General features: G+C 61.3%; 36 protein-coding genes and 1 pseudogene (1 of these 37 only partly in view). 16 read left to right on the forward strand and 21 right to left on the reverse strand.

Annotated features, from left to right (window positions below):
* Positions 1-1,519, forward strand: the 3' portion of a protein-coding gene (locus tag DK391_RS14750) for a long-chain-fatty-acid--CoA ligase (protein ID WP_204117365.1). The gene continues 128 nt to the left of window position 1, outside the view; only the last 1,519 of its 1,647 coding nucleotides appear in the window; its start codon lies off the left edge, out of view; it ends in the stop codon at positions 1,517-1,519.
* Positions 1,520-1,573: 54 nt separating this feature from the next.
* Here the strand turns inward: DK391_RS14750 and DK391_RS14755 are convergent, their stop codons facing one another.
* The 4 genes from DK391_RS14755 to DK391_RS14770 all read right to left on the reverse strand — a co-directional run bounded on the left by DK391_RS14755 (position 1,574) and on the right by DK391_RS14770 (position 6,585).
* Positions 1,574-2,767 (reverse strand): M20 aminoacylase family protein, encoded by a 1,194-nt coding sequence (locus DK391_RS14755; protein WP_109478706.1) that lies wholly within the window; start codon positions 2,765-2,767, stop codon positions 1,574-1,576.
* A gap of 10 nt (positions 2,768-2,777) precedes the next feature.
* The gene (locus tag DK391_RS14760; protein ID WP_109478707.1) at positions 2,778-4,118 is read right to left on the reverse strand and encodes a DUF3100 domain-containing protein; all 1,341 of its coding nucleotides are present in this window, start codon (positions 4,116-4,118) and stop codon (positions 2,778-2,780) included.
* 61 nt (positions 4,119-4,179) lie between these two features.
* A complete protein-coding gene (locus DK391_RS14765) occupies positions 4,180-5,688 on the reverse strand; it encodes an aldehyde dehydrogenase family protein (RefSeq protein ID WP_109478708.1) in 1,509 nt (502 codons plus the stop codon).
* A 27-nt stretch (positions 5,689-5,715) separates the two neighbouring features.
* Positions 5,716-6,585: an NAD(P)-dependent oxidoreductase gene (locus DK391_RS14770; RefSeq protein ID WP_109478709.1), complete on the reverse strand. Its 870-nt coding sequence runs from the start codon at positions 6,583-6,585 to the stop codon at positions 5,716-5,718.
* Between the two features lie 151 nt (positions 6,586-6,736).
* On the opposite strand from DK391_RS14770, the gene DK391_RS14775 reads away from it, so the two are divergent.
* Positions 6,737-7,648 (forward strand): LysR family transcriptional regulator, encoded by a 912-nt coding sequence (locus tag DK391_RS14775; protein ID WP_109478710.1) that lies wholly within the window; start codon positions 6,737-6,739, stop codon positions 7,646-7,648.
* A gap of 59 nt (positions 7,649-7,707) precedes the next feature.
* Here DK391_RS14775 and DK391_RS14780 read toward each other — a convergent pair whose 3' ends face one another.
* The 10 genes and pseudogenes from DK391_RS14780 to DK391_RS14825 form a co-directional block, all read right to left on the reverse strand.
* A complete protein-coding gene (locus DK391_RS14780) occupies positions 7,708-8,487 on the reverse strand; it encodes a hypothetical protein (protein WP_239482828.1) in 780 nt (259 codons plus the stop codon).
* Between the two features lie 28 nt (positions 8,488-8,515).
* A complete protein-coding gene (locus DK391_RS14785; protein WP_109478711.1) occupies positions 8,516-9,931 on the reverse strand; it encodes a hypothetical protein in 1,416 nt (471 codons plus the stop codon).
* Positions 9,928-12,606, reverse strand: a pseudogene (locus tag DK391_RS14790) (type VI secretion system Vgr family protein). The gene DK391_RS14785 and the pseudogene DK391_RS14790 overlap by 4 nt, the downstream one beginning before the upstream one ends.
* Positions 12,607-13,147: 541 nt before the next feature.
* Positions 13,148-13,432, reverse strand: coding sequence for a hypothetical protein (locus tag DK391_RS14795; RefSeq protein ID WP_109478712.1), 285 nt, complete (start codon positions 13,430-13,432; stop codon positions 13,148-13,150).
* A gap of 39 nt (positions 13,433-13,471) precedes the next feature.
* A complete protein-coding gene (locus DK391_RS14800) occupies positions 13,472-18,175 on the reverse strand; it encodes an RHS repeat-associated core domain-containing protein (protein ID WP_239482829.1) in 4,704 nt (1,567 codons plus the stop codon).
* A gap of 87 nt (positions 18,176-18,262) precedes the next feature.
* Complete coding sequence (locus DK391_RS14805) at positions 18,263-18,637, reverse strand: hypothetical protein (protein WP_109478714.1); 375 nt, start codon at positions 18,635-18,637, stop codon at positions 18,263-18,265.
* A 43-nt stretch (positions 18,638-18,680) separates the two neighbouring features.
* Positions 18,681-21,824: a type VI secretion system Vgr family protein gene (locus DK391_RS14810; protein WP_109478715.1), complete on the reverse strand. Its 3,144-nt coding sequence runs from the start codon at positions 21,822-21,824 to the stop codon at positions 18,681-18,683.
* Between the two features lie 296 nt (positions 21,825-22,120).
* On the reverse strand, positions 22,121-23,038 hold the full coding sequence (locus DK391_RS14815; RefSeq protein ID WP_109478716.1) for an alpha/beta hydrolase fold domain-containing protein: 918 nt from the start codon (positions 23,036-23,038) through the stop codon (positions 22,121-22,123).
* Positions 23,039-23,045: 7 nt separating this feature from the next.
* The gene (locus DK391_RS14820) at positions 23,046-24,542 is read right to left on the reverse strand and encodes a GMC family oxidoreductase N-terminal domain-containing protein (RefSeq protein WP_109478717.1); all 1,497 of its coding nucleotides are present in this window, start codon (positions 24,540-24,542) and stop codon (positions 23,046-23,048) included.
* Entirely contained in the window at positions 24,539-25,132 is a 594-nt protein-coding gene (locus DK391_RS14825) for an isochorismatase family protein (protein ID WP_109478718.1), read from the reverse strand. Before DK391_RS14825 ends, DK391_RS14820 begins: the two co-directional genes overlap by 4 nt.
* Positions 25,133-25,316: 184 nt before the next feature.
* On the opposite strand from DK391_RS14825, the gene DK391_RS14830 reads away from it, so the two are divergent.
* Positions 25,317-26,261 carry a LysR substrate-binding domain-containing protein gene (locus DK391_RS14830; protein WP_109478719.1) on the forward strand — a complete coding sequence of 315 codons (945 nt, stop codon included), beginning with the start codon at positions 25,317-25,319 and terminating at the stop codon, positions 26,259-26,261.
* Between the two features lie 91 nt (positions 26,262-26,352).
* Here DK391_RS14830 and DK391_RS45600 read toward each other — a convergent pair whose 3' ends face one another.
* The gene (locus DK391_RS45600; RefSeq protein WP_275426824.1) at positions 26,353-26,487 is read right to left on the reverse strand and encodes a hypothetical protein; all 135 of its coding nucleotides are present in this window, start codon (positions 26,485-26,487) and stop codon (positions 26,353-26,355) included.
* A gap of 20 nt (positions 26,488-26,507) precedes the next feature.
* Between DK391_RS45600 and DK391_RS14835 the strand changes: the two genes are divergently transcribed.
* The gene (locus tag DK391_RS14835; protein ID WP_109478720.1) at positions 26,508-27,164 is read left to right on the forward strand and encodes a DUF4397 domain-containing protein; all 657 of its coding nucleotides are present in this window, start codon (positions 26,508-26,510) and stop codon (positions 27,162-27,164) included.
* A 121-nt stretch (positions 27,165-27,285) separates the two neighbouring features.
* On the opposite strand, the gene DK391_RS14840 is transcribed toward DK391_RS14835, so the two are convergent.
* Positions 27,286-27,564, reverse strand: coding sequence for an HU family DNA-binding protein (locus tag DK391_RS14840; protein ID WP_109478721.1), 279 nt, complete (start codon positions 27,562-27,564; stop codon positions 27,286-27,288).
* Between the two features lie 437 nt (positions 27,565-28,001).
* Here DK391_RS14840 and DK391_RS14845 point away from each other — a divergent pair, with 437 nt between their 5' ends.
* The 7 genes from DK391_RS14845 (at position 28,002) to DK391_RS14875 (ending at position 35,380) form a co-directional block, all read left to right on the forward strand.
* A complete protein-coding gene (locus DK391_RS14845) occupies positions 28,002-28,868 on the forward strand; it encodes an alpha/beta hydrolase (RefSeq protein ID WP_109478722.1) in 867 nt (288 codons plus the stop codon).
* 30 nt (positions 28,869-28,898) lie between these two features.
* Positions 28,899-29,645 (forward strand): SDR family oxidoreductase, encoded by a 747-nt coding sequence (locus tag DK391_RS14850; RefSeq protein WP_109478723.1) that lies wholly within the window; start codon positions 28,899-28,901, stop codon positions 29,643-29,645.
* Positions 29,646-29,675: 30 nt separating this feature from the next.
* Positions 29,676-30,911 (forward strand): MFS transporter, encoded by a 1,236-nt coding sequence (locus tag DK391_RS14855; protein ID WP_109478724.1) that lies wholly within the window; start codon positions 29,676-29,678, stop codon positions 30,909-30,911.
* Between the two features lie 105 nt (positions 30,912-31,016).
* Positions 31,017-31,664 carry a glutathione S-transferase gene (locus DK391_RS14860; protein ID WP_109478725.1) on the forward strand — a complete coding sequence of 216 codons (648 nt, stop codon included), beginning with the start codon at positions 31,017-31,019 and terminating at the stop codon, positions 31,662-31,664.
* A gap of 460 nt (positions 31,665-32,124) precedes the next feature.
* The gene (locus tag DK391_RS14865; protein WP_109478726.1) at positions 32,125-33,612 is read left to right on the forward strand and encodes an MFS transporter; all 1,488 of its coding nucleotides are present in this window, start codon (positions 32,125-32,127) and stop codon (positions 33,610-33,612) included.
* A gap of 103 nt (positions 33,613-33,715) precedes the next feature.
* Positions 33,716-34,759, forward strand: a complete 1,044-nt coding sequence (gene pstS, locus DK391_RS14870; RefSeq protein ID WP_162600810.1) for a phosphate ABC transporter substrate-binding protein PstS — start codon at positions 33,716-33,718, stop codon at positions 34,757-34,759.
* A gap of 150 nt (positions 34,760-34,909) precedes the next feature.
* Positions 34,910-35,380 (forward strand): VOC family protein, encoded by a 471-nt coding sequence (locus tag DK391_RS14875; protein ID WP_109478728.1) that lies wholly within the window; start codon positions 34,910-34,912, stop codon positions 35,378-35,380.
* 61 nt (positions 35,381-35,441) lie between these two features.
* On the opposite strand, the gene DK391_RS14880 is transcribed toward DK391_RS14875, so the two are convergent.
* Complete coding sequence (locus tag DK391_RS14880; RefSeq protein ID WP_109478729.1) at positions 35,442-35,822, reverse strand: DUF1090 domain-containing protein; 381 nt, start codon at positions 35,820-35,822, stop codon at positions 35,442-35,444.
* A gap of 374 nt (positions 35,823-36,196) precedes the next feature.
* Here DK391_RS14880 and DK391_RS14885 point away from each other — a divergent pair, with 374 nt between their 5' ends.
* The 4 genes from DK391_RS14885 to DK391_RS14900 all read left to right on the forward strand — a co-directional run bounded on the left by DK391_RS14885 (position 36,197) and on the right by DK391_RS14900 (position 41,848).
* Positions 36,197-37,741: a hypothetical protein gene (locus tag DK391_RS14885; RefSeq protein WP_109478730.1), complete on the forward strand. Its 1,545-nt coding sequence runs from the start codon at positions 36,197-36,199 to the stop codon at positions 37,739-37,741.
* A gap of 22 nt (positions 37,742-37,763) precedes the next feature.
* The gene (locus DK391_RS14890; protein ID WP_109478731.1) at positions 37,764-38,558 is read left to right on the forward strand and encodes a hypothetical protein; all 795 of its coding nucleotides are present in this window, start codon (positions 37,764-37,766) and stop codon (positions 38,556-38,558) included.
* 222 nt (positions 38,559-38,780) lie between these two features.
* Positions 38,781-41,075: a sigma 54-interacting transcriptional regulator gene (locus tag DK391_RS14895; RefSeq protein ID WP_109478732.1), complete on the forward strand. Its 2,295-nt coding sequence runs from the start codon at positions 38,781-38,783 to the stop codon at positions 41,073-41,075.
* Positions 41,076-41,446: 371 nt separating this feature from the next.
* Entirely contained in the window at positions 41,447-41,848 is a 402-nt protein-coding gene (locus DK391_RS14900; protein ID WP_109478733.1) for a helix-turn-helix transcriptional regulator, read from the forward strand.
* A 69-nt stretch (positions 41,849-41,917) separates the two neighbouring features.
* On the opposite strand, the gene DK391_RS14905 is transcribed toward DK391_RS14900, so the two are convergent.
* The gene (locus DK391_RS14905) at positions 41,918-42,346 is read right to left on the reverse strand and encodes a CBS domain-containing protein (RefSeq protein WP_109478734.1); all 429 of its coding nucleotides are present in this window, start codon (positions 42,344-42,346) and stop codon (positions 41,918-41,920) included.
* A gap of 215 nt (positions 42,347-42,561) precedes the next feature.
* Here DK391_RS14905 and DK391_RS14910 point away from each other — a divergent pair, with 215 nt between their 5' ends.
* A complete protein-coding gene (locus DK391_RS14910) occupies positions 42,562-43,059 on the forward strand; it encodes a thioesterase family protein (RefSeq protein ID WP_109478735.1) in 498 nt (165 codons plus the stop codon).
* On the opposite strand, the gene DK391_RS14915 is transcribed toward DK391_RS14910, so the two are convergent.
* The 3 genes from DK391_RS14915 to DK391_RS14925 all read right to left on the reverse strand — a co-directional run.
* Positions 43,049-44,527 carry a sensor histidine kinase gene (locus DK391_RS14915; RefSeq protein ID WP_109478736.1) on the reverse strand — a complete coding sequence of 493 codons (1,479 nt, stop codon included), beginning with the start codon at positions 44,525-44,527 and terminating at the stop codon, positions 43,049-43,051. The genes DK391_RS14910 and DK391_RS14915 overlap by 11 nt on opposite strands.
* 311 nt (positions 44,528-44,838) lie before the next feature.
* Complete coding sequence (locus DK391_RS14920) at positions 44,839-45,621, reverse strand: substrate-binding domain-containing protein (protein ID WP_109478737.1); 783 nt, start codon at positions 45,619-45,621, stop codon at positions 44,839-44,841.
* Between the two features lie 295 nt (positions 45,622-45,916).
* Positions 45,917-47,852: hypothetical protein (locus DK391_RS14925; protein WP_239482830.1), on the reverse strand; the 1,936-nt coding region annotated here is incomplete at its 5' end.

Genomic DNA, 47,852 nt, shown 5'->3' on the forward strand with positions numbered 1-47,852 from the left:
CGCGATGGCGCGCCGTGTGAACCGGTTGGCCAACGCGCTGCGCGATGCAGGCGTGAGTGCCGGCACGCGCGTTGCAACGCTTGCATGGAACGACTATCGACATCTTGAAGCGTACTATGCTGTGCCCGGTATCGGCGCTGTGCTGCACACCTGCAATCCGCGTTTGCATCCGGCGCAGCTTGCCTGGATGCTCAACGACGCAGAGGACAGCGTTCTGCTGTTCGATCCCGCGTTCTTGCCGCTAGTCGAAGCGATTGCGCCTCACTGTCCGCATCTGCGGAAATACGTCGTGCTGGATACGGCTCTGCCCGAACGAACGACGCTCGCGAACCTGCTGAGCTATGAACAGTGGATCGGTGAATATAACGAAACGTTCGCGTGGCCCGAATTCGATGAGCGGCAGGCAAGTGGTCTGTGCTACACATCGGGCACGACGGGCAATCCCAAGGGCGTGCTGTATTCGCACCGGTCGGCTGTTCTGCATTCGCTCGTGTTGAGCAACGCGCAGGCACTGGGTTTGAGCAGTGCGGATACGGTGCTGCCCGTCGTACCGATGTTTCACGTCAACGCATGGGGTTTGCCCTATGCGGCGCCGCTCAATGGCTGTCGCCTCGTGTTGCCGGGTGCGCGGCTCGACGGCGCCAGCCTGTTCGACCTGATCGAAAGCGAAAAGGTGACGTTCTCTGCAGGCGTGCCGACCGTATGGCTCTCGCTTGCGCAGCATATGGAAAAGCACGGTGTTTCGCCGACTACCATGCGACGCACCGTGCTGGGCGGCTCTGCCGTTCCAGAAACGATGATCCGCACCTTCGCTGAAGCATTCGATGTCGAGGTGCGCCAGGCATGGGGCATGACTGAAACCAGTCCACTCGGCACGATCATGGCGCGGCCGGCACACGACGCAAATGCATGCGTGGAATCGAATGCTCACGTGGCGACATCGCAAGGGCACGCCGTGTTCGGCGTCGAACTCGCCATTGCCGGTCCGGACGGCAAACGCCTGCCTCACGACGGACAATCGCAGGGCGAACTGCTGATACGCGGCCCGTGGATCGCGTCGGGTTATCTCAATCACGAAGCGAAGCCATTGATCGACGGCTGGTTCGCAACGGGCGACGTCGCCACCATCGATGCCAGCGGCAACATGCGCATCACGGATCGCATCAAGGACGTTATCAAGTCGGGCGGCGAATGGATCAGTTCGATCGACCTCGAAAGCGCGGCAATGGCACATCCGGAAGTCGCGCTGGCCGCGGCAATCGGCGTGCCGCATCCGAAATGGGCGGAACGTCCCTATCTGTATGTGTTGCGGCGGCCCGGATCAAGCCTCGATGCCACCACACTCAGCGCTTTTCTGACCACACGGATCGCTAAATGGTGGGTACCGGAAGGCATCGAATTCGTCGACGAGTTGCCGCTCGGCGCGACGGGGAAGGTGCAGAAACAGATCTTGCGTCAACGGGCTCACGCGACAGGCGAAACCGACGCGGATGCCGCTCACGCGGTAGCTCGCAGCTGATCACGGCATCATGTTTCTGAATGCGACGCCGAACGTGCTGTAACTTGTGCCGATTCACCCGCACTTCAAAAACCGCTCCACGAGCCGCACGAAGTACGTCGATCCCACGGGAAGCAGGCGGTCGTTAAAGTCATAACTCGCGTTGTGCAACAGACACGGCCCTGCTCCGTGTCCCACAACGCGATGATCACCGCTGCCGTTACCGATGAACGCATAACAACCCGGCTTTGCACGCAGCATGAACGAGAAATCTTCGGCGGCCATCGTAGGTTGAATTGCGGCATCGACGGCTTGATCACCGACCACTTCGCGCATCACTTCCACCGCGAAGGCCGTCTGTTCCGGATCGTTGACAGTCGGCGGATAGTTCCGGCTGAACTCGATCTCACTGCGACAGCCAAGGCCCGTCGCAATCGCCGATACGATGACCCGCATGCGGCTTTCGATGAGATCGAGCGTCTCATTCGAAAACGTGCGCACCGTGCCGCCCAGCCACGCATCCGTCGGCACGACGTTCTGCGCTTCGCCCGCGTGAATCTGTGTGACCGACAGCGCAGCTGCATCAAGTGGATTCTTGTTGCGCGTCAGGATGCTCTGCAATGCGCTGACAATCTGCGCCACTGCGAACACCGGGTCTTCGCCAAGATGCGGCATCGCGCCATGGCATCCCGCGCCTGTCACCGTGATCCTGAAGAGACTCGTCGATGCCATGATCGGGCCCGGCCGCACGCCGAAATGTCCCTCGGGAATGCCCGGCCAGTTGTGTACGCCGAAGACGGCATCGACAGGAAAGCGCTCGAACAGCCCGTCGTCGATCATCACCTGCGCGCCGGCACCTTCTTCTTCGGCTGGCTGAAAAATGAAATGGACGCTGCCGTCGAATTCGCCTGACTTCGCGAGATAGCGAGCTGCGCCCAGCAGCATGGCCGTGTGCCCGTCGTGCCCGCATGCGTGCATGGCGCCCGGCACGGTGGAGCGATGCGCGAACGTGTTCGCTTCCTGCATCGGCAATGCGTCCATGTCCGCGCGAAGACCGATTGCGCGTGTGCTGTTGCCACGCTTCAGGGTCGCGACGAGCCCCGTCTTGCCGACTCCGCGAACCACGGGCAAGCCCCACGCTTCGAGCTTGCTGGCGACGAGATCTGCCGTCCTGCTGACGTTGTATCCCAGTTCCGGGTGCGCGTGGATGTCACGACGGACTGCAGTCATCTCCTCCGAGAATGCCTGAATTTCGGCAATTGCGTTCATGCTTGTCTGATCAGATGTGGAAAAGCTGCGCGACGACGGTCGCGCCGAGGAACGTGCCTGCGTTGGCAACGAACGAAACGAGCACGATGCGCCATCCCAGCCGGCGGAACGCGGGCAGGTCTTTCGCAATCGACAGACCGGCAAAGGCCAGCATCGGCGTGGTCACGCCAAGAAAGTCGTTGCGCGCGCTCAGATCGGCCAGTTGTGCGCCCCAGGGACACCCCGGCGACGTCGCGTACATTGCAGCAAACGAGACCCAGCACACCGCCGGAATCTTGCGGCCTGTCAGCGTGGAAAGCGCGTCGCCGACGACGACGGCCAGCAGCATGATCAACATGCCCGGCAGTCCCGCCAGCGGCGTCGTTCCGTGCGCCATCCAGTCGCATACCAGCGCGAAGACGGCAGTGACGACCCATGCCAGCACCTTGCCGCCATAGCTGAGATGCGGCGCTTCCGTCTGCACGTCGCCGAGTTTGGGCCGGCTGGCTTCTGCTGCTTCGGACGCGTTCGATGCACTCGTCGTGCGGCCGATCAGCGGCTCGAGAATGCGATACCCGAACAATGCCATCGGCAACGAGATGAACAGCGTGAAGTAGGTCCCTACAGTCGTCGTGATCAGATTGCTCGCGGCCGCAAACGTCAGCACCGACTTCGCCATCTCAGGCGTCTGCTGCGCCGCGATCGCACCCGAGGCCGCGGCCATCATGCTGCCCGACCCCACGCCCGAACCCATCGCCAGCGCAAGCGGATCGAAGATATTCAGACTCGCGACAAAGCCCGCGAAGATGGCGATAAAGACCGCGCCGAAGATCGTCCCCGTGAGGTATTCCGCCAGCACGCCACGCCCTTCGGCCGAGTCCATCCCATACTTCTCGCCGATGATGGCGAGGCTCGGTTCACGCCCAACCGAAAACGTGGCGCCAATCGCTTCGCGCTTGATACCGAGCAGCAGCGCGAGCGGCAAGCCCAGCAGGATCGTGCCGACAAAATGTCCCAGTTCCTGGAAGGCGAGCGCCCAGCCTGCGGACGCAAGCTTGGGCAACGCACTGCCGATCATCAACCCGAGCTTTGCAATGAAGAGCAGCAACGCGGGCTGCAGAATAGCGGCTGCGTAGAACTGCGTTTTCACGTCGAGGCGCGCGGCGCTGTTCGAGCGCGAACTGGCCACGCCGATTGCGGCACCTAGCAGCAACGCCCAGATCATCGGCAACAGGACCACCTTGCCCGGACCGATCTTGAACGTGAAAGATCCGATCAGTTCGGCAAGCAGAATGACGCCTGCGGCGAAGACAAGCAGCTTGGCCGTGCGCACGCCCTGGCCGCCGGATGATTGCATTGTTATGCTGTTCATGGGTCAGGTCTCCCCTGATTGACGAACCTCCCCAGCAGAGCGGGGAGGATACCCTGCCGGTTTAAAGGTAGCCGAAGGCCGTGGGCGGTTCCTTCGCGGTTTCGACCCACACGCTCTTGGTCTGCGTGTATTCGTAGAGCGCTTCGACGCCGCTCGAACGTCCGTAACCGCTCAACCCGAAGCCACCGAACGGCGACGCCACGTTGATGGTCTTATAGCCGTTCACCCAGAACGTGCCTGCATCGACCTGCGCTGCCACGCGATGCGAGCGCGCCACATCGGTGGTCCACACGGCGCCGGCGAGGCCGAACTCGGTATCGTTGGCAATCGCAATGGCTTCCTCTTCCGTATCGAACGGAATCGCTGCCACCACCGGCCCGAAGATTTCTTCGCGCGCCACGGCCATCTCGTTGGTGACGTTCGACAGCACCGTCGGCGCAACGAAGTAGCCGGCGTTCGAGCGTTCCTGCGAACCCGATGCAAGCGTGGCGCCCGCCGCCACGCCCTTGTCGATCATCGACATCACGTGCTCGTACTGCCTGCGATTGTTGATCGGGCCGACTTCCGTGCTGTCGTCGAGCGGCTGGCCAACCTTGATTTTCCTGGCACCCGTGGCAACCATCGCGACGAATTCGTCGTAGACGCTGCGCTGCACGAGCAGGCGCGAACCCGCCACGCAGCTTTGACCCGCACCGGCGAAGATGGCAGCCTGCGCGGTGAGCGCCGCGCGCTTCAGATCAGCATCGCCGAAGATGATGTTGGCCGACTTGCCGCCCAGTTCGAGCACACAAGGCAGCACACGCTTTGCAGCCGCTTCGGCGATCCGCGCGCCCGTCGCCGGCGAGCCGACGAACACCACTTTCTTGATGGCCTTGTGCGCGATGGCCGACTGCGCGACAGTCTGTCCCAGACCCGCCAGCACGTTCACGAGGCCCTTTGGCGCACCCGCGCGCTCGCACAGCAGACCGATGACGATCGAGCTGGTCGGCGTCAGTTCGGACGGCTTCAGCAGCACGGCATTACCCATCGAAATCGCGGGCGCAACCTGCCAGCCGCACGTGAACACGGGCGCGTTCCACGGCGTGATCTGCAGCACGGTGCCTGCCGGCTCGCGACGCGTGTAGTTCAGATGCGAGGTCGGCACGGGAATCACTTCGCCATAAAACTTGTCGGCCCAGCCGCCGTAGTACTCGAACATCTCGGCGACCTTGGCGACTTCACCGCGGCAATCGCGGATCGGCTTGCCCGAACCGAGCGATTCCAGCCGCGCGAGGGCTTCCGCTTCCGCGCGCACCTGGCGGGCGATCTCGAACATCACTCGGCCGCGTGCTGCATGCGTGAGCGCCCACCATTGTTTCTGCGCACGCACGGCAGCAGAGGCAGCCTGTTCGACGACGGCAGCGCCGCCGTCCCGATACGCGAGGCTTTCTTCGCCCGTCGCGGCATCGAAGAGTTGAATCGTTTCACCTGCGCCTTCAATCAGTTCACCACCGACATACGAACCAATGGTCTTTGCATGCGGGAAGAAATGCTGAAACGCTGCGAGAAGGGCTTCTGCGTTCTTGCTCATCTGAAATGGACTCCGGATAGCTGGCGATTACTGTTTGTCGATGAACTGGACGATGCGGTTGAAGTCTTCTGCATCGCCGATGGAGTCCGTACTTGCGGCCCACAAGCGGCCTGCTTCCTTCGCGATCGGTGCCGTCGCCTTCGCGCTCTCGAGCAGCGCCATTGCAAGGCGCACGTCCTTTCGCATCAGCTTCATCGTGAATCCCGAGTCGAACTTGCCGTTGAAGATCCACGTCGGATAGTTCGTCAGCGTGGCGCTGTTCTTGCCCGAGCCGCCGTTGAGTGCCTCGACCAGCTTGTGCGGATCGACGCCGTTCGCTTCGGCGGCGCGCACGGCTTCGCTCGCGGCCAGCAGGTGAACGCCCGTCAGCATGTTGTTGATGATCTTGGTCACGTGACCCGCGCCGACGGGGCCGACGTGCACGCGTTTCGCGCTCATCACGGCGAGGATCGGCTCGACGGCTGCAACGTCTGCGTCCGAGCCGCCCAGCACCATCGTCATCGTCGCAGTCGCCGCGCCCTTGGGGCCGCCGCTGACGGGACCATCGACGAAACCCACCTCGCGCGCCGCGAGTGCGGCTGCGACCTTACGCGTGCTGGCCGGCTCGGCCGTCGTCGTATCCACGACGATCAGGCCCGGCTTCGCACTGGCGGCGACGCCGCCCTCGCCGAGCACGACCTGCTCGACGATATCGGAAGTCGGCAGCGAGAGAATCAGCACGTCGGCATCGCGCGTGATGTCCGCGATAGAAACGCGTGCCTGCACGCCTTCTTCCTGCAGCTTGTCTGCCACGCCGGGCGCGGCGTCGAAGCCGAGCACATTGAAACCGCCGCGCTTGAGCGAGAGCGCCATTCCGCGCCCCATATTGCCCAGACCGATTACACCCACCGTCTTCATGTATCTAGCTCCGTGTCTCTTGAAGTCTCAGTTCGCAGCGTGGCTGGTGCCACGGTTTCGACTGGCTGGCTTCCATACTGGACTTTCGAAAACCTATAATCAATAAACGCCAATTTGCGGAGCGTTCTAAAATTTAGAACAGTGAGATGTCATGGCAGAAAGTCTGACGGAGAGCAGGATTGTCTATTTCTACGAAGCCGTGCGCTTCGGCAGCATTCGCGCGGCGGCAGACTGGCTGAACGTCGCGCCTTCGGCCGTGAGCCGGCAGATCGGCTTGCTGGAGCGCGAACTCGATGCCGCGCTGGTCGAGCGGCATGCGCGCGGCGTGAAGCCGACGGAGGCGGGTCAGTACGTGATCGAGTATTACCGCGAGCAGATGGCGCACAAGGACGATCTCCTCAGCCGCCTGCAGGAACTGCGCGGCCTGCGCACGGGGAACGTCAACGTCGTGCTCGGCGAGGGGTTCGTGTCCGACATGCTGGGCGGCCCGATGCACCTGTTTTGCAAACAGTATCCGGGCATCAAGGTCAATCTCGACCTCGCCGGCACGAACGAGGTGATGCGCAAGATTACCGAGGACGAAGGCGATATCGGGCTGGTCTATAACCCGCCGCCAGAACCCAAGATCGTGTCACGCGCGTCGCGCATGCAGCCGTTGATGGCCATCGTCGGACCGGGCTTTCCGCGCGCGCAGCGCGAAAAAACAATGACGGTGCGAGAACTGGCGTCCTTTCCGCTGGCGACCGCCCATCCGTCGTTCGGCATCACACAGATGCTCGAAGCCGTCGAGTTTGCCGAAAAGATACGTCTGAACCCCATCGTCACGACCAACTCGATCGCCATCCTCAAGCAGTTCGTCAAATCGGGGCTGGGCATTGCCTGTTTGCCGGCGTTTTCCGTCACCACGGAGATGGACGCGGGCGAACTCTTCGCGGTTCCAATCGATCATCCGTTGCTCAAGAACGCGGAGGCGCATCTCGTGACGCGCGTTGGCCGGAAGCTGTCGATTGCATCGAACAGGTTGCTTCAGTTGATGCATTCGCAGATGCGTGCGTTTCGATAGGTGTCAGGCGCAGTAAGACTGCGAGGAGGCTCAAGACTTCCAACCCTCCCGGCACTCGACTATTCAACCACGATGACCGGTTTGCCACTTTGCCTTTTTAATCTCCCCGGCAAATCGATCATGATCAAATACGTACGCACAAGTACACCCGTGAACCACAAGGATACGGGCATGCCAAGGATAGCCATGAAAAGCAGCACACCGTTTGCGCCGAATGTCTCGGACAAGAGCCGGCTCAGGATCAGATAGAACGGCGCAATTCCCATCACGACATACATCAGGATCTTGGGGAACGGCGAGCGTTCACTGTTGAAGCGCTCATACAACTTCATCGCCTGAGCAATGCTGTAGGTGTACCGCTCACCCTCATCGACAAACGTCTTCGCGACGAACGGTGTCTTCTCGATCGTGTGCCGCACACTCACACGTGCCATCACAACCCAGTATGCCGTCAGCGCGATCCCGCCCAGCAAGCCAGGCCATCGTATGAAAGCGGGCATCGGCGAGAACACGAAATAGATGAAGTAGCCGAAGACGCCAAAAAAATAGTAAATGACGAAGAATCCAAAGGACGTTACGAGGCCGAATGCTCTCAGCGAGTTCGTGCCGCGAGTAGCGAAAGCGACGAGAAGCGGTCCGCCGCAACATAGCACAGCGGTCAGCACGCTGATGATCCAGGGCCAGTTTGAAATTGGCGGGTCGCCCGAATAGATTGCCCATGCGAGGCCCGTCGCCAACAACGTTATGCCCGGTGCGAGACGTGCTGTTCTTTTCGCCGCGTCCCAAACCTGATCAGGTTCGGCGTGGTTGAGATGCTTGATCGATTGCGTGCGCGGCATTGAATTCAGGTCAGAAGATCATGGGCCGTCAAGGCATATACATCAGCGGATACGAATCGTAGTCTTTGGGCATCGACTTTGCCAGATACTCCGCAGCGTGTTTGACTGATTCTCCGATGGATCGAAACCATGAGGTGACATGTTCGGTCGCATGGACCCGCTTGTCGATCAAGTCAAGACCATAGCCCACACCGACGGCTACCGCGATCGTACCAATCACGATAAGCCCCACGGGCAGCGCGACGCCTGCCGCCAATCCCACTACCAGGCCAACCGCCACCGAGGCTATCGCAGCGCTCAGGCCTGCCTTAGCGAGGTCCATGCCGATCTTTCCGAGCAGATCGGCAAAGTCCTTCTTGCGCTTGCCGTCCGGCCCGATCTGTTCGTAATCGTGCAACCATTCGGCGACATCCAGTGTTACCGTGAAAATCAGCGCGATCAGTCCGGCTTTCTTGAATGCGCCCTTCGAACTTTCCCATGCAGCAGCAGCCCCGGACTCGACCGTGCCCGCGCCACCTGCAATGGTCAACACCTTCTCGTGTTTCACGCCATAACGCGCGGCCGTCACGAGTTTGCGCAAGCGCGGATTGCCAGTGAACACGACATACCAGCGTTCACCCGCGTTCTTATGCACGATCTTCATCAACCTGAATCGTTCGAAGAATAGTTCCTTGATCCATTCCTTGTTGTCGCTGAGAAATGCCGACGCACCGAAGAGTTGAGCGATGAGCCAATTGCGCGTGGCGATCTTGTTCGTGTCGAGCGCCGTTTCGTCGCCACCGCCCGCCGCAATACCGTCGAGCACTTCCTGAGGAAACGAGTGCTTGTCGACTTCGGCGACATGCGCGTGCTGCGTCGGCTCCTGCACGGTACCGGCCGCGAGCTTGACCGGCACGGGACACGTCCATTGCCCCTGTGCAAGCTGCGGATCCAACGGTTGCGGCGCACGCAAATAGTCCGGCATCGCGAGCTGTGGATAGGAAAGCAAAGACGGCACCCTTGGGTTCGTAGCCGGTGCCGCTGCGATCGGCTGCTGGCGTACCGGATTTAAACCAATGGCGATGATGATGGGTTCGGGCTTTGCTTTGGGATCGGGATTATCGCCGACCAGGCCGAACTGAAGCATCGAATAGCGTTGCAGCACTTTCCCGTTCTGCTTGAGTAACAGTTCGCCCTTGAACGCGCGGCTAATCCAGACGTGATAACGCTGTCCGTCCATGAACTGCCCCTGTTGGACGCGCTTTTTTTTCGCCACGTCGTAGATCCAGTCATCCGCTGCTTCAATCGTGTAGGCCGCGCCTTTGTTGATGTGCAGTTCGAAGATAACATCGCGATGCTTCCGCAATAGCACGGTGACATCGGTTTCTGCCCAGCATTCCACGGGTTCTCCCGGCAAATCGATGCAGACCTTGTGTTCAATCATGGGGCGATTGCCCATCGTCATACTCCGCTGCGTTTGATCTGATCGGCGACGAAGCGTCCGAAGTCGATGCCTTTCAGTTCACCCTTGCCCTCGCCGTCGAGTACCAGGTTGTGCACCGCGCCGTCCTCGGACATCAGCTTGATCGCTTCACCCTGTGGGACATTGCCGTCCGCGTCTACATACCGGATACGCATGTCGGCCTTTTTGCCTTCCATATTCAAAGTGTGGCTTAGGCTCGTCGGACCACTGAACGCATGCTGTGCCCCCTTGATGTCGATGGTGCCAAGCGCGTGAATTTCGATGTTGCCGTCCTTGATGCGGATGTATGCGCCACCCGATGTCAGCAGAAGTTCCTGCTTCGCAGAGGCCTCGATCTGGCCCGTTGCCGACAGGATTTTCAGCGATTTCTGCGCGGTAATCTCGACGTTGTCTGACTGCGCCTGCACCTCGACTTTGCCCTTCGCAGCAAACAGTTTCATTCCGGCACTCTGGACAAACAGGCTGATCTTTTCGCCAACACTCGCGATCAGCGACTTACCCGCGGCGATATGCGTGCTCTGTCCGCTGACGAGTGTCGTATGCTTTGTTGAAGCGAAATGCGCGGACTGCTGGGTCGACATCGCGAGCCCTGCCGGCGTCGCGAACAGCATGATCGGCTCCTTGAACACGTTCGCGCTGCCCGTGCCGCCACCTGCTGTATTGCCGCCGCTGCTGCTCGGGCCGGCAACGCTATTCTGAGTTGCTTGGCTGAATGCTTGGAGCGCATCCTTGCCTTGTTTCAGCGACTCTGCCTGATGCATCTCGCTCACCGACGACATCGTATCAATGACGCCGCACGAACTATCCAACTGCAAGCGCGCCGCGCTTGCGTCGAGCGGCTGGCTTGCCGCGCCACTCGACGGATGCGTCGACACATACAAACCCTGTGACGCACGCATCGCGCCATACGCATCAGACTTCAGATCAAAGCCGCTGCCGAGATACGCACCCCGCGTATTGCCGTTCTGTGCGACCAGATAGCCCAATTGGAGAAACGAATCTGCGCTGCTGCTGTAAAGCTGCAAGCGGTTCTGCCCTGTCGCATCATCCATCACCAACTGGTTGTAGCCGCTCCCCTGGTACTCCTTCGAACGGTAACCCGAAAGAATGCCATTCGAATGCCACTGGGGGGTTTGCGCGCCGTTATAGACACGCCCCGTCACGACAGGCCGGTCGCAGTCGCCGTCAAGCCAGTTGACCACCACTTCCTCGCCGATGCGCGGCACGTGCACGCTGCCATAGCCGCCGCCCGTATCCGACATCGCCACTCGCACCCAGCACGATGCGTTCTCGTCGCCCGGGTTCAACCGATCCCAGTGAAAACGCACCTTGATGCGGTTCAGCTCATCGGTATAGACCTCTTCATTTGCCGGGCCAACGACGGTTGCCGTCTGCACACCAATTTCCGGTCTCGAATGGACGAACGGGCACCGATACGGAATGATCTTGCGTTGCGCCTCGACGCGCGCCATGAAAAATCCTTCACTGCCATCGGTGCCCGTCACCAACAGCGACTTAGTGCCATGTTGCGCGCGCGCCGCCGCGATCACGCTGTTCAGGCTGTGCGGGAAATCAGTCGTACCCGCTGAGACTGGCAGGTTGTTCTCAATCACCCATTCCACGGCGATCACCGCGAACTGACGCTCCTGTTCACCGCCCGCACTGTGCTCAGGGTGGTTCGACAGTTCGAACCAGCGGCCCGTATCGATGCCACGCACAGCACCCACGCCAACAAAGCGGCGCGCACGCGATTCCCACTCCTCCATGCGCACTTTCGACAGATGATCGCCGCGATCCTGTGCACCGTATGTGTAAGCTCCCGTGTATTCGTAGACCTCGGCCTGAGCTGGCAGATCACCTTGCGTGGTCATCGTCGGCAGCGACGTGCCCTTCGGATTCGCCGTGCTTGCCGGCGACTTGTAATCAAACGTGCGCGTGGTGAGCGTCGTGCTTTGAAGCGTGCGTGTGCTGCTCCATTGCACGAACGCTTCGGTTTCGCTGTTCGTACCGGAGCGATAGAAGTTCACCGTTTGCGGCGTCATGGGTTTCAGCGCGCCGATATCGTCGGTAATGACGAGTGTGTGCGATTTACCGTCGTCGGCTTGTTCGATATAGCTGAAGAGGCCTTCGGCCTCCATCAGCCGGTGACAGAAATTCCAGTCGCTTTCGTATTGCACGCAAAATGAGCGCTGCGCGAGCGGCTGGGTCAACGCAAAGCGAAATGCGCCCTGCGCCTGCGGATGAGCGTTGAATACGTCGGCGAGAATGGCGTCAGCAGTTTTATCCTGCCAGATGCGTGCATCCTCTCTGAAACGCAGAAAATGCAACCAGGTAGCGAAGCCGAGCTGCTAACTGGTCAGCGCGCTGTCGGAACCAAGGCGCCGCGCCGTATGCACATAACCGTGATGAGGAAGATAAGTTCGGTCGCCCTGCTGGATCCAGAGCGTAACAGGCTGTGCAATAAGCGATTTAAGTTCGATGCCGTTGCGCGTTGAGACGACGTCGACGGTAAAGACGCTATCGCGACCCAGCGCTGCGTGGCCGAGCGCGCGCTGCGGCAGCAACACATTGGTACCCAGCGGGGTGTCCAGCCTGAGCAGCCGGTCGTTCTGCATGACTTCGTCCGACAGCGCTCCGATTATGTCCTGCGCCCCCATACCGCCTCTTGTCAATCCGATTGCGCCCACGCGCTACCAGGCGATAATACATAACTTAATACGTTAATCGCAATCGCCTTTTAAAGGCGATGCGTGATCGGTCGTAATTTCCATACTAGAAAATGCAAATTGGATATCAGAAAAATTAGCCAATAAAATCGAGTCCATTTAACAATTTCCTGCAGCATGCAAGACGTTATCTGGCAGATGACCGAGTGCACCTAACTACTACGCATGGATGCAACCGTCCAATAGAAAAGATCAAAATACCTTCACTTCGGGGCATGGCGTTTGGTACGGCCTGTCGTTCGCGGCGTGGCAGTTCGTCGCTGGAGCACGCCCGTGATTTTCAAGTCGTTTCGCCGAATTGGCTGCCGAATTTGACGAATCCGCGTTTCCGCTCGCCACAAGATCGACCTGTTCGAGAATTGATGTGCATCGACTGATATGCAACATCAAGAACCAACGACTACATAGAAACCTGAACTGTCGACGCAATTTTCCTTGTTAACGTCGCCGTCGCTATTGCGAGCATCCGATCTCACGAATGATGCGTCTCCCCCGCCACCAGCAAATGCCGGTGAATCGTGCAGAAACACTCGTCGTGCCACCCGTAATGCAGATCGCGGCAAACCGAATGTCGCACCGACTCCGGAAACCCGGCCGGATCGCCGCGCAGATCGAACTCTAGCGCCGCGAACACCGACCCCGGTTCCGGCCAGTCGGCCTCGTTAGGGCCATCTTTCAGGCGGTTGCCTTGTGCAACCTCGCTCGCGAGAATCGCCGCCAGTTCCGGGCACAAGGCCACCGTCTTCTTCTTCGTCATCGTGTCGATCCTGTGTGCCCGCGCCAGCCGGCCTCTGCGTCAAATATTCCTGATGATACCCGGCGTCAGATGCGCCTTCTCCGATGGCGGAATGAAATACTGCAGCCCGCCGCCCGGATAGACGTGATCGTCCTTGACGCCGTCGAAGGTGGGATTGGCCATCGCGCGTCCCTTCGCGACGCAAATATCCTTCGTCACGAAGTACGCGCGAACCTGCGTGCGGCGCGCGCGCGGATTGCCATCGCCATCGACGCCCGGCGTGACCTGAACCAGATCGTGGAATTTCTCCGAACTGCCCGCCGCCTGGCGCAGCGATCCGACCGTCACCGCATAGCCCGGCGCGCCGCCCGGATAAAGCGAATACAGCACCGTGCCACGCTTGAGCACCGTGTTCTGATACGAGTCCACGCCCTTGTACGGCGCCGTGCCCTGCCAGCCGCGCGCTTCCTTGGCCGGATCTTTTCCTTCACACGGGTTCGGACTGCAGCACGTCTGTCCCGATGCCTGCGCCTTCTTGCCCTTCAATCCGCGCGGATCGATCCAGTCGGTCGGATTCGGCGCGTACTGATACGGATTGGTGTTGCCGAGCAGGCCAATCGGTTCCTGTGAAATGTACCGCCCCGTGCGCGGATCGTAGTATCGATAGCGGTTGTAGGCGAGGCCCGTTTCGTCGTCGAATTGCTGTCCCTGGAAGCGGATCGGATTCTGCGCGGGCACGTGCGTGATATGCGATGCGCGCGCATCGACGGCGATCGTCTCGCCCCATGCCTTGTAACGCGCTTCCCAGACGATGTTGCCGCGCTCGTCCGTCATCATCAACGGCGTGCCGATCTGATCGCAGTGGTAAAACAGCGCGCTTGCGGGCGCGTTTGCCGCGGGCGGCTGCATCAACGGATCGTCTTCGGGCACGTAGCGATCGGTCGGCTTCCATTGCGGCGTGTCGATGCCTTCGACAGCGGTCCCTGCATACTGCGCGAGCGGCGTGAACGAACCGGCTTCGTAGACGAAGTGAAGGCTGTGCGTGCCACTGCTTTCGAATGCGAGCGTGTCGCCGTCCCAGCCGAAAATCGTTTGCACGCGATCGACCTGCCTCGCAATGCGACGGCCAAACGGATCGTAGTAATAGCGCGCCTCGCGCGATCCGGCAGGCTCATCCACACGCGCACCGACCAGCCGGTTGAAGCCATCCCACTGATAATACTGTGCGTTGCCGGGCGAACGCCGACCGATCAGATTGCCGCGCGCATCGTAATCGAAATGCGTGCCCGCGTAGTCCTGCAACAGATTGCCGAGCGTCTTCGGCACTTGCGTGGGCAAGGTGCTCGACGTCGTCGTGCTCGCAGACGGATGGCGAATGTTGCTGGCGGGATCGAAGGCGAACTGTTCTTTCGCCACCGGACTCAGCGCTTCGAGCAGCCTGCCGACGGGATCGTAACGATACGTCGTCAGTCCCTGACGGCTATCGTCGATGCGCGTGAGTTGCCCGGCTGGATCGTAGCCGTAGTGACGCTCGGCGACATGCCCCGGCGCACTCTCGCGTGCCAGCCGCTGTTCGACGATGCGCCCTGCGGCATCGTATTTCGTGCGCTGTTCGAGCCGGCTGGCGAAGTTGCGCTGGACTTCGCGATGCAGATCGTCGCGTTCGAACTGCACCAGTTCGCGGCCATCGAGCATCATCCCGTGCACGTGGCCCGCACCGTATGTCAGCCAGTCGACGGTATGGCCGTCGGGCCGCATCGTCTGGATGCGCGTGTCGAGTTCGTCGTACGCGTGACGCCACACGTAGCTGCGTTTTTCGTCGAACAGCTCATACGCATGATGCTCGCGAATCAGGTTGCCGACAGCGTCGTAGAAGTGCTGCACGCGGCTGTGTGCGTTGCGCGCTTCCGCGAGACGGCCGCCCGCATCGTAGGCGAACAACTCTTCGGCGCTACCCGCCATACGTCGCGCAAGCCGCCCTGCACGATCGTATTCGAGGTGCGTCACCTCGCCCGCTTCATCGATCGCAATCAGCTTGCTGCTCGCCGCGTCGTATTCGTAGCGCGTTTCCTTGCCGTCGAAGCCGATCTCGGCCGTGAGGCGGCTTACGGGATCGTAGAACAGCCGGTACGTCGCGTGATTCGCGTCTTCGAGCGTGCTGAGGCGGCCAAGGCGATCGTAACGATACGCAAGCGTCTGGCCGAGTGCATCCGTTCGATACGCGATACGTCCCGCTGCATCGTAGCCGTAACGCGTGCTCGCTCTGGATGGATCGGCGTGCTCCGTCAGGCGGCCTTCGGCATCGTGCTCCATGATCTCGGTGCCGGACGGCTTGACCACGGCACTCAACTGGCCGTTGGCGCCATAGCGGTAGAGCGTGCTGTTTCCTGCGGCGTCGGTTGCTTCGAGCAGGCGGCCGTGTCCGTCGTAGGTCCATTGCGTGGTTTTGCCCGAGCAGTCGGTGTAGCTGGTCAGCTGACCGTTCGCGTTGTAGGCCAGCGCCTTGGCGCCGCCTTTCGCGTCGGTGATCTGTGTCGGCAGGCCCTCGCCGTTATAGGTGTACTCCGTTTCGCGTCCAAGCGGATCGACCTGCTTGACGACGTTACCCTTGTCGTCATATTCGCGCGCCCAGCGAAACCCCTGCGGATCGACGATAGTCGTCATCTGATCCTTCGCGTCGTACTCCATGCGCACGACGCTGCCGTCCGGACGCACCTGTTCGACGAGATTGCCACGCGCGTCGTACGCGAAACGCGCGACCGTGCCATCGGCGTAAATGCGTTGCGTGACGTGATGATTCGCATCGCGATAGAACCATTCTTCGCGCGCGTCGGGATGCACGATCCGATACGTGTAGCCGTCGATGTCGTAGTAGTGGCGCGTCATGCTGCCAAGACCGTCCGTCACATAGACGAGGCGAATCTCGGGATGCCACGCGAGACGCGTTTCATTGGTGCCGTCGTCGGCATATTCGCGCACGCAGCGCGCCTTCGGCCCCTTGCCGTCCCACTCGAGATTCATGCCGCGTCCGGTGCGGTCGGTGTAGCGTGTCACGAGATGATGCGTGTACGCATACTCGCGGCGATTGCCGTAACGATCGGCGGCGACGACAAGGTCGCCCTCGCGATCATAGGTATAGGCGGCAAGCGTGCCGATGCGTTCGCCTTCGGCATCGTAGTGCACGGCCTCGACGATACGCCCCGCGCTGTCGTGCGAAAACGCGATCACGCCTTGCGCCGCGATCAGGCGCGACAGTCGATGATCGTGTGTGTAGTCGAATGTGATCTGACTGCCGTTGCGGTCCTTGATGAAGCCAAGCCGGAACGCGTTGCCATGCCTTTCGTACGCTTCCATCAACTCGTGGCCGCGCGTGACGGTCAGCCATCGTTCGTCGAGTTGCGCGAGCGTCACGCCTTCGCCGAGATCGTCGTGCGTCTCGCCTGCCTTCAGCAGCGGATAGTCGATGCTGCGGCCACTCGGATCGTGATACACCAGTTTGGCCGCGTGAATATCGAAGCGCGTCGTGTACGGCGTGATCCAGCGCGCGCCGAGTTCGCCGTGATCGTAGGCATCGAGAAACGAGCGATACGTGCGCTGCCAGATAATAGGCATCGCGCCTGGCAGCATGAAGTCTTCGTGTTCGAAGCGTTCATCGCCGAGTGCATAGCCGATCGACCCCGCGCTGCGTCCTGCAGAGCAGGTCTTGCAATTCGGCCCGGGATGCTTCGCTGCCGCCTGCTTGCCGATGGTCTCCAGTTCGCCTTCCGTTTTTTTCAGCTCTGCTTCGACCTTGCCGGCTTCCTTGATGCCGACCGTCTGCGTGCCCTTCTTGCCATGCTTCTCGCGCCATTTCGCAACGGCTTGCAGCAGCGCGTCGATCAGCCAGAGCATGCCGCCCACATCCGAACTGTTGAGCCCCTTGATCTTCTGCGTGACCATGGGAATTGCATGACGCGCCTGCGCCGCCAGATTCATCAACTGCTGGTTGGTCGACGGCGAGATTTCATTGACGGCGCGCGTGGCGAGATTCGCGGCGTCCTTGACGAATACTTTGGTGCCGTCCTTCAGATACGACCACACGCTATCGGCGATCTTGCCCGCATCGTGCGCGGCGAACGCGGCGCCGGCTTCGTTCAGATGCTTGTCAGCCGCACGATAGTTGCCCGACGTGTCGAACAGACGACCCGTCGCCGCGCCCTCGAAAATCTGCGCGAGACCTTCGAGCAGCTTCTGTGCGTGATTCGCGCAGTCGTCGAGCAGTTGTGCGACGCGCGCCTTGATCTCCTTGACGAAGCTGTCGATCTCGCCCGCGAACTTCGCGCTGATATGCGCGACGAGCACCGAGATGATCGTATCCGCGATCATCTGGCCGCCCGCTTCGGCGACGGCCTTGCCGCTGCGGATCAGTTCTTCGCGCGCGAGCTTCAGCAGCGGACGCGCACCCATGCGGAATTCGCCCATCACGGGCGGCATGGGAATGACGCCGATCAGGTCGATGCCGAGATTCAGATAGTCGAACAGATCGCGCACTTCGGCCTCGATCAGCCGCTTGATGTCCATGACGACGTCGATCGCCGACAGGATGTTCGACACGACGGGCACGGCGTTCGCCAGATCCTTGACGCGCTCCAGCGTGATGTAGCCGTCGCTGACGCTCTTCAGCCACGCGTCGAATTCTTCGAGCGCGGAGCCGACGTCTTCTTTGGTGAAGGTGACGAGCGGCGCGATGGCCACTTCGGTTGCAATGGCAGATTGTGATGTCACAGCAGCGGCGCACATACGCAGTCAGTCCGGTTCAAGATTTGACGACGGAAGTGTCGTCGTAGCGGCAACCTGGCAAAGGGCATGGCATCAGTCGGGTTTGCAGGCAGTGGCAGTCGCGAAGCCGGTCGAGAACTGGCCGACGCAATGCAGGATCACGGTCTGACCGACGCGTTGACGTACCTTCGCGACGGCAGCTGCATCGGCGAAAGCGACACGCACCGCCTGATCGGGATCGTCGCCCAGCTTGCCGACGGTATTGCCCGTGAAGCCCTCGTCGAGCGCGAGCAACGTGCCCGTCAGCACGACGCGCCGGCCCGCGTAGTTCGATGTGAGGTCCGCGGTGGACAGCGCGCCGCTGCTGAATTGCGCGGCGAATTGCGCGGCGTTGATCCTGAGTTCGCTCGCGGCATGGACGTCGAAGGCGACGGCCGCTGTGACGAGCAGTGCAGCAGCGTTTTTCATGGTCACTGTCAGTGATGCGCAGATTGGAAATGTCGATGCGAAATCAGACGATGCTCTTGAGGGCAGGCGCCGCGCTGCGCGCCGTTTCGGCGATTGTGCTGACCTGTTTTGCCGCGCTGGCCGCCTGGCTGGCTTGCGACAGCGCTGTGCTCGCGCCCGATGGCAGCGCCTTGGCAAGCGCGCTTTGCGCGAGGCCCGACGCCTGCGACGTCGCCATCGATGCGAGGCCGCCGCTTTGGGTCGCGGTTTGCGCCATTTTTGCCACTTGCGTGAGTTGTGCGGCCTGGCTGGCGATGCCCGTCAGTTGCGAGGCGCCGCTGCTTGCCGCGCTCGCCATACTTGCCGCTCCGCCAGCAGCGCTCGCACCGCCCGCAGCCGGCAGGAACGACGCCATCTGCGACGCAGCGGCCGCCGATCCATCGCCTGCCGCCGTTGCATCGGGTGGCCATTTCAGGCTCTTGAAGTAGTTCGCCGGTTGCGACGGGTCGCGTGGATCGACGCCGAACTTCACCTGCGCCACGCCCGGCGGCAGACCGCTGACCGTCGTGCGTCCGCTGGCGTCGAGTGCGCCCTGACGCAGCACGCCGCCGTTTGCATCCAGCACCGAGAACTGCCCGCCCTTGACCGCTTCGCCGTTCGCATACTGATGCAGCAGATCGAGTTGTCCCGGCTGATCAGGACGCGCGGACGGCAGCGGATAGCCCTGGCTCGCCGGTCCGTTGAAGCTGTGCTGCGCGCCCTTGATGTCGATCATGCCGGGCGCGTGGATTTCGATATTGCCGCCCTTGATGCGGATATACGCGCCACCGCTCGTCAGCAGGATTTCCTGATCGGCGGCCGCTTCGATCGTTTCGGTTGCCGAGAGCAGCCGCAGCGTCTTTTGCGCGGTGAGTTCGACGTTGTCGGACTGCGCCTTGATCTCGACCTTGCCCTTCGCGGCGAACAGTTTCATCCCGGCGTTCTGCACGAACAGGCTGATCTTTTCGCCGACGCTCGCGAGCAGCGACTTGCCCGCCGCGATGTGCGTGCTCTCGCCGCTCACCAGATTGATGTGCTGGGTGGCGCTCAGATGCGCGGTGTTCTGCGTCGATAGCGCGATGCCCGCAGGCGAAGCCATCAACATGATCGGCTCCTTGAACGCATTCGCGCTGCCCGTGCCGCCGCCCGCTGTGTTGGCGCCCGCGGTGCTTCCCGCGCCCGCCTGCGCGCCCGTCACGCTGTTTTGTGTCGCATCGGTGAACGACTTCAGGCTATCGTGGCCGTCCTGCAGATTCTCTGCCTGATGCGCGCTCGCAGCTTCAGATAAGCCGTCGAGCACGCTTTGCGCGTTGTTCAACTGCGTGCTTGCCTCGCTGACCGCGAGCGGCTGGCTCGACACGCCTGTCGCCGGGTGCGTCGAGATGTACATGCCCTGCGCGGCGCGCACCGCGCCATACGCATCGGAACTGAGCGCAAAGCCGCTGCCGAGATACGCGCCCCGGCTGTTGCCGTCCTGCGCGATCAGATAGCCGAGATGCAGTTGCGCGTTGGTGCTGGTGCTGTACAGCTGGACGCGGTTCTGGCCGGTCGCGTCGTCCATCACGAGATGGTTGTAGCCGCTTCCCTGATACTCCTTCGAGCGGTAGCCCGAGAGAATGCCGTTCGAGTGCCATTGAGGCGTCTTCGAGCCGTTGTAGACGCGGCCGGTAACGATAGGCCGGTCGCAGTCGCCATCGAGAAACGACACGATCACTTCTTCGCCGATGCGCGGCACATGCACGGAACCGTAACCGCCGCCCGTATCCGATTGCGCGACACGCATCCAGCACGACGCGTTTTCGTCGCCGGGATTCAGCCGGTCCCAGTGCATGCGCACCTTGATCCGGTTCAGATCGTCGGTATAGACCTCTTCGTTTTCCGGGCCGACGACCGTTGCCGTCTGCAGATGCATGTGCGGCTTGCGATGTTCAGCCGCGCTGCGGTACTGCACTGTCTTGCGTTGTGCTTCGACACGCGTGAGGAAAAAGCCCTCGCTGCCGTCGCCGGATTGCACGGCGGCGGGCGCTTTCGCGCCATGTTCGGCGCGTGCAGCGGCGAGTGTCGCGTTCAGGCTGTGCGGAAAATCGGTCGTACCCGCCGATACCGGCAGATTATTCTCGATCGCCCATTCCACTGCGATGACCGCGAACTGGCGCTCCTGCGCGCCGCCTGCGCTGTGCTCGGGATGACCGGTCAGTTCGAACCAGCGCCCCGTGTCGATGCCGCGCACGGCCCCCGCGCCATGAAAACGCTTCGCGCGCGATTCCCATTCTTCGACGCGCACGGTCGATTGACGGTCGCCGAGATCCTGCTTGCCGTACGTGTAGGCGCCCGTGTATTCATACACTTCGGCCTGCACGGGCAAATCGCCCTGCGTGGCCATCGTCGGCACCGACGTGCCCTTCGGATTCGCCGCCGTACCGGGCGACTTGTAGTCGAACGTGCGCGTGGTCAGCGACGTGCTCTGCAGCGTGCGCGTGCCGCTCCATTGCACGAACGCATTGGTCTCGCTGCCCGTGCCCGCGCGATAGAAACTGATCTGCTGCGGCGCTAGCGGTTGAAGCGTGGCGATATCATCCGTGATGACGAGGGTATGCGATTTGCCATCGCTCGCCTGTTCGAAATAACTGAAAAGGCCTTCGCGTTCCATGAGCCGCTGGCAGAAATTCCAGTCGTCTTCGTATTGAACGCAGAATGAATGCGCAGCCAGCGGCTTACTCAGCGCAAAGCGAAATGCGCCTTGCGCCTGAGTATGCGCATTAAATACATCGCTGAGAATGTCTTCGGCGGTTTTATCCTGCCAGATGCGCGCGTCTTTGCGGAAGCGCAGAAAATGCATCCACGACGTAAAGCCGATCTGATAGCTGGTCAATGCGCTATCGGACCCGAGGCGCCGTGCAGTATGGATATAACCGTGATGCGGCAAATAGGACTGGTCGGCCTGTTGCATCCACAGGGTAACCGGCTGCGCAATCAGCGATTTAAGTTCGATGCCGTCTTTAGCCGAAATGACATCGACGGTAAATGTGAAGTCGCGCCCCAGGCGGCTATGCCCGATAAGCCTTTGCGGCACAAATACGTCGGCCCCCGCTGGAGTATCGAGCTTTAGCAGCCGATTATCCTGTACGAGTCCGCCCGTAATCGCCGCAATCGTATCTTGCGCCCCCATAATGCCTCTTTTTTACTCAATTGCGCCCCGCGCCACCGCGCGATAATACAGAAGTTCAGACGATTGCAGCAATCGGATTTTTAATGGGCAATTTCAGGCGGACGTTATTACTTGTTGATTAGATGATTTAAAGAAGAATCGGTAAGAATCGCCATTGCATTGCTTCCGGCATTTAACATTTTCCGAATGATCGCGAATGTCACCGAATTGACTTTTTGATGCGATTTATGCGAATTGCCTGGTTAAAGCTGCCGGGCGGTAATGGCTAGTGCCCGGCGAATCATGTTGTCATCACGTCAAGATGCGCTTCCCATATGCGTATGCAGAAAACGCGCGGCGAGATCGAGCGCATGGCGCGCGGCTTCAAGCTCCTCGACATTCATCTGAAACACGTGATGCATGTCCGCCCACTCCTGAAGCGCCACGTCGTGGCCGCGAGCATGCGCTTGCTGTGCATAGCGCAATGCATCGTCGTAGAGAATTTCGTCGGCGCCGACCTGAATAAGCAACGGTGGAAGCGCATTGGGAATATCGAGCAGCGGCGACGCGCGCGGATCATCCTTCGCCGCCGCACCGATATAGCCGCGTGCGGCTTCGCGCAACGCGCCTGCGTCGAGCAGTACTTCGGACGCAGCGCGTTCATGGATGCTGGCACCGCTCAAAGTCAAATCCGTCCACGGCGAAAACACCACCGCGGCGCAAGCATCGCGAGTGCGTGCCAGCGTCGCGAGCGTCAATCCGCCGCCGGCGGAATCGCCGATCACGCCGACTCTCGCATATTGCTCGCGCAGACGCGCGACCGCACCCACTGCGAGATCGATCGCACCGGGCAAGGCCGTTTCGGGCGCGAGCGGATACTCGAGAATGAATGCGGTGCGCCGCGCCCGCGCCGCGATCTGGCTGACGAAGCCGCGATACGCGGGCGCCGTGCCCATCATGTATGCACCGCCGTGCAGATAGAGCAGTGCCTGATCGTCGATGGCATTGGCGGGCACGCAGATCCAGCCTGGCAACGCTGGATCAGTAGACGGATGCAGCGACACATCGGCAAGCGGCGGCGTGCCTGCAAAAAACGCATCGTAAGCGACTCGCGGCGCCGCGGCCGCGAGCGGCCCCGACCAGAAACGCCGGAACGTTTCGAGCAGCGCGGGCACGGCATCGCGATCGGCTTTGGAAAGGGCGAACACCTCATGCTGTATCGAATGGCTCGTCATGATTCCCTCACGGCGCAGCGAACACGCGAACCGCAACGTGCTCGGCAATCATCATCGTGGTCAGATTGGTCGGCGCACTCGGGATCCCGGGCATGATCGACGCATCGACCACCATCAGGCCAGCGACGCCATGCACGCGCGCGTTGCTATCCACCACGCCATCGTCGCCCATCGGCACCGTCGATGTCGGATGTGCATAAGCGTCGAGATTGCGCAGGATCGCCGCTTCGAGATCGGCGTCGGACACCGCTGCGCCGGGCGTCATTTCTTCGGCGACTGTGGCGGAGAATGCCTTCGAGCGGCCAATGCGGCGTGCAATCTTCACGCACTCGATCATGCGGCGGCGATCACGCTCCGTCGCCAGAAAGTTGTAGACGATGCGCGGCGCGCTGCGCGGGTTCCGATCCGTCAGACGCACATGACCGAGCGATTCCGGCTGCGTGACCGACGCGGCCAGCACGAGCGCGCCGCCCGTCGGCGAGAGCGCCGGATCGAACAGATGCGTTGCGGACACATGCAGATCGAGATCGCCAGGCATCGCTTCGGACGAAGCCGCCCAGAGAATCGCGCCAGCAGCCGGAAACATACCGTTCATGCCTGGCTTCAACGCGTAGATGTTGTAGTAGAACGGATGCTCCTGCAGGCGCTCGCCGACAGGCAGATCGGCGAGCACAGGAATCTCGAGTTCATTCAGATGCGCGGCCGGCCCGATGCCCGAGCGCATCAGAATCGCGGGGCTGCCGAACGCGCCTGCCGAAAGCACCACCGTTTCCGCGCGATAGTGTTTGCCGTTCACGTCGATCACGCCCGTGGCGCGACCGCCTTCGATCAACACGCGGTCGATCTCGACACCGCCTTCGATGGTCAGATTGGGACGCGCGCGCACGCCATCGTCGAGAAACGCGATGCCTGTATTGATGCGGCGACCCGAGATCACGTTGAGCGGATACGGCGACACGCCTGCCTGCTCCTCGCCGTTGAAGTCTTCGACATACGCGAAGCCGCATTCCAGCGCGCCGTCAACGAAAGCGTTCACGGCAGGCGTCAACTCGTCGCGCCGCCGCTGGCGCACAGGCAGCGGGCCGTGGCGGCCGCGATAACGATCGTCGCCGTCGGGCGTGTTCTCGATCGCCTTGAAGCAGTCGAGTACGTCGTCGAACGTCCAGCCTTCGATGCCGCGTGCAGTCCATTTGGCGAAGTCGGCGGGACGCGCGCGCATGGCCACGGCCGCATTGATCGACGAGCAACCGCCGAGTGCTTTTGCGCGCCATGCTGGAATGGTCTGGCCGCCTTCGAACGTGTCGGCGTGATAGCCCCAGTCGTGTGCGGCATCGCCTGCCGCGTGATCGGCATTCCACAACACAGCGGGAAACTGGTTCGGCCGATACGCATTGCCCGCTTCGAGCAACAGCACGCGGCGCGTCGGCTCGCTGGTCAGTCGGTTCGCGAGCACCGCACCCGCCGAGCCACCACCGACGATGATGATGTCGTAAGTGCTGTTCATCGCGCGAACCCCTCGGCGACCTGGCCCATCAACGTGGCGAACGGCATGTCGAGCGCGGCATAGACTTCGAGTGCTTTCGGGTCGGCGTTGTCGGCCATGATCTCGACCATCAGCGTCGCGTAGTCGGACACTTCAATGCCGAGCGCAGTGAGCCGCGCAAGTCCCGCTTCGTGCTTGTACGCGCTGAACGTGCCACATGCATCGAGTGCGACGATGGGCTGATAACCTTCCTCGCGCGCGGAGATCGCCGGCAGGGACGCACACACTTCGAAGCTGAGTCCCGCCATGATCAGATGATCGCGGCCGGCCGCCTTGACCTTCTCGACGAAGCGCGGCTCGTCCCACGCGTTGACCGTCGAGCGGTCGAGGATATCGGCATCGCCGAGCGCCGCGCGCAATTCGGGGATCGTTGGACCCCACATGCTGTCGCGCGCCGTCGTCACGGCGATCACGGGCAGACCCAGCGCTTGCGCGGCCTTCGCCAGTCCGACCACGTTGTGCTTCAGTTCACCGACACCGATATCGCGCACGCCGGTGAACAACCCGACCTGATGATCGATCAGCAGCACAGCGGTGTTGTCGCGGGTCATGCGGGTTCTCGTCTGGGGCTTCATCGTCGTCTCCGTGGATGGGTCAGAACGGAGCTTAGACGGCTCACCGTGCGAAACAAGATGCCGTGCGTAGACGCTGTGTGCAATCCATTGGACGATGCGCCGTGTAACATCACTCACGCTTGCCATGCCAATCACGTCATACGTATTCGGGAACCCGCCCATGCTGGATCTCAACGACATGTACTACTTCGTGCAGGTGGTCGATCACAAGAGCATCACGGCTGCCGCACGTGCACTCGCATTGCCGAAGTCGACGATCAGCTACCGCGTGAACCAGCTCGAAGCGCAACTCGGCGCGCGGCTCATCAATCGCACGTCGCGCCAGTTCGCGGTGACGGAGATCGGCGCGGAGTTCTACGCGCATGCGCGCTCGATGTTGCAGGAGGCGCTCGCGGCGGAGTCGGTGGTGCGTCAGCGCATGCTGTCGCCGAGCGGACTGGTGCGGATCTCGACGGCCGTGGCCACCGCGCAGTTCGCGCTGCGTAGTGTGTTGCCGCGCTTCTGCGAGCGCTTCCCGAAAGTGCGTTTGATGGAGCGTCTGTCCGATGTCGAAGTCGATGTCGTGGCGGAAGGATTCGACATTGCGATTCGTGCGCACAGTCATCCGTTGCAGGACTCGACGCTCGTGCAGCGACCGCTTGCGCCGACACCGTGGATGCTGTTCGCCAGCCCCGATTTCTTCGATGGTGCGAAGTTGCCCGAAGAACCGGGTGACATCGCCGAGCGCCGTTCGCTCTTCATGGTGCGTGACGGCGTGCCTTATGAATGGACGTTGCGCCGGGACGATACGGTGCAAACCGTGCGCGTGTCGCCTGTGCTGATGACGGGTTGCATGCTCACGCTGAAGGACGCTGCTGTCGCGGGACTCGGCATCGTCGCGTTGCCAGGCTATGTGTGCAAGGAAGAACTTGCGCAAGGTCGTCTGATGCGTGTTCTGCCCGAATGGACCTGCGGCGATGCGCAACTCACCGCGCTCGTGCCGTATGGGCAGAATCAGTTGCCGTCGGTGCGCGCGTTGCTGGATTTTCTCGTGCAGGAGATTCCGCCATTGCTGTCGATGGATGGATGTTTTCCGTTACGTGAATCGGGAAGGCGGGTCGAATAGGTTGGCACGCGTAATCCGGTCTCCGTCCGCTCTATATCTCGCCGGACATTTCGCAATTCTTTTAATTGCACAAGACGCTCGATCATGACGATCACAGGCGCGTCAAATCCACATCAAAAACCCATTTATTGGCAGCTTGCCGGGAGGCATATCGCTTTGGGTTCTGCGCTTTAGCGTTTAATTGAAGTGCAAAGTCAAAAACGGAAAGACGATCGCTGTTGTCCACGTCCGATCAAGGAGACAGTTATGAAAAAGCCACTTCTGATGGTGCTTTTGTTGTTGGCTGCCGCTTTGGCATCGTGTGGCGGCGACGACCACGCTCCTACCAGATTGCGGGTTTTACACGCGTCTCCTGATGCACCGAATGTCGACGTATATGTGGACGATGCGAAGGTGTTGTCTAACGTGCCTTACCCGACATTATCCAGTTATCTCGTCGTGGCGCCGGGCACACATAACGTCAAGGTCAATGCGGCAGGAACCACAACGACCGTTATCAACGTTTCGCCCAATCTTGCCAACAGCACCGCATATACCGCGATCGCTGCGAACTTCGTCGCCAATATCCAGCTGCTGCTCGCAGTAGACGACACATCTGCGCCGCCCGCCGGGCAAGGTCGTGTGCGGGTAATTCACGCGGCACCGGATGCCGGTCCTGTCGACATTCTCGTCAATGGACAGAAGGTTCTATCCAATGTGCCATTCGCCACGATAAGCAGTTATCTGGCACTGCCCGCAGGAACGTATAACGTTCAGGTCAATGTGGCCGGCACAACAATCACGGCTATTCAGGCCAATTTGACCTTGGCGGCAGGTACTAACTACTCGGCTGTCGCAATCGGCTCGGTAAAGACGGCAGCGACCAATCCACTGACGTTAAAAGTTCTCACCGACGGACAATAGAACATCGGTTAAATGCACCGGCATGATTTAGAGTCGGGCGACGAAGCAAACCGTTTTATCGAAGCGATCAATATCCGCTTTCCGGCACGCTCGCCGCCCAGGCCGTCACATCCAGCTGATGTTATTCAGCGTTCACCGCGTCCTTGAAAGCCTTGCCTGCGGTGAACTTGACCGTCTTCGCCGCCGGAATCGTGATCGTCTCGCCAGTCGACGGGTTGCGACCCGTCCGTTCGGCGCGCGCGCCCGTCGAAAACGAGCCGAATCCGATCAACTGGACTGTTTCGCCGCGCATGACCGCATTGGTCACGGCTTCGAGAATGGCATCAATCGCTTCGCCTGTGCTGGCCTTGCTTGCGCCTGTGGTTGTTGCAACGGCATCAATCAGTTCGTGTTTGTTCATTTGTCAGTTTCCCTTTGAGCAATAACATCCCCATGCTGGCGGACCGGAGGTCACCCTACCGCACGTGCGTCGGTCTGGCAACATCCGAGTTGACGGCAGTCAGATCCGGCATCGGGCGGAGGTAGCCGCCGAATAGCCGCATAAAGACAGGCGCGGCCAGAATCGCGCATGGGCCAGCATGATACCAACCTCGGCCCCGCACACCACGCCAGCCATTCCCGCCCCGAGCCAATCTTCCGGGGCATGCCTGCAAAGCATACCACCCCGCCTACAAAGTCTTTTTCCCCGTCGCGCGAGACGCCTACATTACGTTGCAGAACGGTGCAACACGAAACACGGCCGGGACGCAGCAAGCATCCGCGTGCCTCTCCAGCCCATACGTTTCAGCTATATCGCGCCGCCAGATCCACACCGGATTTCTGAAAAGGACAACTGTCATGAATCAAGTCACTCACCATACCGCGCCGACCCGGTTCGTCGAAGCGAACGGCATCCGCTTCGCGTATCGCCGCTTTGGCCAGCCAAACGGCGTGCCGCTCGTGATGAACATCCACTTCACGGGCACGATGGACCACTGGGATCCCGCCGTCACCGACGGCCTTGCGCAACACCGCGAGGTGATCCTCTTCAACAATGCGGGCATTTCCAGCAGTTCGGGTACGGTACCTGAATCGATCGAGGAAATGGCCGCCAATGCGGCTGCGTTCATCGAAGCGCTCGATCTGAAGCAGGTCGACGTGCTCGGCTTCTCGATGGGCGGCCTGATCGCGCAGGAACTGGCGATCTCGAAGCCGCAACTGGTGCGCAAGGTGATCCTCGTCGGCACCGGCCCGCGCAGCGGCGAAGGCATGGTGACGCTCACGCCGGAAGCACAGGAGATCTTCAGCGCGTCCTACGCGCATCCCGACGATTTGTGGCTGCGCGTGCATTTCGCGCCTTCCGAAGCGAGCCAGGCAGCAGGCCGTGGCTTTGTCGAGCGTTTCCGTCTGCGCACGGAAAACCGCGATCCCGAAGCCAACGACAAGGTCGCGCCCGCCCAACTTGCCGCGCTCGCCAAATGGGGTGCGCCGCGCGAGAACCCGTACGACTACCTCGATGCGCTGAAGCAGCCAACACTCGTCATCAACGGCGACAACGACGTGATCATCTATTCGATCAACTCGTGGATCCTGCAGCAGCACATCTCGAACGCGCAACTGATCATCTATCCGGACGCCAATCACGGCTCGCTTTACCAGTATCCCGAGCGTTTCGTCGCACACGTCGATCAGTTTCTTTCGGAAGCTGACGCACACAACGCGTAACGCACTCATCACATTCAAAGGAATTTCATCATGACTACGCTGACAGGCAAGACCGCGCTCGTCACGGGCGCATCACGCGGCATTGGCCGCGCCACGGCCATCGCACTCGCACAGGCCGGTGCGCGCGTGCTGGTTCACTACAGCAGCGCGGAGCAGGCCGCCGACGATGTGGTCCAGTCCATCCGTGCAGCAGGCGGACAGGCCGACAAGGTCGCCGCCGATCTGCGCGACGCCAACGGTCCGCACGAACTGGCAACGCGCGTTCGCGCACTGATCGGCACGCGGCTCGACATCGTGATCGCTAACGCAGGGATTTCGAAGGCTGCGTCGATCGAAGACACCACTGTCGAAGATTTCGACAACCTGTTCGCCGTCAATGTGCGCGCGCCGTTCTTCCTCGTGCAGCAACTGTTGTCCGTGCTCGGCGACGGAAGCAGCGTGGTGTTGCTGTCGTCGCTGGCTGCGCGCGCGTCGGTCAACAATCTTTCTGCCTATGCGTCCACCAAAGGCGCCGTCGATACGCTCGTGCGTCATTTTGCATCGGCACTCGGCGAACGCGGGATTCGTGTCAATGCAATTGCGCCGGGCGTCGTCGAAACGGATATGTCGAACTTCGCGAAGACCGACGCGGGCCGCGATTTCACGCTCGGCATGCAGGCGCTCAAGCGTGTTGCGCAACCCGCCGACATCGCCGGTGCCGCGGTGTTTCTCGCGTCCGACGAAGCACGCTGGGTGACGGGCGACACGCTGCGCGTCGACGGCGGCTCGAAGCTCTGAACGCGTGCGCGAGCCGTCGGGAGAACACGTATGACATCTCACGCACCCATCCCGCCGCGCTCGCGCGCAGCCTTCTGGACCGCGGCGTGCGTCATTGTCCAGACGCTCTGGACGAGCGCCGCGCCTGCAATGAGTTACGCGTGGTACGCGCACGCCTGGCACATCGGCAATACGACGATCTCCGCGATCTTCGCCGCTTACCCTGTCGTGGTCGCGCTCACATTGCTTGGACTGGGCGGCATGTCCGATGCCATCGGACGGCGCACCACCTTGCTGCTGGGTCTCGCGGCATCGATTGCGGGTGTCGCGTCGTTCGCACTCGCGCAGAGTGTCGTCGCACTGTTCGTCGGGCGCCTCTTCATGGGCCTGGGTGTCGGGCTGGCAGCCGGTCCGGCATCGGCGGCCTTGCTCGATCACGCGCCGGCAGGCGACCGTTCGTTCGCCAGCGCGATCAATACCTGCGCACAGGCTTTCGGACTGGCTGCTGCAGCCATCGCAGGCGGTGCGCTGATCGAATACGCTCCCGACCCGGCTCACGGCACCTTCAGGCTGCTACTGCTGTTGCTGGCTGCGCTGTTTGCGGCGTGCTGGGTATGTTTGCCTCGCACTGAACGTGTCGTGTCGACACCGACGAAGCTTCGCACCGCACGGCTCTCGCGCACCACGCGGGCCATCGCACTGCGAGCAGCACCGCCTGTGATGTCGGCGTTCATCGTCGGTACGGTGATGCTGTCGCTGGGAGCGCAGATCGCGCGCGAACTGGTGCACTCGCAAAACATGCTGGTCAACGGTGTCGTGATCGCGTCGTTTGCGATTGTGTGGGGTGTCACGAGTCTCGTTGCCAAAGGCGCGCATCGTCATCGCGCGATACGTGCAGGCAGCACGGCTGCTTGTGCATCGATGCTGCTGCTTGCCGTGGCTGCGCAGGTTCACTCGCTGCTCTTTCTGATTCTCTCCGTTGTCGCTGCCGGCGTGGGCTACGCGCTGCTCTTTCTTAGCGGCCTCGCGCTTGTCAGCGAGCACATCGACGATCAGCACAAGGCGCTGTCGCTATCGCTGCTGTATTTCGCAGGCTACGCGATGCAAGGCATGACGGCGCTCGCGCTCGGCATGGCGGCCTCGCATGTCGGCCTGCGCGAAGCCGTCACGTATGGCGCCATGGCGATTTCGGTCCTGTGCGCGTTGACGGGATTCACCGCCGGTCCGCTCGCAACAGCTGCCGGCGATAACGCGCCACGCCAACCAGACGACCGGCGAGCCGCTTGAACATAACACTGTGCGTCGGCACGGAAAAAACGCAGGAAAACACTTGCCCGCAAATCACAAGCTGCGTGGGCAAACCATGATTATTTCATCGAACAGGAACAGAACATGAGTACCGATCTCACGCTTTATGAATCGAAGGCCTCGCCGAATGCGCGCCGGGTCCGCATTTTTCTCGCCGAAAAAGGCATCGAGCTCTCCACCCGACTCGTCGATCTCGGGGCGAAAGAACAATTCTCCGACGCCTATGTAGCGATCAATCCTCGTCGTCAGGTGCCTGCGCTCGTGCTGGAAGACGGCACGACGATCGGCGAAGTGCCGGCGATCTGGCGTTACATCGAGGAAGCGTATCCGCAGACGCCCGCGCTGCTCGGCACGACGCCGCAACAAAAAGCACTCGTCGCCATGTGGGAGCGGCGCGCTGAACTAGACGGCTTTGCAGCCGTGATGGAAGGTGTACGCAATGCCGTAGCCGGTTTGAAAGGCCGTGCGCTGTCGGGTCCACATGCGTACGAGCAGATTCCTGACATCGTCGAGCGCAGCAAGCTGCGTGTGGCCAACTTCTTTGCAGACTTCAACGATCGCCTGAAGCAGGTGCCGTTCGTTGCGGGCGATGCATTCTCGGTTGCCGACATCACAACGCTGGTGACAATCGATTTTGCAGGGGGCGGCATGAAGATGACTATTCCGGCCGATTGCGACGCGCTGCAGCGCTGGTATGAAAAGGTGTCGGCCCGCCCGTCGTCCAAAGCATAGTCGTGGCGTGAAGCGCCGCAGCGTTTCCTGTGCACGTTAGCAAGCGTTGATGGTGGCTGGGATTGGCAGTATTCAATGGCCAATCCCGGTTCAATCCATCTTCGCACTTGCAGACGCGATCCGTTGAATACAACAACAGTCATTTCTCATTCATACGGATGTCTAATCAAATACGCCATCACAACACTCCAGGCCACATCATTCCTTACAAAACGACATCTATCGTCAGATCGCGGACTGTCATCCGAGCGACACCGACGAGCGTCACTATCCCGTCATGAAATGCAAACAGGCCTCATTTCAAGGCGTAATCCTTTCAATCGTTCCCATGTTTCAACTCGCCTTGAATAGAGCATAGACTTTCGAAGCGCGATACGCGTGCAACGCTGCGATGTCCCTTGCAGCGTGATCTCGCATGAATCGCCAATCCAATGATGATCACCTGACGAGGAGCTTTCGCATGCACAACATGAGGGCTACGGACGACTTGCGAAGTGAAACGATCAGGTCGGTTCAGGATTACATCGACGAGCGTCCGATATGGGCGGACGGCACGCAACTGCCTTCCAGTCCGATGACACGGATGCAGTGGCGCATCTGGTCACTCGCAGCGGCCGGAAAGTTCTTCGAAGGCTTTGTTGTGTTCATGACAGGCGTTGCCTTGCCGCTGATCTCGCGAGAGTTCGGCATCAGCGCGGCACAGAACGGCTTTATCAGCGCGGCGAGCCTGTGCGGCATTCTGGTCGGCGCGGTTGGGCTAGGCGGCATGTCCGATCATTTCGGACGCAAGCGCATGTTCATCGCCGAGATGATCATCTTCGTTGCGTTTCTCGTGCTGCTGGTCTTCTGCACGAATTTCATCTCGCTGGTGATCTGCCTGTTCGGTCTTGGCGTTGCGCTCGGCTGCGACTATCCGACCGCGCATATGATCATCTCCGAAAGCATCCCGAGCACAAGTCGAGGCAAGCTGGTGCTTGCCGCGTTCGCGTTTCAGGCCGTGGGTGCACTCGCGGGGACGGGTATCGGGTTTCTGGTGCTCTCGCTGGTGCCGACGCTCGATGCGTGGCGCTGGATGTACGGCACGGCGATTTTTCCAGCCCTGCTCGTCACTATCGGGCGCTTCTTCATTACCGAAAGCCCGAACTGGTTGCACGTGCGCGGCAGGATCGAACATGCAGAGGTGGCCGCCCGTCGCTTGCTGGTCCGTTCACCGCAATATCCTGCCGAGATTGTCCTTGCGCGCGAATTCGTCGTGGTCGGCAAGGGCGAACACGAGAAAGGCAGTTTCCTCGCGCTGTTCGAACGGAAAAACCTGCGCGCAACGATCTTCGCGTCGGCGCCCTGGTTCCTGCAGGATCTGGGCACGTACGGTATCGGCATCTTCACGCCGACCATTCTCGCTACAGCCTTCGGTGCCAAACCGGATCACGTACGCAGTATCGCCGATCTGATTCTCAACGATATTCTCGCCGCGAAAGGCGCCGCGCTGATCACATCCTTGCTGATCATCGGCATCCTCTTCGCGGTCATGCTGGCCGACAAATTCGGGCGCATCTGGCTGCAGGTGATCGGTTTTATCGGCTGTGCGGCCGGACTGCTGATCGCGTCGCTTTCCGACGGATTCGATGGTGCGACCAAAACCGCGATGATTTTCGTGGGCTTCATGTTGTTCAACTTCATGACCAACCTCGGTCCGAACGCGCAAACCTATCTGCTGGCGGGCGAAGTCTTTCCCACTTCGATCCGCGGCACGGGCGCGGGCTTCGCTGCGGCGGTCGGCAAGATCGGCGCAGTCGCCACGGCCTTTCTGTTCCCCATTCTGCTCAACAGCATCGGCACCGGCCCGCTTCTCTACATCCTCGTGGCTACGTCGCTTCTCGGCGCGGTGGTCACCTGGATTTTCCGCATTGAAACGAACGGGGTGAACCTCGACCAGATCGGCCGCTGATTGCACTCGGCAGTGACAGATGCAGTGGCCTCCCACTCAGGCAACGGAGATTCGCATGATTTACCACGATAAAAGCGGGGTCTTCAGGTTCCGGAGACACACGTTGGCTACGCAGATGCTCGGCCTGGCCGCAATCATGATGCTGGCCATTGCACCCTGCTTCGCTCAACAGATGACACTCAACGAGACGGGTTCTACCTTGTTGTATCCGCTCTTCACCACGTGGGTCGCGCAATACGGCAAAGCGCATCCCGATGTTCACATCAACATCGCGGCCACGGGTTCGGAGGCCGGCATTCAGCAGGTGATCGCGGGCAAGGCGAATATCGGGGCATCGGATGCCTATATGTCGGATGCCGACATCCGGCAGCATCCACAGGTCATCAACGTGCCGCTGGCGATCGCCGCGCAGACGATCAACTACAACGTGCCGAATCTGAACGCGACGCATCTGAAGCTGGATGGCCCGACACTCGCAGCAATCTATTCGGGGACGGTGCGCACGTGGGACGCGCCGCAAATCGCCGCGCTCAACCCCGGCGTGGCATTGCCTCATCACGCGATCGTACCCATTCGCCGCGCAGAAGGTTCGGGCGATACGTTCGTGTTCACACAGTTCCTGACGTTCTCGACGCCTTCGTGGGAGAGCGACCGCGGTTATGGCACGACCATCGACTGGCCCAACGTGCCGGGCAGCATGACGGCAGTGGGCAACGCGGGCATGGTGAAAACGATTCAAGCGACCGCCTATTCGATCGGATATGTCGGTGTTAGCTATAGCGATGACATCGCGCAAGCGAAACTCGGCACGGTGGCACTGAAGAACGGTGCAGGCGAATATGTCTTGCCCACCAGGGATTCGATCATGGCGGGTGCCGCCTCGCTTGGCGCACGCACGCCGCCCGACGAGCGCCTGACGCTGGTGTACGCGCCCGCCAGCGGCTCGTATCCGCTGGTCAATTACGAGTACGCGGTGGTGTCGATCCGGCAACCGGATGCGTCAACCGCAGCCGCGATTCGCCATTTCCTGCTCTGGGCGATCGTGCCATCGGAAGACAATGAAGCCGTGCTGACGGCAGCCCATTTCATTCCGCTGCCGCCGCACACATGGGAGTTGAGCCAGGCGCAGATTCAGTCGATCAAATAGCTGAAGATAAAAGCGCATTGATGACTTCATTCATCGACATGGTGTAAAAGCGCCCACTCGTCGATGAGTGCGCGATAAACCCGGTTGCGATTTACGTCGAATATCCGATACTGGACAAGTTCTACCTGTATCAGATGGGAGGGAATCGACATGAACGAACACTATCGCAGCAAAGGTTTGTCGAGCGCCGTGTCGTATCGCGACCCGAAATCGGCCTTTCGCTTTCTCGAAACGGCGTTTGGTTTCAAGCCGCTTTTCGTGATTCTCGACGCCGATGACGAACTCGTCCACGCGGAAATGTCCTACGGCGATTCTGTTGTCATGATCGGCCGGGAATGGAGCGACGATCATCGGAGCCCGTGTTCCATCGACGGCAAGAACACGCAATCGGTGCATGTGCAACTTGCCGAAGGCGAAGATGTCGACGCGCATTGCGAGCATGCGCGCGCGGCCGGTGCATCGATCTTGATGGAACCGGCTACGCAGTTCTACGGCGAACGGTCGTATCGCGCGAAAGATCCCGAAGGGCATATCTGGACAGTCAGCGTGATCGTGCAACGCATGACGCCCGCACAGTGGGATGCGGCAAGCGGCCTCACAACACGCGAACGGCTCGACTAAACACGCCCGGAGGAAATACGCACAGTTGTAGCCGGCTGACCGGCGCAATCGACGTGCCTGATTACTGAGGTACGTCCATCTGTGCCTGTTCCAGTTCGGCATGCGCTTCATCGACTTTGCGTTGCCGGTCGGCAATCTTCTTCGCACTCTTGCCATCGGCCCTGGCTTCCTTGAGGTCGCGCTCACGCTCGGCGAGTTTCTTTTGCGCGTCGGCCACTTTTCTTTGTGCGTCGCTGCGCAGCACGGCATCGGTGCAATTGGCATTCATCTGGGCGAGAGCAGTTTCCAGACCGTCCACGCGCTTCGCATTGCCGTGTGATTTCGCGTATGCAATCTCTCGCTCGATCGATTGGCGTTTCGCATCGCAACCGCCTGTTTGAGCGCTGCACACCATTGGATAAGCCACCATGCCGAGCAGAAATACCTTGACCGCGACATTCATGAAAAGCCTCCCGATAGTGGAGTGACATTCCCGGTTTTGCTACGTGCACACATTACAGAGCCTGATCGTCGCGACTGTTCTAAATCGTCGATCAAAGATTGTCAACGGCTTACATACGACAAACCCGCTACGCCTAAAACAGCGAACTGAATGTTAACTGGCGCACATTCGGGCGCAATCTGTCGCCAATCGAGCGGCACTGAAAACCCTCATTACAAATTGTCAGGTCGACTTCTATCCTCGATAAAGAGCACGTCCTGACCGAGTGGGCCGGCCAATGTTCCTGCTTGCACAGTGCAAATTGGATTTGCACCGGGGCAGGTATTGCCCGCTTGAAACACACGAAGAACAAGTCATTTTCGCGGGCTATTGGAATGATCGTTTCTCTTGTGAATCACGTCGCCGACAACTCGACGACACTCCGCGTTTGGGCCGGCATTCTCGCGGCTACCAACAGTACGCAATCGGTGCTTGCGTGGACGCTCGACGGCAAAGCCGTTGCGCCCACAATCGTGCGCCCGTTGCAGTGCTGGACCGTGCAGGGAAAGCTGCCGTTCTGTTCGACAGTGGTGGAATTCAACGGACTCGCTGCTGCATCGGAACATGTAGTCAGGCTCAGCGTCGACAACGCTCAAGCCGTCGTGCGCTCGATGCGCACGCTGCCGCAGTCAATCCCGCAACAATCCGATGATCGATTCAATCTGCTCCTGCTTTCGTGCTTTCACGGCGCACAAGACCGCCAGGGAGAAGCAGGAAAATGGATCTCGTCCTATAAGCCACGCGCAGATCTCGTGCTATTTGCAGGCGATCAGGTGTATCTCGACCTGCCCACCAACCAGAACTTTCCAAATAATCAGGCATGGCTCGAGGCTAAGTTTCAGGAAGACTACGTCAGCAACTGGTATGCGCCCGGCGCATCGCCCGCTAATGGCAGTGGCATTCCGGAAGGCTTTCCACAATTGCTGTCGCTCGCGCCCGTTGCATCCATTCCCGACGATCACGAGTACTGGAACAACGCGCCGTTCAAAAGCCCGCTGATACAGAACAGTTGGACAGAAGCGGGACGCAAACAGTGGAGCGACGCCGCCGAAATTGGCTTCAGCATGTTTCAGCAAGGCAATGCGGGACCCATCGGTCAACCTCGTGTCATCGACATCGATCCCGTGTCGATCCTGTTGCTCGATACGCGCAGCCAGCGGCTGAAGGGCACGGGCAACTCGCCCGATCACGCGACCATGCTGGATCCACCGGGCGCGCTGCTCGGCGACGCGGGCCGCGATGCGCTCGCGGCATGGGTGAACACGCTCGTCGCTTCGGCGGACACGGCTCAACCCCGTTATGGCTTTCTATTGACGGGGCAGTCGCTATTCGCCGATCCCGCCAGCGCGTTCGACGGTCACATTGCGGACTACGAGCTGGCCAACTATGGCGCCGACTATCGCTTCATCGTGGAACAGATCGAGCGCGTGACGGCAGCCGGACTGCCGCTTACCTGCCTGACGGGCGATGTTCACTGGGGCCGCATTCTGCGCGCCGATACGTGGAAACGTGGCACCGTCTATGAAGTGATTTCGTCGCCGACCTCGCTCGTCAGATCGGTTGTCGTAGACGAGTACAAGAAGGTTCGATCGAAAATTGCAGGCTGGTTTGGCCCGCAAGACCCGTGGCCTGTTCATCCTGAACCGCACGATCCGCCCGCCAGGTTCGGTACGTTGGGCGACTTTCAGCCGCTGCTGCTTTCGACCACGCTCGATCCTCATCCCTCATCCATGATGCGAGGCAATCTTGCACTGATGCTAGGCATTCAACGTGTGGGCAAGTCGCTCAAGGTGCAGGTCGACTACATCCCGCTTCATCACGACGCGCAAGTGAACGCGAAAACACGCTGGAGCGCGTATTTCAAGCTGGCTGCGCTCTGAGCATTGAAAGGAGAGCCTCGTCATGTCCGTCATCGCACGCCGGTCGAGAGCGGCCGGTCGCAATCAGAATCTGATCGAACTTGTGCGGCAGAAAAAGGAAAGCAATATCGCGTGGATCAACCGGGCGCTCAAGCGTGTTCCGTTAAAGAGCACCAAAGAATGCAGCTTTGTTTTGCTGATCGGCGGCGCTGATCCGCTGTCGTTCCGGTTGAGACTGGCACAGGCTCATGTGCGCAGCGAGATGTCGCCGAGTTCGTGGTCGCAGGCGATGTTCGTCTCCGTGAAGAGCAAGGCGGCGAACAAAGACACGGAAGTCACCAGCGTATCGCTCTCGCCGGCTGCATGGTATCCGCCGGACGGATTCGCGCCCATTTGCAACGCAATCCAGACGCACACGCTCGCACATATCGATTCGGCCTCACAGTATCCGAACCTGGCCATCATCGCGTGGCCTGTTGCAAGCGAAAAGATTCTGGCAAGCCTGACGCAGTTGCGCCACGAGCGCATGTCGATCGATCTGTCGAGTCTGCTGTTGCGGTGGATCGGCTATGCGTGGGGCTGCGGCGTGCCGGCGAATCCGCTCGGCGACGGCTTCGGCATGCCGTCGGCGGCGATGCTGGAAACGGCGTATGCAGCCAATGGATTCGATCTCACGCCGGGGCTGGAGAGCCGCTCCAGTTGTCCGGAGGCGATCTGGCAATCGGCAAGCTGGTGGCACGAGTACTACAACAAGGACGCCGCGACACCCCAGCACATCTACGGTGCGTTCACTCGCGAGCACTATCTCGTCGATGCATCGTATTTCCCGAAAGAGTGAGCAACGGGTACATGCAGTAGCGTGGCAAACGTTGTCGTTACACCTTTTCCGGCTGCGTGCGTCGGCTCGCCCGCGCGGCCTCACCTCGCGTTCCCCTGCCGTATCCCTGCGCGTTTCTTTCCCAGAACACGAGATAGACCACAACCCGTCATACTTGCATCTTTCGCCGCGCGCATCGGCCGCGTGGCACCCTGCGTGGGTCTATCTGGAGCCCTCTTTGCAATGAGTTCGATCCCGGTCATTCCGTTCGCCCACAACAAACCGGATTCCGGCGCGTTCATCGGCGGCGCGCCCGCGTTCCGTCAACTGGTCCGGCTGATCGACCGCATCGCGCCGACGGATCACACACTGCTCGTGTTCGGGCCGACGGGTTCGGGCAAGGAACTGGTGGCGCGCCGCGTGCACCAGCGCAGCACGCGCCATGATCAGCCCTTCGTCGACGTCAACTGCGGCGCGATCCCCGAGCATCTCGTCGAATCGGAACTGTTCGGCCATGTGAAAGGCGCATTCACGGGCGCAGCGGAGCACCGTCAGGGCTTGTTTCAGCAGGTCGGCAAAGGCACGCTGCTGCTCGACGAGATCGGTGAGTTGCCGCTCGCGCTTCAACCCAAGCTGCTGCGCGTGCTCGAAACGCGCACCTTCCGCCCGATCGGCTCGTCGACCAATCTGCGCTTCGAAGGTCGCGTCGTCGCGTCGACACACCGCGATCTGCGCGAACTGTCGCGCGAAGGACGTTTCCGCGAAGACCTGTTCTACCGGCTCGCGGTGTTCGTGCTGGCCGTGCCCGGACTCGAACAGCGCGTCGAGGACATCCCCGCGCTCGTCGAGCATTTCGCTTCCCTCCAGACGCGCCGTATCGAGTTTTCGCCGGCTGCCGTGCGGCGCCTGAGCCAGCATGCGTGGCCCGGCCATATCCGGCAGTTGCGCAATCTGATCAGCCAGTTGAGCGTGCTCGCCGAACATACCCTCATCGATGTCGACGCACTCGAACCGTTTCTCGCCAGCGAGGCGAGCGGTCCCGTGTCGCGCGCGAGCCTCGCGGACATGCTGTTGCAGCTCGACGGCCGCGACAAGCTCGCCGCTGCCGAAGATCTGCTGATCGACCGCGCGCTCGAACGCTCGGCGGGCAACAAGAGCGCCGCTGCGACGCTGCTCGGCGTGGGCCGCAAAACCGTCGAGCGCCGTCTGAAATCGCGCGAAGAGCATCATCGCGAGGCGCGCACATGTCTGGAGCAGGCCAACGCGCTGATCGAGGAATCGCGCTTTGCGGAGGCGATCCCGCCGTTGCGCCGCTGCCTCGACGTGCTGCAGGCGTACCACGAACAGGACGCCGTGCGCCGCTTGCAGTTCGACGCGTACCGGCTGCTCGGCATGAGCCTGCGCAGCGTGCACGGCTGGCTCTATGCGGAAGCGACGGCCTGCTACGCGGCGGCGCTTGCGATCGGCGAAGGGATCTGCGAACCCGCCGAAATCGCCGCGATCCAGTTCGGCGTCTGGACCACGCAATTGACCACGCTGCAGCTCAAGCAGGCGCGCGCGACCGCACAGGACATGCTGCAACGCGCGCAGAACAGCCGCGAACGCGTGTCGCTCGACGAAGCTCACGTCGCGATGACCAACACGCTCTTCTGGCTCGGCGACAGTGAAGAGGCGCTCGCCTGCCTCGCGCGCGGCGAGTTGCTCGGCGTTGGACGCAACGACATGCGCACCGGCTCGCAAGGAATCGACCTCGCCAGTCTCGCGCTGACGTTCGAAGGACTCGCCGCCTATCAGATCGGCGCCTTCGGTCAGGCGCGCCGCGCGATGGAAATGCTGATCCAGCGTGCTTCCGACCCGAACGCGCATGCGTTCGCACACGCCGTCAATCTGCAAGGTGCGTCATGGCTTGCCTGCCTGTTCGACGATGTGGACCGGCTCGGCCATCTGGCCAGCGAGCTCGAATCGGTGTCGATCAATAACGGCTTCGCGTTTTATCGCGGCGTCGGCCAGATCCTGCGCGCCTGCCATCTCGGCGCGCGCGGCCACGCCGACGAAGCGGAAACCATCATGCTCGACGGTTACGACAATCATGTCGTCTGCAATGGCGGGGCGTTGTTCTTTTCGTTCGTGGCCTGGCAGCACGGCGAACTGCTGCTGCGCGCCGGTCGTCCGCAAGCCTGCGAGGCGATGCTCGCGAACGCTGTCGATGAAACGCTCGCCCGCCAGGAGCGCGTGTATCTCGGCGAACTGCTGGTCACGCGGGCGCGCGCGCAATGGGCGCTCGGCGATCTGACGGCGGCGGAACAGGGGCTGCGCGCTGCGCTGTCGACCGCGCTCGCGTTCGGCTCCGTGCCGGCGCGCGTGGCCGCCGCCCGCTATCTCGCCGAACTGCTGCGCGACACGGGCCGTCACGCCGATGCAATCGATATCCTCGAACGCGGTTTGCGCACGTTGCCGGCCGATTCCAATCCGCGCATTGCCAGTGCGGCGGCGCTGCTTGTCCAGTTGCGCGATGACCTGTCGTCAGGTAACGCCTGATCACACCAGCAAAGCAGCAGCGGCGCGCTCCCGCGCCCGCCTCCCTTCCCGGCGCGCACACCGGGCGTGGACAGAATCGGCACATCGCCGCCGGTCGAAACGATGATTGGCCGAAATCGTCCACACCGGACTTGATTCGCGGTCGAAAGCGTCCGGCTTTCCGGCCCCCGCAACCGGGTTTTCCCTCTGCCACTGGCTTCGCGTGCGTGGCACAGCGCTTGCCTATAGGACGGGCTGATCTGGCCGCGTGCCACCACCCAACTGAGAGAGCCGTGCTGTTGTTGTCGTGAAGACTGGGCGGCGACCGACTGCTTCCGCAGAGAAGCGCGGCGCTCGCTCCCGAAACGGCGCGAAGCAAAGAACGATTCCGCATGGACCACTGCGCTACCCCCTTTGATGTCGGCTGCCTGTCGCAAGGCCTGCCGGACCACGACATCTTTACCGGATCGCGGGCAACCATGGCCAGCCAGGTGCGGCGCTATGTGCACGCGCATCTATCCGACCATGAGCTCTCGCCCGAAAGCGTGCTGAGCGCGCTGCAACTGCCGCGCTCGACGCTGTACCGGCAGTTTCAGCACGAAGGCGGCCTTGGCGCGTATATCCGCGATCTCAGGCTGCGTCATGCCGCCGACGACCTCGTCCGCTATCCGCACGCCCCCGTCATGGAAATTGCGCTCGGACTCGGCTTCAAAAGCGCGTCCGTTTTCACGCGATCGTTCCGGCGCGCGTATGGCATGGCGCCTCAGGAATACCGCGCATCGGCTGGCAAGTGAAACCGGCGCTGCCGGTCTGCCTGCCCGCGATTCTTTCTGCTAGCCGCGCAACTCAGGCTCGTTGTCGCCTCACGCTTCGTCTGCGGACGGCGTGAGCATCGCCGAACAGACCTTCAGCACATCGCGCCAACTGACGATGCCCACCGGCCTGAACCCGGCATCGACAACCGGAATGCACGAAATGCGGTGCGCGAGGAACAGCTGGATGGCGTCGCTCACGTCTGCGTCCGGCCCGAGCGTGACGGGCTTGCGGCTCATGATCTGATGGACGCGCCGGTTGAGCGTGCCGACGTCGCGCTGCGTCTCCACCACGCTGTCGATAAACGGACTCAACGCCCGCAGCAGATCGCGGTCGGACACGACGCCCTGCAGCTCTCTATCCTCGACGACGAGCAGGTGATGAAACCCGGACTGCTCGAATATGTCCTTGACGGTTTCCAGCGTGTCGTCGAAGCCCACCGTGACGACGCGCTTCGTCATCAACTCTTCTACTTTCATCGTCGAACTCTCTGTTGCTTTGGGAAAACGGCTGCGCCGGCAGAACTGCGCGCCCGCTGCGATTGACTGCCGTCGCCCGCCGCCGATGCGCGTTGCCTCCCCACGTTTAACGGCAGCGCAAATGGAAACTCGAGTGGTGGGCTTCAGAATTGGGGCGTTCCTTCATGCAGAAGGAATGCGCGGCCGCCGCTAGCGGCCATCCCAAGGAGCATTGCATGTTGACTCGTGAAGCTATTCCTCAAGTTCTGTCGCGTACCACCGAACTCCTGTCGGCCGATAACCTCGAGGTATCGCCTCAGAAAACCTTCCACCATGTCATCGACATTTATCTAAAGGACTCCAATGCCTTCATGAATACCTATTTCGCCCGCTACTTCGAGTGGCAGGGCGTGTGCCGGGAACGCTGGTTCCATGAGTGCATTCACAACAATCTGCTTGCAGCCGGGGGTACGTTCGTCACGAAGCGCGCACACCAGGAGTACGTGCAGGAGACGTTCCCGTTCCAGCGCGTCGACTGCTACCTGAATACGTTTCAGGTCCGGCAATGCTCGGCGTATCTGCTGTTCCGCTTCAGTGTGGAAGGACGTCCCGTATCGCACGGCTACCAGCAGATTCTTTTCGCCGGAATGGACAAGCGGATCCGGCGCTTTCCCGAAGGGATCATCGAACGGGTCAAGGAATATGAAGTGATCCTGCCGTCCGTTACGAACTGATCGACCCACCTTGCCCGGTGCGCGAGCGCCGGGCTTTTGTTCTCGCAGGCGGATCGTGCACCGCGCGGTCCGCCGCCGAACCCGGCTCCGGCAGGCGCAGCGTGAAGGTGGTCAGCACGCCCGGTGTCGAGGCACACGAGATCGTGCCGCCGAACGCGTCGCACACGCGCCGGCAGAACTCGAGACCCATGCCGCCGCCCTGTTCGTGCGGCTTGGTCGAATAGAAGGGATCGAAGATATGCGGCAGAACGTCGGGGGCAATGCCCGGCCCGGTATCGTTGAAGTGGATCACGCAGAAGCCGCCGTCGCGCCCGGCGCTGATCGTGATCGTGCCTGAGCCGCCCGGACCGCCCGTTTCGATCGCGTACAGCGCGTTCTTCAACAGGTTGATGATGACGAACACGAATAGCGAATCCGTGCCGGAGAAACGCAATTGCGCGTCGATGGGAAGCACGGAGACACGCGAGCGCTCGCCCGGCTGAAAAGGATAGCGGTCCAGCGCGGAATCGATGCAATGACGGATGGACTGCGGCGCAAAGCTGCGGCGATCCAGCCGGTCCAGCGTGAACGACGCCAGCGACATTTCGACCACCGTGCTGGTGCTGTCGATCTGCCGGCGAATCGCGCGCGTCAGCGTGGGCAGCCGCTCGGATTGCCCCGGATACAGCCCGTTGACCAGCAACTGATGCCGCACGGCAAGCTGATAGCCGCGCAGCAGTTCGGGCAATGCATGGCCGAGTTCATCGGCATGCATGCCGATGACTTCGAGCGGCATCGCGACTTCCTGCGCGACGGTGGCCGCGAGAAAGTATTGCCGCATCAGGCCATGCCTGACGATGGTGACGGCGAGAATGCCCAGGCTGATCGCAATGAAGATCACGCCGGGCGGATAGAAGACGTAGCCGTAGTTGACGGCGTAATCGCTGGCTGCGAGCGAATACAGGAACAGGCTCACCAGACACAGGCCCAGCAGGCGCCGCCGATGCCGCGCGCGCGCCTGGCGCCTCGACATGATCAGCAGCCAGCCGCTGCGCACGGAGAGCAGCACCGTCTGCGCCACGTGCACGGGGTGAAGCCGCCCCGCGCGTGGATAGTCGCCGAAGAAATGACTGCCGAAGCCGGACACCACTTCGTCGCTGGTCACCAGCAGCACAGCGAGGATCACGCACAACGCGTAAGAGGCCATCAGCAGCGGCCGCTCGTCGCGGCGCTCGACCAGTTCTGTCACGAAGTGATAGAACGTGGTGGGCAGGAACAGGATGAAGAAGTAGCCAGCCTTGACCAGCATCCCCGCCGTTTCGGGACTCGAGGTCTGGAACAGGAACGCCCACGTGCCCTGCCACGCGAAGGTCGTCAGGCACATCAGCGCGAACGGCGCGGACACGCGCGTCACGCCTTCCGTCAGCAGGACGTAGACACCGAAGCCCAGGAACAGCGCGGATACGAACGCTGGCAAGGTCGAATACATAATGCCTTATGTGTGTGTCGCCGCTGATTCGGTCCTCGGCAGGCTGAATGGATGGAGTCGCCGCCCGGTCCGGCAGTCGTCCGACAACGTTTGCCCGGACGTACTCTGGCAACTCGCACTTCCCTTCAGCACAGCGGCGTTGTTGTTCTTCATTAGCACTGGCAACGGCGTACGTACCAGACCGCCGCCTGTCACACCTGGCGCTGCGCGCACGGAATGCGCGGCGGTCCCACGATTCTAGCGCAACATTTAGCCTGTTCAGTGGACCCCATGCATATGCACGGAAAGGCCGGACAGGATGGTGCCCCGCGTCAAGGCGCGATGGGATCGAGGCCGGTTTTGCGCACCGTCGGCTGCGCGGCCGGCGACGCGAGGAACTGCAGCAACGCGCGCGCCTCGTCGGGATGTTGCGCGCCGACGGGGATACCCGCCGCATAGCGCGTCACCGACTGCATCTCTTCCGGCACCTTACCGACGAAGTCCACGCCGGGCACGGGCAACAACTCGGCCACCTGCTGGAAGCCGAGTTCGTACTCTCCATTCGCGACCACGGAAGCCACGGGAATGCGCGGAATCATCTTCGCCTTCGGCCCGACCTGGTCTTCGATGCCGAGCTTTCTGAACATCTCGTTCTGGATATAGACGCCGCTCGCGCTGTCCGAATAGGCAATCGACTTTGCGTGCAGCAGCGCCTGACGGAGCGCGTCCACGGTGGCGATGTCGGGCTTCGGCGCGCCCGCGCGCACCACCATGCCGATGCGCGAATCCGCCAGTTCGACGCGCGAGCCGGGAATCACCTTGCCCTCCTTGATCAGCGCGTCGAGCGCGTAGCCGACCATGATGACGACGTCGGCGGGTTCGCCGTGCGCGAGACGATTGGGGATGGCTTGGGGCGACTGACCCATCGACGGCCCGAGGATCGTGTCGAGCGTGTTGCCGGTCTTCCCGGTGAACGCAGGACCGAGCGCCTTGTAGGCAGCCGTGAAACCGCCGGAGGTCATCACGTGCAACTCGGCGGCGCGAGCGGTCACGCCTGAAGCGGCGCTGATCGAAATGAACGAGAACGCGAGGAATCGGAACAGGGTTGCTTTCATGTGAGCGTGGTGTGCAACTTGATGAGGTCAGCCAGGGACAGCGCTTGCCGGCACGTGCATCGCTTCGGCAGACGCGCCGTCATGATACTTCGCGGGTCGCCGGAAAGCTTTTTCCGTCAGACGCCGTTGCACTCACAACATCCCGCGGTTTCGGCTCTCCGCGCCGGTTCGCATCGATTTGTTTACTAAACGCTGTTTGTCGCTATCGAGCTCGAACGATGCTACGGCGTCACCATAAAAAAAAGGATCTGGAAGGTTACCCTTCCAGATCCTTCATCACACAGCTTGTCGAGGCTTACTGACCCAGGTAGCCCACCGGCACGGTCGAATTGTTCTTCGCGACCGTCGCGTTGTTCGACACGATGTACTGCGGCACTTCCGTCAGCGTCAGCGTCACAGCGCCGTTCGTGTACGGCAGCGTCGTGACGTTGCCGTAACCGTCGATCTTCGTTACGTTGCCCGACGTGCCTGCGTTGTCCACCTGCAACGAGTAGGTCGTCGAATACGTCGTGCTATACACGCCATTCAGCGGCCATTGGCTGTTGCTGTGCGTCCACGCTGCCGTCACGACCTTGCCGTTACCCAGCTGCTGGAAGTCGTACACGAAGGCGCCCGAAGGCGTGCCCTTCACGCGGCCCAGCGTATTCGTGCCGTCGAGCACACGCGTCATCGTGGCGAAGGCCATCGCTTCCGGCTTCGGCGAGAGGTTCGACGCACCGTATGCACCTTGCGCATCGTTCAGGTCGAAGAACGAACCGTAACCCACTTCGCCCGGATAGTCCGAACCGTAGAACAGCGTCGTGAGTTGCGCGCCGCTGCCCAGCACGATGATGTGCGAGCGAACACCCACTGCAGCGTGCGCGAACAGCTGGTTCTGCGACGGCACAGTCGGACCATACGCGAGACCCGGATCGTAGCTCGTGCCGGCTTCCGTGAAGAACAGCTTCATGTTCGGCTTGCCGTTCTGCATCACCTGGCGCAGCTGCGCGACCTGGTTGTCGAGCGCGTTCGCCTGGTTGGCCGGGCTCGGATCCGAGTCGTACTGCTCAGGCGGATGCGCCGGATACGTGCCCGCGTTCCAGTAACCGTGAGTCGACACGGCATCGATGTAGTTCCACAGGCCGAGCGCGCCGAACTTCTGCAGATAGCCTGCCGTACAAGTCGTGCAGTTCGCTGCGAACGGGTTGCCCGTGCCCATCACGATCGCATTCGGATCGGTCGAGTGGATGCCCTGATACGCAGCCTTGTACATCGCGACGAAATTCGCGTCGCTATCGGCCCAGCCGAGGCTCGGCTCCCAGGTCACCTGATAGTAGTTGTTCTGCTGGTTCGGGTAGTTCGCTGCGCGGATCAGGCTCGTGTCCGTGCCGACCTTCGCCATGAAGCTCTGGAACTCGTTCAGATCCTTCGGTGCGTAGTAGCTGTCGGTGAATGCGCCCGTCTTCGAGTTCCACGCGGGAATGCCGTCCAGACGGATGATGCGCATCTGGTCCGGGTTCGCCTTGTAGAACGGATCGAGGTCGTTCACGTTCGGCGTGTACGTGTTCGGGCCGTTCGGCTCCATCTGCGACTGCTGACGGTTGTCGATCGTCCACGTGATGCCCAGCGCGTGCAGTGCCGCGATGTTGCCGTTGAAGCCTTGCATGCCGAAGCGATGCTGATCCTGATGCGCGTACGTCACCGTGCCGAGTGCCGACGTGAGGTTCGGCAGCACGCCGAACGTCGCGATACCCGTCGGACGCGTGCCGCTATTGGGCAGCGTGCCGCCGCTCGCGCGCAGCGTAGCCGTGATCGCACCGTAACCCGACCACGTCGATTTACACGACATGGTGTTGGTCTGCACGCCCGCGCTGACAGGGAAGCTGCCTTGCGTCTTGATCGCGCCTGCTGCATCGGCGATCGACCAGACCACGGTGTCCGCGCCGGGTGCGTTCGTCGTGACGGTGACGTTGAATGCCGTGTTGTTCTGGAACACGCGCAGACCGTCGGTCGTCGGCGTGTCGGCCGTGATCAGGCCTTTCGCCGTGCCGCCGGCTTGTTGCGTCGGCGTGCCGCACGAAATTGCTGACGTGCCTGCCGGGGCTGGGGTCGGTGCGGGTGTGGGCGTAGGCGTAGGCGTCGGTGTCGGCGTCGGAGTCGGCGTCGGCGTCGGCGTCGGCGTAGGCGTAGGTGTCGGCGTCGGAGCAGGCGTCGGCCTAGGGGTACCGATGGGCGAAGACGTGGATGACGGA

It is taken from the genome of Paraburkholderia sp. C35, assembly GCF_003121405.1.
In the GTDB taxonomy this organism is placed as follows: Bacteria; Pseudomonadota; Gammaproteobacteria; order Burkholderiales; family Burkholderiaceae; genus Paraburkholderia.

What these genes read in the sequence shown, in the direction of transcription:
- DK391_RS14920 (WP_109478737.1), bottom strand. Translation starts at nt 45,621, where the DNA reads ATGAAAGCAACCCTGTTCCGATTCCTCGCGTTCTCGTTCATTTCGATC.
- DK391_RS14880 (WP_109478729.1), bottom strand. Translation starts at nt 35,822, where the DNA reads ATGAATGTCGCGGTCAAGGTATTTCTGCTCGGCATGGTGGCTTATCCA.
- DK391_RS14910 (WP_109478735.1), top strand. Translation starts at nt 42,562, where the DNA reads ATGTTGACTCGTGAAGCTATTCCTCAAGTTCTGTCGCGTACCACCGAA.
- DK391_RS14890 (WP_109478731.1), top strand. Translation starts at nt 37,764, where the DNA reads ATGTCCGTCATCGCACGCCGGTCGAGAGCGGCCGGTCGCAATCAGAAT.
- DK391_RS14835 (WP_109478720.1), top strand. Translation starts at nt 26,508, where the DNA reads ATGAAAAAGCCACTTCTGATGGTGCTTTTGTTGTTGGCTGCCGCTTTG.
- DK391_RS14785 (WP_109478711.1), bottom strand. Translation starts at nt 9,931, where the DNA reads ATGACGATGGGCAATCGCCCCATGATTGAACACAAGGTCTGCATCGAT.
- DK391_RS14810 (WP_109478715.1), bottom strand. Translation starts at nt 21,824, where the DNA reads ATGGGGGCGCAAGATACGATTGCGGCGATTACGGGCGGACTCGTACAG.
- DK391_RS14795 (WP_109478712.1), bottom strand. Translation starts at nt 13,432, where the DNA reads ATGACGAAGAAGAAGACGGTGGCCTTGTGCCCGGAACTGGCGGCGATT.
- DK391_RS14845 (WP_109478722.1), top strand. Translation starts at nt 28,002, where the DNA reads ATGAATCAAGTCACTCACCATACCGCGCCGACCCGGTTCGTCGAAGCG.
- DK391_RS14830 (WP_109478719.1), top strand. Translation starts at nt 25,317, where the DNA reads ATGCTGGATCTCAACGACATGTACTACTTCGTGCAGGTGGTCGATCAC.
- DK391_RS14860 (WP_109478725.1), top strand. Translation starts at nt 31,017, where the DNA reads ATGAGTACCGATCTCACGCTTTATGAATCGAAGGCCTCGCCGAATGCG.
- DK391_RS14915 (WP_109478736.1), bottom strand. Translation starts at nt 44,527, where the DNA reads ATGTATTCGACCTTGCCAGCGTTCGTATCCGCGCTGTTCCTGGGCTTC.
- DK391_RS14755 (WP_109478706.1), bottom strand. Translation starts at nt 2,767, where the DNA reads ATGAACGCAATTGCCGAAATTCAGGCATTCTCGGAGGAGATGACTGCA.
- DK391_RS14895 (WP_109478732.1), top strand. Translation starts at nt 38,781, where the DNA reads ATGAGTTCGATCCCGGTCATTCCGTTCGCCCACAACAAACCGGATTCC.
- DK391_RS14875 (WP_109478728.1), top strand. Translation starts at nt 34,910, where the DNA reads ATGAACGAACACTATCGCAGCAAAGGTTTGTCGAGCGCCGTGTCGTAT.
- DK391_RS14885 (WP_109478730.1), top strand. Translation starts at nt 36,197, where the DNA reads ATGATCGTTTCTCTTGTGAATCACGTCGCCGACAACTCGACGACACTC.
- DK391_RS14780 (WP_239482828.1), bottom strand. Translation starts at nt 8,487, where the DNA reads ATGCCGCGCACGCAATCGATCAAGCATCTCAACCACGCCGAACCTGAT.
- DK391_RS14900 (WP_109478733.1), top strand. Translation starts at nt 41,447, where the DNA reads ATGGACCACTGCGCTACCCCCTTTGATGTCGGCTGCCTGTCGCAAGGC.
- DK391_RS14770 (WP_109478709.1), bottom strand. Translation starts at nt 6,585, where the DNA reads ATGAAGACGGTGGGTGTAATCGGTCTGGGCAATATGGGGCGCGGAATG.
- DK391_RS14820 (WP_109478717.1), bottom strand. Translation starts at nt 24,542, where the DNA reads ATGAACAGCACTTACGACATCATCATCGTCGGTGGTGGCTCGGCGGGT.
- DK391_RS14865 (WP_109478726.1), top strand. Translation starts at nt 32,125, where the DNA reads ATGCACAACATGAGGGCTACGGACGACTTGCGAAGTGAAACGATCAGG.
- DK391_RS14805 (WP_109478714.1), bottom strand. Translation starts at nt 18,637, where the DNA reads ATGAAAAACGCTGCTGCACTGCTCGTCACAGCGGCCGTCGCCTTCGAC.
- DK391_RS14765 (WP_109478708.1), bottom strand. Translation starts at nt 5,688, where the DNA reads ATGAGCAAGAACGCAGAAGCCCTTCTCGCAGCGTTTCAGCATTTCTTC.
- DK391_RS14855 (WP_109478724.1), top strand. Translation starts at nt 29,676, where the DNA reads ATGACATCTCACGCACCCATCCCGCCGCGCTCGCGCGCAGCCTTCTGG.
- DK391_RS14775 (WP_109478710.1), top strand. Translation starts at nt 6,737, where the DNA reads ATGGCAGAAAGTCTGACGGAGAGCAGGATTGTCTATTTCTACGAAGCC.
- DK391_RS14825 (WP_109478718.1), bottom strand. Translation starts at nt 25,132, where the DNA reads ATGACCCGCGACAACACCGCTGTGCTGCTGATCGATCATCAGGTCGGG.
- DK391_RS14850 (WP_109478723.1), top strand. Translation starts at nt 28,899, where the DNA reads ATGACTACGCTGACAGGCAAGACCGCGCTCGTCACGGGCGCATCACGC.
- DK391_RS14905 (WP_109478734.1), bottom strand. Translation starts at nt 42,346, where the DNA reads ATGAAAGTAGAAGAGTTGATGACGAAGCGCGTCGTCACGGTGGGCTTC.
- DK391_RS14840 (WP_109478721.1), bottom strand. Translation starts at nt 27,564, where the DNA reads ATGAACAAACACGAACTGATTGATGCCGTTGCAACAACCACAGGCGCA.
- DK391_RS14760 (WP_109478707.1), bottom strand. Translation starts at nt 4,118, where the DNA reads ATGAACAGCATAACAATGCAATCATCCGGCGGCCAGGGCGTGCGCACG.
- DK391_RS14815 (WP_109478716.1), bottom strand. Translation starts at nt 23,038, where the DNA reads ATGACGAGCCATTCGATACAGCATGAGGTGTTCGCCCTTTCCAAAGCC.